Raw genomic sequence first — 57,671 nt, forward strand, 5'->3', positions numbered from 1 at the left:
TCGAACTGGTGTTTCTGTGAGCCTTCCTGCCGAGTATTTCGATGAATTGTTCGCCGACAACGATGACCCCTGGGCCTTCCGCACACGCTGGTACGAACAACGCAAACGTGACCTGACATTGGCCGCGCTGCCTCGCCAGCGGTATGCACGAGTCTTCGAGCCGGGCTGCGCAAATGGCGAACTGAGTCTGCGCCTGGCCCAACGCAGCGACGCGCTTTTATGCATGGACATGAGCCTGCGGGCCGTGGAACTGGCAACGCAACGGCTGAGCCAGTATTCGCGCGCTCAGGTCATACAGGGTTGTCTGCCGCAGGACTGGCCGACCGGCCAGTTCGACCTGATCGTGGTCAGCGAATGGGCGTATTACCTGACCCCAGACGCCTTCGTCGCGGTCATCCAGCGCATGCGCGACAGCCTCACCACTGACGGCGCGATACTCGCCTGCCACTGGCTGCATGCCATCGACGGCTGTCCGATGGATGGCCGGGGAGCCCATGATTTGCTCGATTCGCACCTGTCACTGCAGCGCACCCTCAGGCACGAGGAAACGGATTTTCTGCTGGAAATGTGGAGCAAGCGCCCCGGCGGATTCGACCTGAACGAGCGTGTGATCTGAGTTGATCTGACACCCGCCCTTGCCCTTGTCGGAACCCCTTATCAGGCGCTGCACGTCGAGCGGTCACTGCACCCGCGGTGGCGCCGGCAGATCAGGTTCAGGCAGTTGCCCCAGCCGCTGTTGCACGAACTCCCGCGCCTGACGGGTCAACTGATCGAGCTGACGGTCCCGCTGCTTCTCCGCATCGACCATCGCACGCTTGCCGTTCTGCTTGAGCAGGTAGCTGTGAATCTGCCGCACTTCGAGCGAGTTGTAGATTGGCGCCACATCCAGCACCGCCAGCAGGCCGTCAGTCTGGTGGTCACGGGTATTGAGCAGCACCTGCGGGCCCCGCGCGCTCAGGACCTGAAAGCCCATTGCCTCGAACCAACTGACCTTGCCGACAAAACACGCCAGCTCCGCGTGGGGATAGCGTGCGGTCATCGCTGCCAGCATCGCTCGGGCGATGCCTTGCCGACGCCGGCTGGCATGGACCGCCATATAGGCCACGGCGCACGCATCGGGATCATCCTGCACCGGCAGATACAGCAAAAACCCTGCAACGATGGAGGGATCCTCATCGTCCAGCGCGACAATCAGCTCCACCGGAAAACCTCGCGAGCCGTTCATGGCCTGCAGGTACTGATGCACCTCATGGCCAACGCCGTACTGGTACAACGGATACAACGGGTTGCTCGGCGCGATGGCGACCATGCTGATGTCCGTCACGTAGTCGATGACCATCTGCGTGATCTGACTCTCGATCGATTCCGGCGGACTGTTTTCAAGGCGGGTGATGATGGGCATGCGTTTCCTGACTCGGGTAAAGACGTGCGGCGCTGCGTTCGCAGGCGCCGGGCGTCCGTATCATACCTTGTTACGCACATCACTCGACTGGCTGCCGGCGGGATGTCTGGCTTGGTTTTTGGGCTCACGCATGAGAGATACATCGAGCAGGCGTATCAGCGCAGGTCGACCCTCTCGAAGCGACCCGCCAGCACGTCGGAGGCGAATTATCGCTGCCTGTCTCGCCCTACTATTCGATAAAAGATCTCAATTCTGATCATCATTAAATCCTGGATATCCAAATGATTTCACCTTTCCAGTATCCGTTACGGAAGGAACGGTCAGATCGCGGCCGACCCTGCAGACGACCACGTCACCTCGCAAGGTCGCGCCGGCAACTGCCGTATCTCGGCCGCGCTCGCAGTTAAGAGCGTTGCCCGCGTATAGATAGGCTTCCTTCATCCCGGCTATCCTGCAAGGCAAAATATTTTCAACTAACTGCGCAGCAAAAGGATCTAGCCCAGAAACCTGATCAGTTGTGAGTCCATTACGAGACACCTAAGCGACTCGACAACAACCGGCACTTCTACGGAACAAGCCTGAAAAGCAAGTTAGCAAGCCACTTTCACACAACTCGTCGTTGCGCCTCACTGACCAGCTTAAGCTTGTCTACAAGGCCTTTATCACCGTTTTTAAGCGCATAATCATTGTTTTGGCTTGGCAGTGGTTTTAACGGCGTTGACACATTGGCCGCTGCCTGCTCAATTACTTTCCGACATGATGCACGGACAGGACGTATCGCACCAATATCAACGCCTTTCACTCCATTAGCGTTGGCATAGCTGACAATATCCGCTTCTGCGTGGCCAGTTCCAACAACTACTTTTTTGCCTTCTTGCAATCTCACTCCAGGGCGAAGATAGTCACGAGGTTCACCTGTACTGCGCAGAACAGAGCGAACACCATTGGCATCATCGACAACCGAAACGATGAATTTCACTTTCACGGGCTTGGATAAGGTTAGATGGGTTGTCATACGCGAGACCTCGCCCTAGAGAAGTACCTGCGCCTTTTGCACCTACAAATCATACTCTCGGCGACAGAAGACAAAACTTCCGACGCACTCAAGACTTCCAATCGAACACGACTCAAACTTACATTCTAAGTCTATCCGAAGTATTTTGTCTTGACCAATTGAGGCTGAAACATTTGTAGCAACGACCTCTAAGCTTTCCCAGTCAAAGTCGGTGGGCGGCCTATCAAGATAGTAGCAAATAAGCAAAGTTCGGTCTTCCGCGAGAGAAAGAGCGATCGCTCTTATTGCAGGATATATCTCACCAATCAGAGCGCGCCAAACACACAAAACCAGCCAATCAGGCAAAATTTTCATGGCTTTGCTCCAACAGTAGCCGGGTTTGTTGGAACAATATGTGCTCCGTTTTTGCCTGAATGTATTGTTCCATACCTAGTCGCCAAGCCTGAGGAGCCATCGACACCAATGTTTTGACCAAAGTCAACTATTGGCTGCCCTCGTGAACCGTAACCTACCACTGAAAACTCTCCTGCATGAGCACCACTCAACAATTTTTGAGGATCGACGCCCTCATCAAAATAGCTGCGTCCGGGAATAAAATTGTTATGCCCCAGAACATGTTTGCCTTGCTGTCCAGCATGTATATTGCTGGATACGTTGTCCAGTGAGGCACTTGTGGCTTTTGTACCACGTGCCTCCGCCCAATACAAATAGGCCTTCTGCACACTAGCCGATTCTTTGACGGAGGCGCTTGAAACTGCATTGCTGACAACGGTGACCGGAGCGATCAGGACACCACTCACGATCCCTTGCCCTTCAAAGTATGTCCGTTCCAGATCGGTTTTTGCTGTTAAAGCACGGTCAATCAGCGTGAATTTAAGCTCGTCGCAAACTTCCGTAGGACACTGCAGATCGCCAAGAGCGGCCAGCCCCCCGGCCACCTGAGTCAGCAGATCACGTGCTCGGGCAGGCCCCACTGTGGAAAGTGCATCTTTCAAATTGTCTTGGCTAAGCTGGTCATATGTACTCTTTCCGTACTGACCGATCCAAGTGTTACGGTAGCAAATGTCATCGCCAGCGCAGGCTTTCATATCGCCAACGAAATCTTCCATTTCGTAATGGTTTAGAAAGTTGTATTGAGTAGCGTTTTTTGCGATCCAGGCCCCCGCCGCCACAGCCTTTGCATCACCGCCTGCCAGCGCTGCTGACAGCAACCCTACCATTTGAGAGGCTGAGGTCAGGAGCACGTCCCGCTGCTCCGGCGAAAGCTGAGTGATGCCTCTGCGCAGTGAGGTCGCTAAAGCCTCGTTCGCCCCTGCCGCGATAGCCCCTGCATAAAAACTACTGCCAGAAGCCTCGGCTAAAACTCCGCCGATCAGAGCATGCAACGCGATTTTTCCAGCGCTTCCGTCAGTTAGACGTAGCCCGCCGACTGCATCAAAACTCGCTGCCGTAGCCGTATTAAGCAATGACGTGGCTAACCCGTCGCCAAAGCTTGCGTTCATCCCCAACGCCTTGCTTAAAGCGGTTGCAGTGCCATTTTGCAACAGCTGATTTGCAACAAATCTTCCAATGTTTTCCGGGCTAGACAAATCAATCGTAACTTTGCCCGTGAGGGGATCCGTTTTGGTACCAGTCATACCATCAAACAGTCCAGCGGTAAGGCCTGCTGTAATTCCGCCAACGGCGTATCCCTCCAGAGCGGTACTGGAAGTGGTGTCCTTGAGTATGGCTCCGAGGTCTCCTCGATTATTAATCAGACTGGTCGTGGCTGTAGTAGCAGCGCTCGTCGCTATCGCGGCGCCACCGGCAGCTAGCGCCGTACCTGCACCGGCTGCGCTGAGGGCACTCATCGCCGCTGGGCCCACAAATGCCGCTAGTACAACAGCAATAGCCAACTGCGCCGCCGCACCCAATCCTGAGTTGCTGTACTTGAAAGACTGATGAATTTCCCGAACTATTCGCCAGTCAACATCGCCCCGCTTTTCAGCGTCCTTCAGCCAAGCAAGATCGGGATCTGCCTTGACCATCGCATCAATCGCTTGACTGACAGTCTGCCTATTAACCCGCTTCACATCGATGTGCAGGCCATCCACAGCGTTGATAACCAAATTGCCCTTGGCCAACAATTCGCTCTGGCGCAGGGTTTCATCGGTGCGTCCCTTACCCGACATCGACGTCCAGGCGAGACTGCTGTTGCTCTTCTCGTGACTCTCCTGATGAAGATCCTTCACACCTTCAAAAGTGATTGCACCACCGCTATCGACTGTCAGGTCTTTGCCACTCTCTAGCCTGGCCACCTGATAGTGCTGATCGCCTCCGCTGACCAGCATCATGTTGCCGCCGGAGGTGATTTCGCTGCCGATGTTGGTGACGTGCGTCACCTCATCGCGCTTGGTTTTGTTCCTGCCGAACGAGCCTTTGCTTTTCTTGTCGTAGAGCGAGTAATCACTGTCCTGAGCGGCGAGGATGTCGAGCTCGTCGCCCGCCACCAGGTAAGCTTCGTCGCCTGCGGTGATGCGGCTTGAGATGACGGCCAGGTTCTGCCCGGCACTGACGGCGACGCTGCCGCCGGCGTTGATCTCGGTCGAGACCTGATGGACATAATCCTCCTGCACCGTCGGTTTCTTGCTCTTGGACAGGAAGTGATCTTCATCGGCGGCCGAGGCGATGGTGACGTTCTCGGTGGCTGCAATGGCAATATCGCGCTTGGCATCGATCTGGGTCGCGATGGCGTTGACGTCGCGACCCGATCTCTGGCGGAAGCGCTACTGAACCAGATCCTTGACTAACTGTTCATCGACGATCTGCGAGACCCCATCCAATACTGTACGCAATAACTCGGGCTCGGTGCGATACCTTAGCGGCGTGTAGCCATAAGTGTTGCCACTATTAAACGGCGTTATGTATTCCGTTTTTTGCCATACGCGTTCGTCCACCCGCTTGAGACTGCCTGTGACACTGATCGTCGGGTAAACCACACTACTGAACCCTTGGGTGAGCGCGAACCCCCAATTGTTGACCGTCAGCTGAAGCTCGGCATCGGCAGCTTCCTGCTCACTGACAATTTTGAAACGCCCGGTTGTCGCTAGTTTATCCGCGAAGTTCTTCCTGACTATTTCACCAAGGTCGATATTGGCGCTATTCATGCTGTAGACAATCGCCTCCACTGTCGACATGGAGGCCAAATCCCCGGCTTTCATCCCCGCCGCAAAACCGGCACCGGAAAGGGCCGCAGTGCCAACGCCAGAAGCCTTGAACGCAGCACCCGCTGCAACGCCGGCACCCGCACCCAACGCAGCACCCCATGCTTGCTCACGCCCCATGTAATTAATATCTTTTGTCGACCAGACTACAGGGAGAATCTTGATGGTGTGAATTTGCGACTGGTATTCGGGCTTGAATTTTTGGTTGCTGCAGCCGGAGAGGACTACAAGTAACAATACTGCAAAAATCCTAAGAAGCAACATCTGTTAATACTCCATGATCGATATCATACGGAAGCCTTCCTCTTATACCTTCTTCAAGGCGTAACATAACACCCGCAAATATCAAAACAGAAAAAATAGTAATGCATATACGAAAAAAGCAAAAATCGCAAGCCAACGTCTGAATACAGGATCTGCGCGAGGAGACTGACCTCCTGGGCCTATTGTGACCCACCCTCCTCTCAAATAATTATAAACTGCCTGCCCAAACCAAACTTGCGTGAGGAACATTGAGAAAAACCGATACCATTGACCGTTAAACCTCACACAACAAAAAACTAGCGAAATTGCAAGCAGAAAGATACCCACCAAATGACAATGTTTCTTCAGAATTTTTAGCACTTAATTCCCTTTCGCTATGTCTGCAGCCGTTTGAGTAATTGCATCCCATACACCCGCAGGAGCAAACGCATTAGATAATTGGTTTGCAGCTTGCTCTGACATACCTTCAGACACGGCAAACTTCTCGAATGATGAACTCAAGGCAGTGCTGACTAACGTCGAAGGCAAATCGTTTTTAGGTAAAGCATGACCCGCATTTTGGTTGAGAACGCCGGCAGGGGAAAATTTAAATGCGGATTGAAGCTGAAACTTGCAGGAAAGTCAAATGGCGTTCGAAAACTATCCTACGTCAAATGACATCGTCCCATGCGTTTCTTTAAGACTTTCCAGCCATGCCTTTGCATCCAATAAATAAACCTGTTTTTTTAGCAGCGCTTCAACCATAGTTTCATCATCGACTTGAACAACCACTTCTAGCTCATGCCCTTCGTTACCAATCCGATCAGATACGGAGTCACGCAAAATTCCCAAATATACATGTAGATCCGCTCTCGAAAATTTCGGCAAGGACTCATGCACAAGGACGATTTTGCGACATGGAAGCCAGCTGAAATCCCCCAAGCAGTCATAAAAGGCGTCCCAGTTAAATCCAAAATATCCGGGAAACCAAAGCAAATAATACAGCGCCCTCATCAGTTCATCAGCATCCCCAATACTCGGATCGATTCGCACATAGAAAACCTCTGCGGCGTCGTACGAAGGAGGACGCTTTACAAACGTAAATTGCAATATTTTTTTTCAGACCTCAATTTTTGATTGAAATGAAGGTTTTATAGTGATCAGCCGTGTAATACATTCCCCCCCTTTCCAGACCAAGAAGGGTAACCAGTATTTCTTCGGTATGAAGGCTACATCGGCGCTGACGTTGAGTCTGGGCCGGTTCATCACTTCCATGGCACCGCTGCTTATGTGGCCGATTTCACCCAAGTCGCTGAACTGCTCCACGGGGAAGAAAACGCGGTCAATGCGGACGCAGGTTACACCGGTGTCGAGAAGCGGGAAGAGCACGAAAGTCGTGACGTGATCTGGCAAATCGCGGCTCGGCGCAGCACGTATTCCAAGCTGAACAAACGCTGCCTGTTGTACAAAGCCAAGCGCAAGATCGAGTACTGCCAAGCGCAGACTCGCGCCAAGGTCGAGCATCCGTTTCGGGTCATCAAGCGTCAGTTTGGCTACGTGAAAGTGCGCTTTCGTGGGCTGATGAAAAACACGGCCCAACTGACCGCGCTGTTCGTCCTGTCGAACCTGTGGATGGCTCGAAAACGACTGATGGGTTTGGGTGAGCTGCGCACTTAACACGGAAAACCGAGCGGAAAACGCTCTGCCGCACATTGCGTTAGGCCGTTTTCAGGGAATAGCGCTGCGAGCCTGGTGAATTACGGCCTGCCACCGCTGCGCGGCAGGTTGATCGGAGCATCCCTAAGCATATCTCATCTCAACTGCTCAGAGACCTCTTCCCAAACAAGATATGACGCAGCTCTTATTTTCTCAAGCTTAACAAATACTTAAACGGGCCTTCCCTCAAATCAAACCCAATATCTTCGACCAGGCGAATAGCTTCATCATATTCTTCGCTTGTAATCAAAATATCATACTCGCAAATATGATCACATAGCACCTCGAAGGCCAAGCTCTCCTCGTTATATACGATATAATCCAATGCACCGCTAAGAAGAACGGGATCCAAACGCCCTTCAAATCTTTTTCCGAACATAATAATACGATCTGCAAACATACTTACTACCTGATTGGCTTGTATGGTGGAATTGGGGCATCATCAGGAAAAGCAGTAACCACTTTTCCAATAGCTGGCTGGTATATAACTCGCATTCGTACACCATCACGGCTTTCATAAGCTACCCATTTGGCAGCATCACCCTTAGCTGTGTAAATTCCGCCAGTTCCTGTTTGAGCATACCACTTAGTACTCGGTGATGTTGTGATATCGCCGATTGCATCAACAATTTTATCCCCTGACCAACTTTCAGGAAAAACAGTCTTTCCTTCTTGCCCCGGCCACATATGTCCACCGCTGCCAGGCTTTTCACCGTACAGGATGTGTTGCTTTGCCTCAGGAGAAAGAATGTCAACATAGTCCTTCTCAAGACCTTTCGAACCTGCCGTCAGTATATCGTCGGCACCTTCTCCAACCAACCCCGCCGCGCGCCGCTCGGCCATGTAGGCCATAATACCTTTGGCCGCAGAGCCGCCTAGGCTAGTCGCTGCCATCAGCAGAATATCTTTCTCACTCAACAGTGGAACAATCCCTCCGCCAAGAATCGTGGTCATCTGCTGATAGGCGTTCTGATTCTGCCAGTTAGACGTACCGATAGAGCCAATTTCATTTTGATGCTGAAGTGCAGCCGCCGGGCCAAATTGGTTGACCCACCCAACCGGGATAGACCCAACATCATCCCCCGACGTTGCGTTCCCAAGTTTGCTGTTGAATAAGGTCGAATCCTTGTACTGCGCGGCCGTCGCCGAAAACGCGTAAACCGCGTCTCCTTTTGCAACGATCGGCGTTCCGTCCGACCAAGTCAGTTGGATCTTTTGATTCTTGAGCTGGGTGACCACCCCCTCAGCGACAGCCATATCGTCCAGCAAATGCTGTTTTTCAGGGTTAACATCTGCTCCGGTGTCGAGGATCGCCTTGAGCTGCGCGGCGGCGGTTGCATCAATATCGGCTCCTGCTTCGAGGTTGAGCAGCGCTTCCCACGAAATGCCAGAGTTACTCTTGCCCTGCTCATCCAGTTTGGCGGCTTCCGCCGCCAACATTTTCTTTTCAAAGGTATGAAGCTGGCGGTTGTACGATTGCGCGTTGCCAGCAATCTCCGAGCCTTTCGATATGTCTCCACCTACAGCGGCAGCGGCGAACAGGCCAACCAACTTAGACGCAGCGTTCACCATACGGTCATGATCGGTCGCATCGGCGCCTTTGAGAAACTCGCTTTTGTCTAGGTATTCAATTAACGCTTCGTTTGCACCCGCAGCGGCAGCGCCGGTTTTGAAATCTCCGCCCATAACCTCGGAGAGAAGTCCGCCGACGACAGCGTGTAGGGCAATTTTGTAGGCACCACTCTCTGGCAGGTCAAACTTCTTGCCAATGTCACCTACGCCATTGAATGCAGTCGCTTGCAGTACGGTGAACACACCCCCCATCATCGAATCTTTGAAAGTGCCAGTGCCCAACGCCTCATTGAGCGCACCGTTTACTGCGCCGCCTGCCAGTTGAATTGCGCTAAACCTGGCCAATGCCGCCGGATCCATAAGGCTCGGCACGACACTGGGCCCTGTTATTTTGCCGGTCGCGGAGTCCATGCTGGCGCCAAACCAGTTCGAACTCGCATAATTAATGAAGCCGGCTGTCAGTCCGGATACCGCCGCGCTTTGCAAGCTTCCTTTGCTGAAAGTGTCCTTGACGACCGCGCCAAGGTTGCCCTTGTTACTGATTGCACTGTTAGCTGTACTAACCTCCAGACTCACTACCACAGCGTTCGCCAAGCCAGCACTGAACGTACCCGCAGTAGCGCCAATTAACCCGGCGCCAGCACCGCCCGTGAAAGCAGCGAGCAAAATGGCCAGCGCCAACTGAGCTCCAGCACCCAGTCCTGAATGCGAGTATTTGAACGACTGGTGAATCTCTTTCACCATCCTCCAGTCGACATCCCCTCTCTTCTCGGCGTCCTTCAGCCAAGCCAAATCAGGGCTTGCAGTAACCATCGCATCGATGGCTTCACTGACGGTCTGCTGATTAACCCGCTTCACATCGATGTGCAGGCCATCCACCGCCTTGATCGCCAAGTTGCCTTTGGCGATCAGCTCACTCTGGCGCAAGGTTTCATCGGTGCGTCCCTTACCCGACATCGACGTCCAGGCGAGACTGCTGTTGCTCTTCTCATGACTTTCCTGATGAAGATCTTTCACACCTTCAAAAGTGATTGCACCACCGCTATCGACTGTCAGGTCTTTGCCACTCTCTAGCCTAGCCACCTGATAGTGCTGATCGCCTCCGCTGACCAGCATCATGTTGCCGCCGGAGGTGATTTCGCTGCCGATGTTGGTGACGTGCGTCACCTCATCGCGCTTGGTTTTCTTCCTGCCGAACGAGCCTTTGCTTTTCTTGTTGTAGAGCGAGTAATCACTGTCCTGAGCGGCGAAGATGTCGAGCTTGTCGCCCGCCACCAAGTAAGCTTCGTCGCCTGCGGTGATGCGGCTTGAGATGACGGCCAGGTTCTGCCCGGCACTGAGGGCGACGCTGCCGCCTGCGTTGATCTCGGTCGACACCTGATGGACATGATCCTCCTGAATCGTCAGTTTCTTGCTCTTGGACAGGAAGTGATCTTCATTGGCCGCCGAGGCGATGGTGACGTTCTCGGTGGCTGCAATGGCAATATCGCGCTTGGCATCGATCTGGGTCGCGATGGCGTTGACGTCACGACCGGCCTGCACTGACAGATCACGGCCTGCGCCTACCGTCGCGCTTATCTGGGTGACATCGCTGCTGGTGTGCTTGCGGTTCAGTACCAGGCTGTCGGCCAACTGGCTGGAAACGGTGTTGACGTCACGTCCGGCACTCAGGGCCAGGTCGCGCCCGCTCTGCAACGCGCTGCCAATGTTGTTGATGTCTCGGCCTGCGGAGACGCTCAGGTCATTGGCCGCTTCGATGCGTGCAGCACTGTCTGCGTAGTCCTTGTGCAGTCGGCCGCGCGTACTGCTGTCGAGCGAGGTGATGGTGCGTTCGTTGGTGACGTCGCCTCCGATGGCAGTCACGGTGACGTCGCGACCGGCGATGATGCCGCCCGCCTTATTGGTGATGTCGTTGCCCACCAGTGCGTCCAGACGGTTTCCCGCCGAGATCAGGCCGCTGTTGACCAGATCCTGTCCCGCAGTGGCGGACAGGTTATTCGTGGCTTTGAGGGTGCCGACGTTGTCGAGGTTTTCGCCTGCAATGAGGGTGACGTCTTTACCGGCTATGAGCGCGCCATTGGGGGCCAGACGGCCGTCCGCCTGGGCCAGGTAGAGCACCGGCACCAACACTTTTTCGCCATTGATTTCGTGCTCTTCGAGCCAGACGATGTCGTGAGTCAAGGCTGCGACCTGCTGAGAGGTCAGCGATACGCCAACGGCCAGATTCAGCGCGTCCTTGCTGGCGATGGCATTGTTCATCAGGTACTTGAACTGATCCTCATTGGAGGTCTGTCCATCGATGAAGGCCTGGCCGGTGCGCGCGGTGATGGCCTGCTGTACGAGGCGTTGTTCGTAGAGGCCGTCGCCGAGGCGCTTCTGCGCAAGGTCAGGGTCGTAGCCTAACGCCGAGAGCATGTAGTCCGAGCTCATGAACTGCTTGAGGTCGGTGAGCACGGGGTTGGTTTCGATGAGGTATTTGCCGGTGCCGGGTTTGGCGGCATAGCTCGGCAAGCCCTGAACACGTGTCAATCCTGGCGGGCTATTATCGACATTGACTGTGCTGACGCTGGCGCTCACACCCGCATTCTGACGATCTGCAACGGTCAGCAACTGCCCCGACGCGGTCGGTGCACTGGCATCAGCGACCAGTACGTCTCGGGATGAGATGTCCGGCAAGGCCTGGTCGCGCTGGGTCGCGGTAACAGTGGCGGTGCCTAAGCTCCAATTCTGTGTCGAAACGCCGGCCTGTGTACCGCCCTCTGCGCTGAGACGAAACAGCCCGTTCTGCCCGGCTGGCAGACTGAAACCTGGAAGGCTGGTCGGGTCGACCTGCTGCTGAGCCAGATCAGGGGGCAGCTGTGCGTTCAGTTGAACCACAAGCGTGGTGCCTGTACCGCTTGCGCGAGTGTCGGCGACTTTATTGGTACCCGCTGCAGACGCGTAGTCTTGGTGGATGACGCTGTTTTGCAAGTCTTTGGTGGCGGTGATGGACACATTGCCGGCCGCCTGGATCACTGCACTGCGGCCTGCGCTGCCTGTGCCGTTTTTGGCGACTTCTACGTCGCTGACCAACGCCAGTGAGCTAAGCGCCGCCGGCAGCTGCAACAGATTGGCCGGATCGTAGTGAGAGGTAGGCGTTGTTCCCCAAGCGTAACCTGCCAGTGTCGCCGGATAAAAATAGCTCCCGACCACTGCTCCGGTTTCGGCGTCCTTTACTCCGATGTATTTATATTCGGTACGCTCACCCTTTCCTCCTCGTTCGGTATAGATTGCTGCGTACGTGACACCAAGCCTGAGATCACCATTCCCATTGACGTAGTAAACATTCGGGAAGTCCGGGTTGTTGCGTTGGTTGTAGGCATCAACCGTTGGCATGAAGCGATTAACCGTACCGTCGGTCACCCTCCCCTGATAATAGGTGCGCGTTCGCTCGACCGTGCCGCTGACAGCCCCCAGGTTCTTGACGTTGTCCGCCTGAATGGAAATATTGCCGCCCGCACTGACGGTACTTTTACTGTTGAGAAAAGTGCTGCCGGTGAACGTGAAATCGCCCCCGGCGGTCAACAGAGAAGACGCAGTGGTATCGCTGTCCTCCCCGGCATCAAAGGTCTCCCGGGCGATGTAGTTGACTTCGTAGTGATCGCCGCTGCAATCGATGCACTGCACAGCGATGAAGCCTTTGACCAACGTGCGCCCGACGGAAAAATTCTGCGTGCCGTCCGAGCCTTCGGTACGGTTTTCGAACGCGGTGGCGTTGATCGAGAATGCCCCACCGCTCTCCATCGAACCGGAGATGTTCGAAACCTGATTGGCGCGGGCCGTGCCATACCCGCCCACGGTGAGGCTGCGCAGGCTGTAGAAGTCGCCCTTGAGGTTGGTCAGCGTGGCAGTGTTCAGCTGCATGTCTGCGCCGCTGAAGATCAGCCCCTGGTTGCTTAGCGCAGGTGTGGTCACAGTAAGTGCCTGAGCCGCACCCAGCGTGCCGTAGTTCGCGAGACTGCCTGCGTTAACGATCAGGTTGGCGCCTGATGTGATGCGCCCGTAACCTGTGGCTGAACCCGAAATGTTGAGGTCAGTGCGTGCACCACCGGCAATGCTGGCAGCACTGCCCATGGTCAGCTGACTGGCTGTGAGAGCCAAGGTACCCAGGCTGCTCGCCCGCCCGTTGCCGCTGTAGCCGCCACCCAGGGTGAGGCTCAGTGCTCCGTCACTGGCGATGACACCCTCGTTGATCCAGTTCCCGCCCGTGCCGACAAACCCGCCCGATGCGAGCAATTGCCCAGTCGCCGTCTGCGTGAAGCGATTGACGTTGACGTTGAGCGTGCTGGCTTGAATGACGCCGTTGTTCGTCCAACTGTCAGCGTTAAGGGTCAGCGCACCCCGGCTGATGAAACTGCCCCCGGCGCTCATGATGTTGGCCGTGGAAACACCGAAGTTGCCATTACCCACGTGCAATACAGTGCCGCCGCTGTTAAGCAGACTGCCCACACCGAAGTTCAAGTCAGTGTTGGCGGTTTCAAGAGCACCGTTGCGGTTGTCCAGCAAGCCGCCAATCTGGAAGTTGGTCGTGCCGCTGGAGCCCAGAGCCCGCAGTTTTCCGCTCTGGTTGTCGAGGCTGGCAGCGGTGATGTTGAGGGTGCTGTCGCTTTCGATGATGCCCAGGCGGTTGTTCAGGGCGCCGCTCAGGTTCAGGTCGATTTGTTGTCCAGCGATCTGGCCGTCGTTGTCGCCGCTGTTGTCGAAATTGTTGCCGGTGACGTTGATTTTTTGCCTGGCGTACAGGCCGCCGTTGCGGTTGTCGAAGTTTCCGCTGCCGGTGTCGATCAGCGCGTCGCCGCTTTGCGCCGAAATGCGCCCACCGTAGTTGTCGATGCCGGCAAGTGCGCGAATGTCGAGGCGTTGCGCCTGAGTGATGCCGCCCTGACGATCGAGGTCGTAGCCGTTTTTCAGCACGCCGCTGATGCGCGCGGTGAAGGCATTTTGCAGGCTGGAAAGCACGCCGCCCCGGTTGTCGACGTTGTTGGCGGTGAGGTTGAGGTCGCCGCCTTGGGCGATGATCTTGCCGGCCTGGCTGTCGATGTCGCCACTGACGGTCAGGTTCAATGCGCCTTGGCTTTGCAGCGTCCCCTGGCTGTTGGCGAGGCTCGCGGCCTGTAGCGTGAGACCGGCATTCTTGCTGTAGATCAGGCCGTCGTTGGCGTTCTGGATCGCGCCACTGGCGGTCAGCAACAGTGAATCATTGGCAGCAACGGTGCCGCGATTGCTGTTGTCCAGCCCGCCGGTGAACAGGGTCATCGCCTGTTGGCTGGCGAGTTGGCCGCCCTGGTTGTTGATCTGCGCGGCGCGGCTGATCAGCAGGTCGCCCGCGCTGGCGAACTTGCCGCTGGAGTTGGTCAGGCTGCCGAGCAGATCGAGCGTGATCCCCGCGTTGCTGGCGATGCTGCCGGCGCTGTTGTCCAGATCGGTGCCGGTGAAACTCAGCGCTTGTTGCGCGTTGATGGTGCCGGCCGCGTTGCCGAGTTGCGCAGCGTTAACACTCAAGGCGGCGCCGCTGTCGATCAGGCCGTCCTGGCCATTGTCCAGCAGGCCGCTGACGGTGTAAGTCTGCCCTGCTCCGCTGGACAGAATCCCGCCCCGGTTATCGACGCTGGCCGCGCTGATGTCGAGTGTCTTCTGGCTGACCAGCGCGCCGTTGCCCGCATTGAGCAAGGTGCTTGTAAGGTCGATACCGACGCTGCCATTGCGGCTCGACAGCGTACCGCCGTTGCGGTTGTCGAGGCTGCCGCCGCTGACGCTGAGCCCTTCCCAGCCGGAGATCAGACCAAGCTGGTTGAGCAGCGATTCGGCGTTGAGGGTGAGTTGCTGGTTGCTGATCAGCTTGCCGCTGCTGTTGTCCAGCGTGCGCCCTGTGAGGCTGAAGCGCTGGCTGCTGGAGATTTCGCCAACCGCGTTTTTCAGGTCACGCAGATGGCTGATGACCAGCGGATTCTGGGTGGTGATCAGGCCGTTGCTGTTGTCGAGGTCAGCACCGTTCAGGTCGAGGTTCAGCGCAGTGGCGCCCAGCAGTGTGCCACCGACGTTGTTGATGCCGGTCGCTTGCAGGTTCAAAGTCTGTGCAGCGTTGATCAGGCCGTCATTGCCGTTGTTCAACAGGCCGTCGACATCAAGGGTCAAGTCGCCACGACTGGTCAGGGTGCCTGCGCTGTTGTCCAGCGTGCCGCTGCGCGCATTGAGGCTGGCAGCGGCGATCATGCCTTTGACGTTGGTCAGCGCCTGTGCGACGCGCACGATCAGCGCCTGGTTGCTCAGCAATTTGCCGTCGCTGTTGTCGAGGCTATCGGCGTTGAACTCGAAACCCAGAGTGCTGGAGATTTCGCCGTTCTGGTTGTTCACGCCTGCGAGGTTTTTCAGCAGCAAGGCGCCGGGGGCGTTGATCAGGCCGCTCTGGTTGTTGAGCTGACCTTGGTTCATATCCAGGGTCAGGCTGGCGTTGCTGAACAGCGTGCCGCCTTGCTGATCGAGCCCGCTGACGCTGGCCATCAACGCCTTGTTGCTGCCGATGCTGCCACCGGTACTGTTGGTGAGGTGTGCAGCGCTCAGCTCAAGGGTGTCGGCGCTGGTCACACGCCCGTTGTGGCTGTTATCGAAATCACCGGTATGAATCGACACCGCGCCCTTGCCGCTGATGCTGCCGTTTTGCGAGTTGTCCAGGCTGGCGCTGTTGAGGGTCAGGCTGCCATCGGTGATCAGCTTGCCGCCTTGGCTGCTGACGGCGCCGGAGCTGTCGATGCTTAATGCCCCGGCACTGGACAGACTCCCGCCGTCGTTGGTCAGCGAGCCGCTGCGAACACTGAGCCTTCCTTCGCTGCTGAGCAGGCCAAGGTTGTTCAGAACATCACCGCTCAGGCCCAGATCGACGTTTTGCAGGCTGAACAGGCTACCGCCGCTATTGTCCAGGCGGGCGCCGGTCAGGCTCAGGCCGGTCTTGCCAGTCAATACGCCGTTATTGCGGTTGGCGAGTCGGTCGACCGCCAAAGTCAGGTTTTTCTGGCTGTCCACCCGCCCCGCATCGCTGTTGTCGAGCTGCTGCGCCGTCACGCTGATCGTGTCGTGGCTGGATACCTCACCACCCCGGTTGTCGATGTTGGCGACGTTCAACGTCAGCAGGCCGTCGGCGCTGAGCAGACCGTTGTGGCTGTTGTCGAGCTGGGTGCCAGTCAGGCTCAGGCTTCCCAGCGCGATGAACTGACCGCCCTGTTGCTGCAGGCCGCCGATGTTGGCGACGAGGTCTTGTTTGCTGGCGATCTGTCCGAGGCTGTTGTCGACGTTCGCGGCGTTCAGCATGAGCTTGCCATCGGCAATCAGCGTGGCGTTGTGGTTGATCAGAGTGTCGTCGACGCTGAGGGTCATCTCGCCCCGGCTGCTCAGCAGGCCGTCGGTGTTGTCGAGGCTCCCCACGCGAGCATCGATGGCCGCGGCGGAAATCGCGCCGTTGACGTTGGCCAGGGCGTGGGCGACGCGCACCATCAAACTCTGATCGCTCAGCAGCTTGCCGTTGCTGTTGTCGAGGCTGTCGGCGTTGAATTCAAACCCAAGGGCACTGGAGATTTCACCGTTCTGGTTGTTCACGCCCGCAAGGTTTTTCAGCAGCAAGGCGCCCGGCGCGTTGATCAGGCCATTCTGATTGTTGAGCTGGCCGTGGTTGAGGTCGAGGGTCAGCGTGCCGTTACTGAAGAGTTCGCCCGCTTGTTGATCGAGACCGGTGACGCTGGCTGTCACAGCCTTGGCGGCGGCAATGCGACCGCCGTCCTGGTTAGTGACCTGCGCTGCGTTGAGGATCAGGCTGTCGGCGCTGGAGAGCTGGCCGTTGTGACTGTTGTCGAAAGCACCGGTGCTGACGACCGTCGCACCCTTGCCGGACATCGCGCCCTGATTGCGGTTGTCCAGGCTGGCACTGGTCAGCGCCAATGTGCCGTCGGTGCTGATCGAACCCTGCTGATTACTCACCGCACCCTGGGTGACGACTGATAAGGCACCGGCACTGGACACCTTGCCAGCGGCGTTGGTCAGCGTCTGGGCGGTGACGTTGAGCGTGCCTTCGCTACTGAGCAGGCCACTGCCGTTGTCGAGGTCACCGCTGAGGTTGACGGTGAGATCGGTCTGACCGGACAGCGTACCGCTGCTGTTATTCAGCAGCCCGCCGTCGAGGCGCAATGCGCTGCCCGCGTAGATCAGACCGTTATCCTGATTGAAGACGTTGGCGATGTTCAGGCCCATCGTGCCGCCAGCCAGCACTTTGCCGACGCGGCTGTTGTTCAGCTGGCTTGCCGTGATGCGCACATCGGCGCTGCTGGAAAGCTCGCCGCCGCGGTTGTCGATGTCGGAAACATCGAGGCTCAGCGCTTTTGTCGAACCCACCAGGCCGCCCGTGCGGTTGTCAAGCTGGCTGCCCTTGAGGGTCAGATTGCCTTGGGCGACCACTTCGCCTTTCTGGTTGTTCACCGTGTTGATTGTGGCGTTGAGGTCGCGTTTGCTGGAGATGCGGCCGTTGCTGTTGAGCGCCACCTCGGCGTTGAGCAGCCCTGCCCCGCCTGCGCTGATCAAACCGCTCTGGTTGTTCAGTGTGCCTTGAACGTTCAGGGCCAGATTGCCCCCGGCGGTGATCTGCCGACCGCTGTTGTCGAGGCTTTGGCTGGTCTTGGCGCTCAGGTCACGACTGGCAATCACCGTTCCGTTGTTGCGCAGGTTCTGCGCGCTCAGCGCCACGTCACCCCTCGCATTGCGGCTGTCGTCGGCATTCACCCCCGCTTCAACGATCGCGTTGTTGGTCAGCTGGCCGTTGCTGCTCAGGTTGATGCGATCGCGCGCGGCGATGTTCTGCTGGATGTTCAGGGCGTCGCGGGTCTGCAGGTCGACGCTGTTGCCGTACATCGCGCCCTGCACGTCGGCGCTGGCCGCCTTGACATTGACCGCGCCGTTGGCGGCGACTTGCGCCATGATCAGTTGGCCGTTGGCGTCGATCTGGATGTCGCCTGCGCTGGCGGCGAGGTTGCCGGCGAGTTTCACACCGACGCCGGCTTCGGTGCCCACCAGTCGAATTGCGCCAGCGTACATGCCGCCCAGCGCCGAGCTGTCGATGGCCAGTTGCGGCTTTGCGCTGCCGTCGTCCGCCAGCGCGGTGGCGTTGAGGGTCTGGGCGTCGACGTCGTTGCGACCGGTGACGATGTTGAGCTTCTTGGCGTGCAGCTCGGCGTTGATTTTCGCGCTGCGGGTGATGATGTTGAACTGGTCGACGTTGTCGGCATTGAGGCCACCGCCTTCGATGGAGACGCTGCCGCTGTCGACGCGGAAGTGGTCGAGTCGGCCGTTGTCGAGCACCGGCTTGCCGGTGGTCAAGGTCACCTGCGGCGTATTGATGAAGCCGCAGCCGTTGCAGCTGATGCCGTATGGGTTGGCGACGATGACGCGGGCCGCCTGCCCGGCCACTTCTGTGTAACCCTTGAGCTGCGTGGCGTTGGCACCGATCACTTCGTTGAGGATGGTGCTGGCGGCGCGGTCGTTGAGGTTCTGGTTACCGAGGATGATGCCGCCCAGTTGCGTACTCTGGGTACGGTCGGTGGCGTTGTTGAGGATGACGCCTTGGGTGCCGACGTTGTACTGCTGATACTGGTTGTGCGAGAGCCCGCTGGCGTTGGGCGCGGCAATGTTGACGATGGGCACGCCGTTGCCCGCCTTGCCAACCGTGGTGTTGGTGGTGCCACTCACGGCAATGCCGTCAGCCTGGGCCAGCAGCGGTTGCCAGAACATCGCCTGCACCAGAATCAGCGCGATGCCGCGCTTGGGCAGCCCGCAGAACGACGGTCGCTCGATCAGCGTCGCGGAGGGCTGGCGGGCCAGAAAGTTGAATAAACGAACGTCCATGTCATGCATCCCGGCGAAACGTTAGAGGAAAAAATCCAGGCGGAAATAGATCGGCGATTCGCGCTCGATCACGCCGGCCGGACGCTCCAGAGAGTGGGCAAAGGTGGCGGTCGCCGCGACGTGCTGGCCACGGGCGAAAAATTCGAAAGAGTTGCTGGACATGCGCCCGTGCTCGTCGCCGTTGTAGCGATCGTTGCGGATCACGCCCTGGTCGTAACCGACGGCAGTGCCGTAGTCGCTGAATACTGGGCGCAGCCATTCAAGCGTCACCGGGCGGGTCAGGCGCAGCTCGTTGCGCCAGTAGCCGCCGCTGTCTCCAGAGAGAAACTGATCCTTGTAGCCGCGCACCGATGCCGAGCCGCCCAGGCTCATGCGCTGGGGGCTGAACAGCACGTCCTCACTGCGCTGACCGGTGGCCAGGCTGGTGAAGGTCAGGCTCTCGCCGAACAGCTTGAACGGCTGCAGGTAGCTGACCGTGCCGGTGTACTTGCGGTAACGCGCATCGGCCTCGCCGGGGCCGGGATGGTTATTGTCCTGGGCACCGAAGGCGCTGATGCCCTGCTGCATGCCCAGGTCGACGTTGAGAAACGCCCCGCCGACGCGACGGCCGTGGTTAATGCCGTACTGCACTTCGCTGATGCGGTTGCTGCTCAGCGCCAGGCGGCTGTCTTCGATGTAGTTGTTGGTGCGCAGGTTGGACAGGCCGACGTTGAGCGAGGTTTTGCTCAGAGCATCACGATAGATGACCCGCTCGGCGCGCAGCTGATGGGTCTGGCTGTCGCCGCTCTGTTTGAAGTTGAAGCCGTTGGCCTGCACCTGAGAGCGAAAATCGCTTTCGCTGTAGCTGTAGGTGAAGTTCCACCAACCCCACGGCAAGTTGTAGGCCAGCGAGGCGTTATGCGAGGTGTGCGCCGAATCGGTCATCGCATCGTGGCCACCGCGCAAGCTCAGCTGGTCGGCCAGACCCAGCGGGCTGTCCCATTCAAGCCCGGTATTCCACTGCTGTTCGCCGGTGCTGCGCTGGCCGTCGTTGTTGCGCGACAGGCTAGCGCGCCAGGGCTTTTGCGGTGTGTTCTTGACCAGCACGTCGCTGCCACCAACGGCTTGGCCCGGGGTCAGCTCCATTTGCGCCTGATTGGATGGCAGGCGGTTGAGCTGATCAACCATCTGCTCGATCTCGCGCAGGTTGACCAGTTGCCCTTCCTGCCCCGGAAACGCCATGGCCAGTTCGCGATCACTCAGGCCGCTGCTGGCATCGCTTTTGATCGTCTCGAGGCGACCTTCAACGATCAGCACCTGCAGCTGCCCTTTCGACAGATCCTGTTGCGGCAGGTACGCGCGGCTGGTCACCAATCCCTTCTCGATGTACAGATCGGTGATGACTTTCAGCAGCTGATTGAGCTGCGAGACGCCAAGGCATTGGCCCAGATAAGGCCGGGTCAAACGTTTGCGCTCGGACTCGGAAAGTGAGTCGGCGCCTTTGAGTTCGATGGTGGTGATGGTGAAGCAGCGGGTGTCGGCGGGTGCGCTGGGTTGCGCCGGCGCGGCTTGCCTGCCGGGCAGATCCTTGAGTTCTTCGAGGCGGCGTTGTTGCTCTTGCAGCAGGCGATCCTGGCGGTCGCGAATGAGATCTTGCTCCCCCGGAGTGGGCGCTGCCATTACGGAAAAAGACACGATGGTCAGCAGGCCAAGCAGCGAAACCTTCGAAATGTAAACAACCACGGAGCGTCCTTGCGATGGCATAGTGATATCAAATAGGCGGCGCAATTTTAGGTAGCCATTCCTTTGGCGTCAATTACTCAGCCCGCCGTATGCCGGGTTTGTTACAACTTTCAGAAAAATCCCGGCACTGCCGGCATTGAAGGGAGGGTGCGAGCGCCGGTCTGAATAACCGGCCGAAGCGACCTGACCCAGCGGCCACCCTGATACCCCGCGCCCATGGACTTCGACGATAGTCACAATCGCAATAATGGATTAACCGGTTGGTCCATAATTGTGGTTTCATTGCGCCCGCTTGCGAGCGCACCCGCGTGCGGCCTCGCCTTCACTGCCCTCGTCCCTGCGACGCCTTTGCACTTCAGGTTGATCAATGAGCATTCCTTCGCATTTTTCTGCTGAGCCCGCTTCCCGCCGCGCGCTTTCCTTGGCGCTTGTCGCCGGTTCAATGCTGGCCATGGCCGCGTCTTCGCCATCGATGGCTGACGACTGGCAGGACCGGTCGACGATGACCGGCGATTGGGAAGGACATCGCAGCAGGCTGGCTGAACAGGGTGTGAAGATCACTGGCGACTACAGCGGCGAGACGGTCTACAACGCCCACGGCGGCAAACAGCGCGGCACGCGTTATTCGCAAAACATCAAGCTGGGTGCGCAGTTCGATCTGGGCAAGTTGTTCGATCTCGAAAGCGGCGGTCGCATTCAGCTGACCATCAACGACCGACGCGGCAACGACGGCTCGGGGGATCTGGTGGGTAACCGTCTGCCGGTCCAGGAAAACTACGGCGGTCTTTATACGCGCCTGACTGAACTGAGCTACGAAAACACGCTGTTCACGCCGGCGCTCAACGTCAAGCTCGGTTACCTGGCCATGGGCAACGACCTGGGCGGCCTGACCAGCGGCATCCTGTGCAACTTCATGAACGCCGGCTTCTGCGGCCACCCGCTGGCGATGTCCGGCGGCAGCGGCTGGAGCAATTACCCGAATGCCCATCTGGGCGGCACGGCAAAATACCGCTTCACCCCCAACTTCGCCCTGCAAGTCGCTGCGTATAAAGTCGACGCGGCGAGCAATGGCGATTCCAGCCGGGCCTGGCATGTGACGCCCAAGGACAGCACCGGCAACATCCTGCCCATCGAGGCCATCTACAACGTGCTGGGCGAGATGCCCGGCGAATACCGCGTCGGTTACTACTACGACACCTCGGACGCGCAGCGCATCGGCACCAGCAAGCAAGTCGGCGGGCGCGAAGGCTCGTATTTCCTGATGGATCAGGACATCTGGAATTCCACTGACGTGACCGGGCGCAACGTGCACATGTTCGCGCAGTTCTCCAACGCCAGTGCGGCCGCCGCGCCGTTTCGCCGCTGGTATTCGGCGGGTTTTGCGCTGAAGAAGCCGTTCGTGTCGCGTCCCAACGACACCCTCGCCATCGGCTACGGCCGCGCGGTGTTCAATTCGCGCAGCCGTGACGTGCAGGAAAACGCCGCGCTCGCCAACGGGCAGGACTTTCCTGATCTCGCCAGCGGCGAAGGCCTGGTGGAAATGACGTACGGTGCGCAAGTGGCGCCGTGGCTGACGATCCGCCCTTCGCTGCAGTACATCATCGAACCGGGTGCGTTTTATGGCGAAGACATCGACAACACGCTGATCCTCGGCCTGCAAGTCAAAGCGACGCTGTAACCCGCTGCCGATTCGATAGCCGTTCGCCTCGCCGGGCGGCTACGTGCTCTGCACTTCTCCAGCCCTCATCGTCGGACTCCCCCTTCACTGCGTTTTTGCCAGCGTGGATGGCTTGCCCGGGTCATTGCCCGGCACGCATGCAGATCGAGTGTGCTGTTCAATCTCGGCGCGTCCCGCCCTCTCCATCACGCCGCCATTCACGTCGTCGCGGGCGTACTCTCCCGCGCGCGCTGGCGCTGCGGCCCTCCAGCAGGCAATGTTTGCAAAATCCTCATGCAAAACTGCAACCTCCGCCGATTGTTTGGCTCAGACTATTTCGCTACCGGCAAAATCGCGCATCATGGGCGCGTCAGCTCAAGGGAGATTTCCATGCGTTTCAGAACATTCATCACGTCTCTTGCCGCCTTGTCGTGGGTGCTGCTGGTCACCGGGACGGCGGTTGCCAGCGAAGAAACGCAGCTGATCCAGTCCATCAATACTTATCGCAGCCAGGCGCAACCTTGCGCCAACCTGGCCTCGCAAGAGCTGCCGCCGCTGACCACGGACCCGCGCCTGAACCTGCCGGCCACCGGCACCGTGGACCTGCAACCGATGCTGGCGCGGGCGTCTTATCCGATGGTCACGGTGCAAGCGATCACCCTTTCCGGCCCGCGCGATGCGCAATCGGCGATGGCGGCGATTCAGGAAAGCTTCTGTCAGGTGGTGCTCAACCCGCAGTTTGTCGACATCGGCGTAAGCCGCGCCGACCGCGACTGGCGCATCGTCCTTGCGCGTCCACTGCTGGCGGGCGGTCTGGGTAATTCGCAGGCCGAGGGCCGCAAGATGCTCGACCTGATCAACGCCGCGCGTTCCGTGCCCCATCAATGTGGTGGTCAGCCTTATTCAGCCGCGTCCCCGCTGACCTGGAACGACAACCTCACCAGCGCAGCCGAGAGCCACTCCCGCTCGATGGCCAACAATAATTTCTTCGATCACAAAGGCCGCAACGGCGGCACCCCTGGCGACCGCGCGGAACTGGCGGGTTATATCGGCCAGCAGATCGGCGAGAACATCGCCGCCGGCCAGGACAACGCCCGCAAAGTCGTCGACGGCTGGCTGGCCAGCCCCGGGCACTGTGCCAACCTGATGAACCCGCAATTCCGCGAACTCGGCGCCGCCTACGCCGTCGACCCGAAAAGCGACGCGGGCATCTACTGGACGGCGGTGTTCGGCGTGCAATGACGCCAGCCGAGGCGCCAAAGACCGAGCCTTCGCGGGCAAGCGCGCTCCTACAGGTCTTGTGGCCTGCCGCGATACCGGTCCGCGCCGCGCAACCGTTGTAGGAGCGCGCTTGCCCGCGAACAGGCCGGTACATTCGCTGAATAAGCATCGACTGGAATTCAGTCTTCGCGAGCAAGCTCACTCCTACGGGTCTTGTGGCCCGTTCAAGAATCCAGCCAGCGCCGCGCAACCCTGGTAGAAGCGCGCTTGCCCGCGAACAGGCCGGTGCATTCGCTGAATAAGCATCGACTGGAATTCAGTCTTCGCGAGCAAGCTCACTCCTACAGGTCTTTTGGCCTGCCGCGATACCGGTCCGCACCGCACAAACGTTGTAGGAGTGTGGCTTGCCCGCGATCGGCTGCGCAGCAGTCGTAAAACCGGCCACCTCGGTAATTCAGACACACCGCATGCACCGGACTTGCTGCCGGTTCCCGACAGATCGTCCGAGTGCGGCCCAGGGCAAGCGCGCTCCTACAGCCTTGCTCCCGTTTGAACCAGCCCAAATACAAGCTCACGCCTACAGCCTCGTGGCCCGCCTGACCGTCACTTGGCTTTGCCATCTCTGGGTTTGTAGAACTGGAACTTGCCGGTTTCGGCGGTCTTGATGTACTCGGACGCCCACGCGGGTTTGACGTTGCGGTCGTGAAAATACATCGCGCCGCGGGTGCGGTCGGTGAGTTGCTGATTGAGCGCCTTGCGGGCGATTTCCTTCGATGCGGCGTAGCGATCGTCTTCCTGCACCTGATCGGAACGCCCATCGCACCACCATGAAAACTGGCAGGCCTTTTTCTCCACGCCCTGCTTCACCACGCCGCACACGGTGTCGGGATAGCCCTCATGGCCGAGGCGATTGAGGACCACGTTGGCGACCGCTTCCATGTCCGCATCGCTGCCGCCCTTGGCCTCCCAGTAAATGGTCCGCGACAGACACGTGAGGGCGTCATCCACGGACGCCACGCCGGCCGGATCAACGGCCTGAGCTTCGGATTTGGTGATGATCTGGCTTTGCGGCACCGCCGGCGTCGGGCCGTCCTTTTCGGCGGCTTTTTCCTCCAGCACCTGTGCTTTGCTGACCACCGCTTCCGGCGCAGGCGCTGCGTCGTCGGCGAGTGTCCCGGCCGCGAACAGCATCGCGATCAGGCCTGTCGAAAGAGAAATGAGGCGCATCGTCGAACCTTTTGCATGAGGCCGATCGATCCTGCACCCGGGTCACGTCTGTGCGGCCAGGAAAGGCGCGCAGCCAGCGGTGAATCGGAACATCGCAAGCTGTCGTCGACACGATTGTTATGGGGACCGTTCGCAAGCGCATGTCACATCGGATGCGCTCGCCGACAGCAGCATAGTGGCGTTTTGGTTTTATGCAATCCCCCCAGAGCTCAAGACCAAAACCACTTGCCAGGCCGCCTTGCCGTTGCCGATAGTGGCGACCAAGCTGCGTCCCCACATGAGCTCATCGATGCCGATCACGCGTTTGTCATCACTGGCCTTGTTGTTCGCGAGCGCCTTATGCCGCGCCGACGATGCGCCATCCCTGCACGCCGCGCTGGCCCATGCGGCGCCCACGGCCAATCCTCAAGTGATCGAGCTGGCGCTGCAGGCGACGCAGTGTCATCAGACGCAGACCGGCGCGCGCCCCACGCGTCTGGCGGTGATCGATTATTCGTTGCCCTCCACCGAAGAGCGCTTGTGGGTCTTCGATCTGGCGCAGCGTCGTTTGCTGTTTCACGAACGGGTTGCACACGGGCGCAACAGCGGCGAAAACATGGCCACGCGCTTTTCCAACGAACCCTCGAGTCTGGCGTCGAGCATCGGCCTGTACAGCACACGCGAACCCTACGTCGGCCGCAATGGCTACTCGTTGCGCATGGACGGCCTGGAAGCGGGTTTCAATGATCGGGCGTTCGAGCGCGACGTGGTGATCCACGGGGCGGACTACGTGAGCACTGCGTTCGCCCGCGAAAACGGGCGAATCGGCAGGAGCCATGGTTGCCCTGCCGTTCCGAACAACGTTGCCCGTCCTCTGATCGACGTCTTGAAGGACGGTCAACTGGTGTTCATCTACTATCCCCACGCGCAGTGGCTGAAGACATCGACGCTGCTCCACTGCGCGCCTGCCCGGGCGACCGCTCAGCCCTGAGACACCCGCGTAAGTGACGGCACGATCTGCGCTTTGGCCGGCGACTCGGGGGTTTTTAACGCCGGTTCAATGCTCGGTTCAGGCTCGCCGTTGAGCGCCCGGTGCATCTTCTCGGTGTCCAGCGCCCCGACCCACCGGGCCATCGCCATGGTCCCGACGCCGCTCCGATCGTGTTGGTGATCGCTCGTGCCTCGGACATGAAGCGGTCCACGCCCAGCAGCAGAACCATGCCCACGACCGGAATGGTGCCCAGCGATGCCAGCGTCGCCGCAAGGATGATGAACCCCGAAGCCGCTTCGGAGATCGACTGAAGCATCATCAAGCGCATTCCTTCGACACCCATGGAATAAACCCCCGCCCCCGTCGTCTCCCCTGTGAACGCTTTCAGCCAGGAGGAAACGCACATGCCACGTACCACTCGCCATTCGCTGCGCTGCGGGCTCGCCCTGCTGTTCATGAGCGCGATGTCTGCCGCCATGGCTCATGATGGCCACGAACACGCGGATGCCGCAGATCCGGTCAGCGCCGAGGCGCCCTTCGTCAGCGAAAACAATGCCGCCATGGACAGGATGATGGCTGGCATGGACATCAAGCCCAGCGGCGACGTCGACCACGACTTCGTCGCGATGATGACCGCTCACCATCAGGGCGCCATCGACATGGCCCTGACCATGCTCAAGTACGGCCACAACGAACAGCTCAAACGCATCGCCCAGGAAATCATCGTCGATCAGCAGCAGGAAATCGCCGCGATGGCCCTGGCCGTCGGCCAGCCCCTGCCTCCTTCGGTGGCTTCCCCGACTCAGTCGCCCGCCGCCACCCAACCCTGATCATTCATCCCGGACCTCAAAAAGAAGGAATACCCCATGAGTCTTCCACGCTTGCCCCTGGCACTGCTGACCTGTGCCCTGTTGACTGCTTCGATGTCCAGCTTCGCCGGGCAGATTCCCGGCAAAGCCTCGGCCAAAGACACTCCTGTCTCTCACAGCGACCGCGTCTACGCTGCCGAGCAATTCTCCAACACGGTATCGGTGACCGACCCGGTCGATAACAAGCTGTTAGGCGTGATCAGCCTGGGCGACCCGCAGCCCGGCAACCTCAGCCCGCTATACAAAGGCGAGGTGCTGGTGCATGGACTGGGCTTCTCGCCAGACCACAAGACTCTGGCGGTGGTGTCGATCGGCACCAACTCAGTTTCCTTCATCGACACCGAAACCAACACCGTCAAGCACAAGACCTACGTCGGCCGAGCGCCCCACGAAGCGTTTTTCACGCCAGACGGCAAAGAGGTGTGGGTGACGGTGCGCGGTGAAGACTACGTGTCAGTGATCGATGCCAAGACCTTCGAGGAAAAAACCCGCATCAAGACACCCGCAGGTCCCGGCATGCAGATCTTCTCGCCGGACGGCAAATACGGCTATGTCTGCTCCTCGTTCAACCCGGAAACCGTCGTGGTGTCGGTCGCCGACCACAAGATTGTCGGCCATGTGCAGCAGGTCAGCCCGTTCTGCCCGAACATCGCGGCATCCGCCGATGGCAAGCAGGTCTGGTTCACCCTCAAGGACGTCGGCAAGGCGCAGGTCTTCGACGCCAGGCCGCCGTTCAAGCTGATCAAAACCCTGGACATCGGGCCGATCGCCAACCACGTCAACCTGGTCAATAACGCCAACGGCTCGTTCGCCTACATCACCGTGGGCGGGCTGAATGAGGTGCAGGTGTACCGCACCGACACCTTCGAGAAAGTCGCGACGATTGCGGTGGGCAATCTGCCTCATGGCGTCTGGCCCTCCGGCGATGGCAGCCGCATTTACGTCGGGCTGGAAAACGCCGATGCGTTTGCGGTCATCGACACCCTGAGCAACAAGGTCATCGCCACCATCCCGATCGGCCAGGCGCCGCAGGCGATCGCCTACGTGCCCAACGCAGTGGAGAAAGGGCCCGGCACCGACAACCTCAAGCCATTGGGCGTGGCCGGGCAAGCGGTGCATCTGAGCCTGAATGCCGTCAACAAAACCGCGGACAAAGCGCCGACCAGCGTCACGCTGTTCAATCAGGGGCTGACCCAAGTGCTGCAAGCGGCCGTGACCGGGCTTGAACCCAAACAGCCTTACACCCTGGCACTGGCTGACAAGGCCGACGGCAGCGGCACGCTGGAGCCGTTGTCGGCCTTCATGACCAACCCGGCAGGTTCGGCCATCGTCAACGCTATTGGTCCGATCCGTCAGATCGTGCAGAGCGATGCACAGGATCAGCGCCGCTACCTGGTCGTCGTGGCGGGCAAACCGGATCAGCTCGGCACGCTGGTGCAGGTTCAGGGGCAGTAATCGGCCTTAGCGCCACCGCCCCGAATCGGTTCAACGGGCGGCGGCGACCGGTCCGGGCAGGGGCGGCTGTTCTTCCGCAGCCCGGGCGGTGTAGTGCAGTTGATGAGGCAGCGCCTGGCCTTGGGCATCGAACAGGTGGCAGCGAACGCCCGAGACCCCGATCGCCAGTGACTGCCCGGCCTTGACCGAAGACATGCCCTCTCCCTTGACCATCAGGTCACTGCCGTCGGCCGTCTGGGCATGAGTGAAGGTTTCCCCGCCCAGATGCTCGACCACCAGCGCTTTGACCGGAATCTGCGCATCGCCCAGCCCGCGCTCCGACAGATGTTCGGGGCGCAGGCCCAGGGTCAGCGCATCGCCCGCCTTGACCCCTTCGCCCTGCACCGGCACGCGCAACTGCCCGCCACCGGGCAGCACCACCTCGACGCCATCTGCGCTGACCGCCGCCGCCGACACCTGCAAGAAACTCATCTGCGGCGAGCCGATGAACCCTGCGACGAACAGGTTGCGTGGATGGTGGTACAACTCCAGCGGCGAGCCGACCTGCTCGATGCAGCCCTTGTTGAGCACGACGATCTTGTCCGCCAGCGTCATCGCTTCGACCTGATCGTGGGTCACGTACACCATGGTGGCCTGCAGGTCGGCGTGCAGCCGGGCGATCTCGATGCGCATCTGCACCCGCAGTGACGCGTCGAGGTTGGACAGCGGCTCGTCGAACAGAAAGACTTCCGGCTCGTGAACGATGGCACGCCCGATGGCGACGCGCTGGCGCTGTCCGCCCGACAGCGCCTTGGGCTTGCGATCCAGCAAGGGATCGAGTTGCAGGATGCGCGCGGCGTTGCGCACTTTGGCCTCGATCTGGTCCTTGGGGGTTTTCTGCATCTTCAGGCCGAAGGCGATGTTGTCGTAGACCGACATATGCGGGTAGAGCGCGTACGACTGGAAGACCATCGCCACGCCCCGGTCGGCAGGCTCGAGAAAGGTCACGTCCCGCGCACCGATCCGGATCTGCCCCTGCGTGATGCTTTCAAGACCGGCAATGCACCGCAGCAAGGTAGATTTGCCGCACCCCGAAGGCCCGACGAAGACCACGAATTCGCGGCTCTCGATGCTCAGGTGGATGTCATGCAACACCTTGATGTCGCCGTAGGCTTTCTCGACGCCACTTAAACTGAGCTCAGTCAAAATCGTGTCCTCTGAAATTATTGTTGTTGTTTCAGACCTGCAACGTGCTGCGATGTGTAGGAGCGCGCTTGCCCGCGAAAGCGGCAGACCCGATGCATTCGTGTGTTGCGACCCGGGCAAGCGCGCTCCTGCGGGAATGTCTCGTGTACACACTTGACAGCGAAATATTTCGTCCTACGATCATTTGTAATTCTAAAAATACAAATGTCAAGGAGCGCACCGAATGCGGGCTGCATACATCCATGGCATCCGCGACATCCGCATCGGCGACAAGCCGCTGCCGGTGCCGGCTGGCGACGAAGTGTTGCTGCGGGTCAGCGCTGTCGGGGTCTGTGGCAGTGATCTGCATTACTACAAGGAAGGCGCCATCGGTCATGCGCGCATCACCGAGCCTTTCATCGCCGGGCACGAATTTGCCGCCCGTGTGGTCGAGGACCATCCCGATCTGCAGCTCAAGGCCGGGCAACTGGTGGCCGTGGACCCGGCCAGGCCGTGCGGTCAGTGCGAGTGGTGCCAGCGCGGTCACGTGAATCTCTGCCCCCACGTGCAGTTCCTCGGTTCGCCGCCTCACACCCACGGCGCCATGACCGAATACATCGTGGTCTCGCCCAGTCAGATCTACGCCGTTCCCGATCACTTCACGCCGGTGCAGGCGGTCATGCTCGAACCCCTCGGCGTGGCGATTCATGCGATGGATCTTGCCGGCACGAAGAAGCTGTTCGAAACGGTGGCGATCATCGGCTGCGGCCCGATCGGCCTGTGCCTGCTGCAACTGGCGAAGATGATGTGCAAAAAGGCCGTCTACGCCATCGACCCGATCAACTACCGCACCGAGAAAGCCCGCCAGCTGGGCGCCGACGAGGTCGCCTCCGACCACGCCGCGATTGCCGAATGGACCCATGGCCGAGGCGTGGATCTGGTGCTGGAAGCGACCAACTCCCCCGAAGGTTTTCAGATCGCGGCGCAGTCTGCGCGCATCGGCGGCCGAGTGGTGCTGGTGGGCATTCCCGATGGCGATCAGTACGCGCCATTGAGCGCATCGCTGCTGCGCCGCAAAGGCCTGGACATTCGCCTGTCGCGGCGCATGGGCCACGTCTACGACCGAGCGATTGCCCTGGTCGCGCAGGGTCAGGTGGACGTCGACTGTCTGGTGACTCATCGCTTTGACCTGCAACAGGCGACTGACGCCTTCCGTTATCCGTCCGCCTTTCTCGACGGCGCGCTGAAGACCATCATCCTGCCCAACCCGGAATGAAACACCGCAATCGCTGACGCGCGTGAGCGCAGACAACGTCATCCTCACCAACAACAATAAAGAGGTCGCGTAATGAAGAAGCTGGTATGGAATGCCCTCGCCCTGTCGGTCGCACTGGGTGCAGGCGCGGCTCAGGCCTGGACCCTGGAAGAGGCCGCCGCGCCTTACAAGGGCACCGAGATCAAGGCGATTTTCCTCGACCGCCCCGGTTATGCCGCGGCGATCAAGCTGCTGCCGGAGTTCGAGAAGAAGACCGGCATCAAGGTTGCCTACGAAACCGTCCCTTACGAGAACAGCCGCGAGCGCCAGGTGCTGAGTTTCACCTCCGGTGAACAGCTCGACGTGGTCCTGACGGACGTGGTGTGGATCGGCGAGTTCGCCGGTAACGGCTGGCTGGAGCCGGTCACCACGTTCACCAAGGATGCCAGGCTGGCGGACCCGGAGCTGAAGCTCGACGGCTTCTTCCCGATCCTGCTGGAGTCATTCGGCAGTTGGGACCAGCAGACCTACGGGCTGCCGTTCGACAACTACTCAGGCCTGCTGTTCTACAACAAGTGCATGCTCAAGGACGCCGGTTTCGACAAACCGCCAGCGACCTGGGACGAGCTGCTGAAGGTCTACGCGCCCAAACTCACCGACAAGTCCAAGGACCGCTACGCCTATGCCCTGCAATCCAGGCGGGGTGAGACTCAGTCGGCGGACAGCTTCATGCGCTTCCTCTGGCCGTTCGGCGGCTCGCTGCTGGATGCCGGTTTCAAATCGAACCTCAACTCCAAGGCGTCTCAGCAAGGGCTGCAGTTCCGTCAGGACCTGATGAAGTTCATGCCGCCGGGCATCGTCGATTATGACCACAACGAAGCGGTCAACGCCCTGGCTCAGGGCAAGGTGGCGATGATCACTGAGTGGTCGGCGTTCTACAGCACGCTGGCCGATCCCGGAAAATCCAAAATCACCGACTGCCTGGCGGTGGCGACAGAGCCCAAAGGGCCGGCGGGCCTCAAGCCTGCACTGGGCGGGTTCTCGCTTGGCGTCAACGCGCACTCCGATGACAAACAGAAAGCGGCGGCGTGGCTGTTCATTCAGTGGGTCACCTCCGAGGCAATGGCCAGGCCGTATCTGGATGCAGGCGGCGTCAGCGGCCGGATGTCGGTGTACAAGGACGCGGACGTGCAGAAGAAATACCCGTTCGTGCAGCCGATGGTGACCTCCTGGGAAGGCGGCGTTCCGGACTACCGCCCGCGCTTCCCGCAGTGGCCTGAAATCTCCGAAGTGGTCGGCGAGAACGGCACGGCGATCATGCTCGGCAAAACCAGCGTCCAGGACGGGGCCAAGGCCATCGGCACGAAAATGGAGGACATCCTGAAGAAAGCGGGCTACTACGACGGCAAGGCGAAACTGCTGAAATAACCGACACGACGCGCTCCTGATTCTGGCCGCAGGCCGTGGGAGCTTCCGGGGTGGCGCGAGACAAGGTGCAGCGCCATCCCGGCAGTTGCTTACGCCTCCGGCAGAAACAGGCCTTCTGAGAATGTGCTATGTCCATTAATAAAAAACCGGTGTTCCCGACGCTCTGGAACAATACTCGCGCCGCCTTTTCATTTCTGGCGCCCGCGACCGTCGCGCTGGCGTTGATCGGGATTTTTCCGACCGTGTTCGCACTGGTCAATTCGTTTCGCCAGTACAACCTGGCACGTCCCAAAGACGCCACGCCTTTCATCGGCTTCGACAATTACCTCAGCGTGCTCAACGATGCCTCGTTCTGGGCCGCGCTGGGTCGCACCGGTCTGTTCCTGCTGACCGTGGTGCCGATTCAAATGGCGCTCGGCCTGATCATCGCCTTGATGCTGCACAAGCCGGGGCTGTCAGGCTTCAAGCTGTTGGCGCGGATGAGCCTGGTGATTCCGTTGGCGACCGCGCCTGCGGTGGCCGGGCTGATCGGCCGGCTGATTTTCAACCGCGACTTCGGGGTGGCCAACGCGTTGCTCGCGATGCTCAACGCCGGACCCGTGGAATGGCTGGGCGACACCACCAACGCGTTCATCGCCGTGGCGCTGATGGACATCTGGCAATGGACTCCGTTCTGCGCGCTGGTGCTGCTGGCCGGCCTGACCATGGTGCCCAACGAAATCGAAGAGGCCGCGCGCCTCGAAACCCGCAGTCGCTGGCAGATCGTGCGTTACGTGCAACTGCCCTTCCTGCTGCCCAGCGCCACGGTCATCCTGATCCTGCGTACCGCCGACATCCTGAAAATGTTCGACACCGTGTTCACCATGACCCGCGGCGGCCCGGGCGCGGCGACCGAGCTGGTCAGCGTGTACATCCAGCGCATCGGCTTTCGGGTGTTCGATCAGGGCGTGGCCTCAGCGCAAGCGATCCTGCTGCTGATCCTGACCATTGTGCTGGCGCGCCTCTACATCAAATTCGTCTACCGGGAGATCTGAGATGGCCACCGTTCCCGCTGCAAAAATTCCGCTCGCGGCGAGTGCGCCGAGCCACGTGCGACCCCGCATGAAGGTCAACGCCTGGCACCTGGTCGGGCTGCTGGCGATCTTCCTGTTCGCGGTGTTTCCGTTCTACTGGATGGTCGCCACCAGCCTCAAGACCCAGGCTGAAGCGCTCGCTTCGCCGCCGATCTGGGCCTTCACGCCGCATCTGGATAACTACGTGAAAGTGTTGTTCGAGCGCGACGTGCTGCACAGCCTCGGCAATTCGCTGATCGTCGCGGTCTGCACCACCGTGCTTGCAGTTGGCCTCGGCACACCGGCCGCCTACGCACTGGCGCGCTTCGAATTCAGGGGCAAGGAAGATCTGTGGTTCTGGTTCATCACCAACCGCATGCTCAGCCCGATCGTGGTCGCACTGCCGATCTTTCTCATGGCGCGCAATCTGGGTCTGATCGACACGCATCTGGTGCTGATCCTGATTTACCTCACCTTCAACCTGCCGATCGTGGTGTGGATCTGCACCGATCAGTTTCGCGGCGTGCCGAAGGATCTGGACGAGGCCGCGCGATTGTCCGGGGCGTCACGCTTCACCATTTTCTGGCGCATCGCCCTGCCCCTGGCGATGCCGGGCGTTGCGGTGTCGGCGATTTTCTCGTTCATCTTCTCCTGGAACGAACTCCTCTACGCGCTGGTGCTCACGCGCAATGTCGCGCGTACCGCCCCGGTCACGGCGACCAGCTTCATGAGCGGCTACGACTTGCCGTGGGGCGAGATCATGGCCACCGGTACGCTGATCGTGTTCCCGGTGATCATTTTCGCGTTGATGGTTTCCAGGCATCTGGTACAAGGTCTGACCATGGGCGCCGTGAAATAGGCGCCCCGCTTCCCAGGCCATGCCAAGGACACTGCCGTGCAAAATCGCTCTTCGGAATTGACCGCCGACACCGAAATGGTGAACGCGGAGGATCAACTGAACATTCGTATCGCCTGGTACTACTACGTCAACAACATGACCCAACAACAGATCGCCGACCGCATGGGCATCACGCGGGTGCGGGTGAACAAGGCGCTGGCAATCTGTCGTGAAACAGGCGTGGTGCAGATCCGCATCAATTCACCGCTGGCCTCATGCGTCGAACTCGAGGAGCGGATTCAGGAACGGTTCGGCCTGCAGCGGGTGACGGTGGTGCCGTCGCCAGACGATCCGTCGAGCATCTTTCGCGTGCTGGGCGTCGGGGTTGCGCCGACGCTGGAGACGTATCTGGTTGACGGTTGCATCATCGCCGTTGGCTGGGGTCGCACGCTGCGGCAGGCCGTGCGCGAGCTGCAAGGTCGGTCACTGCCGAACATGACGGTGCTGTCCTTGCTTGGCGGCCTGCATTACGGCTCGGCGAACAACACCGTCGAGATCGCCTCCAGCCTCGCCGGCCTGTTCGGCGGCTCCTATTACTACCTCGCCGCACCGGTGTTCGCGCCTTCAGAACAATACCGGAACATGATCCTTGAAGAGGCTTCGGTACAGGACGTGCTGGGCAAGGCGCGCCAGGCTGACCTGGCGTTGCTCACCGTCGGTGATCTGAGCGAACGCTCGCTGATGCTGGAGCTGGGACTGGTCAATCCTGAAGACGCCCGTTCACTGCGCGCGGCGGGTGCGGTGGGTGATCTGCTCGGGCGCTGGCTCGACCGTGACGGCATCGAGGTCAACCATCCGCTCAATCGGCGGGCCATCTCGCTGGACCTGGAAGACCTGCGCAAAGTGCGCAAGGTCGTGCTGGTGTCCGGAGGCCCCTACAAGGCCGAGATCATTCGTGCGGTGCTGCTGCGCAATGTCGTCCATGAGCTGGTGATCGATGAAAGCGCCGCCCGGCAACTGCTTGAACAGGACAACTGACCCGGAGCAACCATGGCCATCCACGACTTCAGCGGCAAACGCATTCTGGTGACCGGCGCCGGCAAAGGCATCGGCCGTGAAACCGTGCAATGGCTCAGCCGCTGCGGCGCCGAGGTGATTGCACTGGGTCGCAACGCGGCGGACCTTGCCTATTGCGATCAGACCCTGGTGGTGGACCTGGCCGACGTCGCGGCCACCCGGGCTGCCGTGACCGGCGCGCTGCCCATCGATCTGCTGGTCAACTGCGCCGGCGTGGTCGAGCTTGAGTCGTTTCTCGAGACGTCCGTGCAGACGTTCGATTACCTGATGGCCGTGAACACGCGCGCGCCGATGGTGGTGGCGCAAGTGGTCGCGCGCGACTTGATCGGCCGAGGCGTGCCCGGCGCCATCGTCAACGTCTCGAGCCTCGCCGCCGCCGTCGGTACGCGCGATCATCTGGCGTATTGCGCCTCCAAGGCGGCGCTGGATGCAATGACCCGGGTGATGGCCGTGGAGCTGGGCCCCCATGGCATTCGGGTCAACAGCGTCAATCCGGTGGTGACGCTCACGCCGATGGCCGACAAGGCCTGGAGCGATCCGGCCAAGGCGGCGTCGATGCTGTCGCGCATCCCGCTGGGCCGCTTCGTTCAACCCGGCGAGATCGCCGCGACCATCGCCTTCTTGCTCAGCGACGATGCCGGGATGATCAACGGCGTGACCTTGACGGTGGACGGCGGCTTCAGCGCCGGTTGAGCCTGGCCAGACGCGGATAGAGATCGCGCAGCCGAGGATAGAGTTCGCTGTACAGCGCCAACAGCTCCTGATGAAACCCGCGCAGCGCGGGGTTGGGCAGGAACTGCTCGCCGTCCTGGGTCATCACCTGCGCCGCGCTGGCGAAGTCCGTGTACCAGCCGGCGCCCACGGCGGCAGCAATTCCGGCGCCCAGGCTGGACGCCTCCTGAGTCGCGGCACGCAACACCGGCCGGTCCGTGATGTCGGCCATGATCTGGCACCACAGACGGCTTGCCGCGCCGCCGCCGATGGCGACGAACATGTTCACCGGCTGGCCGGTGGCCTGAACCATCTGCCGGGTCGCCACGGCCTGTTCCAGCGCAATGCCTTCCAGTACTGCCCGATAGATCTGCGCGCGGCCGTGATCCGGCGACAGCCCCAACAGACACCCGCGCGCATCCTGATCCCAATAAGGGTTCATCACACCGTTCCAGTACGGCAACAGAATCAAACCCTCGCTGCCCGGCGCCACGCGCGACGCCTCGATTTCCAGCCGGATCAGACTGTCCGGGTGCGCCACCACGTCGATCTCGAAAAACTGCTGCAGCAAGCTGTTGATCAGCAGCGTGCCCGAGCGCAGCGACGTTTCCAGCACGTAGCCCTGCCGATCGATGGCACACAGGGTGCGAAAGGCTGCGTCGACCATTGGCGTCTCGGCGTACACGCCGGAAACGATGGCCGTGCCCAGATTCAGGTACGCCGTGCCGGGGCTGACGACGCCGATCCCCAGGCCGCCGGCCTGCCCGTCACCGCCACCGGCCACCACCCTTGTGCCGACAGGCAGACCGGTCAGCGCCGCTGCCTGCACAGTGACCTTGCCCAGTACCGAGCCAGGCGCCGACGCCTTTGGAAAACACTCGCTGCTCAACGGCATCGGCAGCGCCTGAAGCACGTCGTCAGCCCACGCGTGCCGGTGAATGTCGAAGGCACCGAAGGGATCGGCGCTGGCCCAACTGGTGACGAACTGCCCGGTGAGTTTGCGCACCAGCCAGGCATGAGGCTCGTACACATGATGAATGCGGCTGAACAGCTCGGGTTCGGCATCGGCCATCCACGCCAGGCTGTATATCGCCGGCGCCCAGTCATAAGGCTTGCCGGTAATCGCATGCAGCCGCTCATGGCCGACACGCTCGCAAAGCGTCGCGACTGCATCTTTGCGGCGCTCATCGAGCCAGAGAATCGCCGTCCGTAACAGCCTGTCGTCGGCATCGGTGACCGCCACGGTCTCGCGCTGATTGACCACCGCAACCGCTGAAATCACCTTGCCTTCGATCATCGGCATCAACGCCTTCAAGGCCTGCCGCGTCGCCTGCCACCACGATTCGGGGTCCTGTTCATAAGCGTTCGGCGCAGGCCGCGACAGACACAATGGCGCCCGCGCCTGCGCCACCAACAGACCACGCGGATCCCAGGCGATGGCCTTACACGTGGTCGTACTCAGATCGATTCCGATCACCAGCTTCTGCATGTGTTCCCCGCTCCCCCGCCCGCTGTCCCGCGGATCGAACGGCAAGACTAGCTGAGGAATGATCGTTATGTCGCCGCGACGCCCATGCCGTCCGGATGACAAGCACCGCAATCCGGACGGCATCCCGCGAAGAACAGGAATGCGTTGGATTGACAAGCGGGGCTGTGCTCGCGGAGGCTGTCGGACCCGTTGCAGGAGAACACGATGGCGAGCAAAGAAGAGATCGCGGCGTTCATCGCCAGGGAGTTTCCGCAAACCCGGATTGTCGTGGAAAAGGTCGGCGATCAGCGGGCCACGGTGTCGCAGACGGTGGGTGAATCGGATCTGCGTCCCGGCGGCACGGTGTCCGGGCCAACTCTGATGGCCGTGGCGGACGTTGCCCTGTACGTGGCGGTGTTGGGGGTGATCGGTATCGTGCCGCTGACCGTCACCACCAGCCTGACGATCAATTTCCTGCGCAAGCCGCAAGCGGATCGGCGGATCATCGCTGAATGCCACTTGATGAAAATCGGCAAAACCCTGGCCATCGGCGAGGTCTCATTGTACTCCGAAGGCCTGCCGGATGCGGTCGCGCATGTCGTCGGCACCTACGCCATTCCGCCCCGGCACCGGAGCTGAAGCTCACCGGCGGCGAACCTCCGGCGCGGCGGGCACTCCAAACCCACGCAGCCTCCGAACGCTGCGGGCCGTTCAGCCTGGCTGGACACCGACACCCACACCTTCGATGGAACGCTTATGAAACGCTATCTCTGGCTCGGCCTTCTGGGCACACTTTCTCTGGCCGCGCAGGCGGCCACTCTCGATGTCCCGATCAATCTGGTGAGCGCTGACGGTGCGCCTCAGCCGATCGGTCAGATCACCATCAGCGAAACGGCGTACGGTCTGGAATTCACACCTAAACTCACCTCGCTGCCTGCAGGCGTGCACGGTTTCCATGTTCACGAAAACGGCAGCTGCGACGCTGGCACCAAGGACGGCAAGAAAGGCGCGGCGTTGGCCGCAGGCGGGCATTTCGACCCGGCCAAGACCGGCAAGCATCTGGGCCCTTATGCCAACGGCCACCTGGGCGACCTGCCCGCTGTCTACGTCACGGCAGACGGCAATGCGACCTACCCGGTGCTTGCGCCGCGCCTGAAGAAGATCTCCGAGATCAAGGGCCACGCACTGATGATCCACGCAGGCGGCGACAACCACTCCGACATGCCCATGCCATTGGGCGGTGGCGGTGATCGGGTTGCCTGCGGCGTGATCTGATCCTCGTCGGTTGCACCAGAAACCGGTCATGCCAACCAGGCACGACCGGTTTTTTTGTGCGCGTCAGAACTTGCAGCGACTGCGCCTCTGTCAGGACACACAACTCACTGTCGGACGCGAATCCGTTCGCGAAAAGTCCCGTCGGCGCAGATGCCGGAGAGCCCGATGGCTCAGCCCCAGAGGGTACGCCCGAAGAACGTCAGCGCGCGATCCCACGCCAGCTGCGCCCAGACCGGATCGTACTGGGTGCCGGGAATACGACCGGGGCCTACAGCGGTTTCATTGGCAAAGGCATGATGCGCCAGATAGCGATGGAACTCGATGTCCACCCCACCTTCGCCCAGTTTCTCCTCCAGTTTGTCGACGTTTTCCGCCGGGAAGAACTCGTCCTGAGTGGCCCAATGCGCCTGAACCGGCACCTTGATGGCCTTGGGATCGAGGTATTCAAGCGGCGGCATGCCGTAGAACACGACGCCAGCGGTCAGTTCCGGAATGAAATTCAGCGCCAGCAGCGTCAGCGCGCCGCCCATGCAGAACCCGGTGACGCCGACGTTCTGCGAATACCCTTTCAGGTATTGCACAGCGCCGCGAATGTCCTGGCTTGCGGCATCGCCGAAGTCCAGATTGCTCATCAAGTGATGGGCCTCTTCCTCTTCGACGGTCATCTCGCCGCGATACAGATCAGGCACCAGTGCCAGATAACCCGAGGCCGCCAGACGATCGGCCACACCACGGATCTGCTCGTTCAGCCCCCACCACTCCTGAATCACCACCACCGCCGGGGCGCCCTGGGTTTTTGCCGGACTGGCCAGGTAACCGCTGACCTCCTTCCCGTCCGGACGCTGGAAAGTGATCATCTTGCCTGCTGCCTGTGTCGTTGCCTGAGTCACGGTGCTCTCCCGAAAACGAATAATGGAATCTGCGCAGCGGCCGAAAAGCCGCTTGGGTGATCTGTTCTACTTCACTTGATGGACGATGAAAAGCTCATCCCGGACAATTTCATGATGACCGCCATCAAAAAGTGCCCGGATACCCGCCACCGTCCAGCAAAAGGTTCTGGCCGGTCATGAAGCCGGCGTGGGTGCTGCACAGAAACGCGCAGAACGCACCGAATTCCTCGACCGTGCCGAAACGTTGAGCGGGCACGGCGCCGCGACGCTGTTCGAGCACCGCATCCACACTGATGCCTTTTTTGCCGGCGGCCAGACTGATGTTTTTCTGCAGCCGCTCGGTGTCGAAAGGCCCCGGCAGCAGATTGTTGATGGTGACGTTCTTGCCCGCCAGTTGGGGCTGCCGCGCAAGCCCCGCGATAAAACCGGTAAGACCACTGCGCGCGCCGTTGGATAGCCCCAGCGTGTCGATGGGCGCCTTCACCGCGCCGGAGGTGATGTTGATCACCCGGCCAAACCCGCGCGAGGCCATGCCGTCGACGCAAGCCTTGATCAGTTCGATGGGCGTGAGCATGTTGGCGTCCAGCGCCCTGATCCAGTCGTCGCGCTGCCAGTCACGAAAATCGCCGGGCGGAGGTCCGCCGGCATTGTTGACCAGTATGTCGACCTGCGGACACGCCGCCAGCACCTGTTCGCGCACCTGCGGCTGGCTGATATCGCCGGTGACTGTGCGCACCTCGATGCCCGGCGCCAGCACACGCAGTTCAGCAGCCGCTGCCTGCAGCGCCTCATCGCCGCGCGCATTGATCACCAGATTGACGTCCTCTCTGGCCAGCGCCTTGGCGCATCCCAGCCCCAGCCCTTTGCTCGCCGCGCACACGATGGCCCAACGGCCTGACAATCCAAGATCCATGACAGACTCCCGTTCACTCGAAGTTGAAAGCACAGGGGTCAAACTTAGCATCTGCGGGAACGGCCACAGCAAGGCATCGGCGAAAAACCGCGGGATCAGCCGTTTTGCAGGTCTGACAGGATCGATGCAGCGTGACTGTCCTGGCCAGCGTTCTGCTGCTCGGCATCGCGCATCGCCCGCAGTTGCTTCTTGAGGGTGTGCATCGAAGGGGCGTAGAGAAAGCCGAACGACACGCTGTTGCGACGGCCCTTGACCGCGTGATGCATGAGGTGGGCGTGATAGAGCCGCTTGAGGTAACGGTTGCGCGGACGTGGACGAAGCGGCCAGTGTCGGTGCATGACGCCGTCATGGAACAGCACGTAAATCACGCCGAAGGCCGCTACGCCTGCGCCGCCCCATTGCAGCGGATCGTGGCCGCTGTTGCCGAGGACGATCAGGCCCACCGCGACCAGTCCAAGCACCAGCAGGTAGATATCGTTGGTCTCGAAGGCGCCCAGGTGCGCTTCATGGTGGGAGCGATGCAGACACCAGCCCCAGCCGTGCATGACGTACTTGTGCGCGAGAAACCCCACACCTTCCATGGCAATCAGGGTGCAGAGAAATACCGTGAAGTTGAAAATCATAGAGTCGCGGGGTCGGCGGGTCGGGTCGTCGACGTGCAGCATACCGGGACACGCCGCAAAATCAAAAGCGGCCGACCAAACGGGCCACGAGTGCCGGGCATCGGACGCAGCGCAGCTGCCCGGACGAAGATTTCTCTCAGGACGTTTGCTTTCCTGACCAACCGATGTAAAAAATGGCCCATGCGTGAACGTCCCTGGCGCTCACTGTACTAATGCCAGCGGCCGCTAACGGCCCGTCGGCATCGCTTTCAAGGAATTCAGAATGGCTCCAAGACAAGTAATCAATGCTTCGGTCAGCCCAAAAGGCAGCCTGGAGACTTTGTCGCAACGTGAAGTACAACAGCTCAGCGCCGCCGGTTCAGGCAGCACCTACAACCTTTTCCGCCAGTGCGCCCTGGCCATCCTCAACACTGGCGCCCACGTCGATAACGCAAAAACCATCCTGGAGGCCTACCAGGACTTCGAAGTGCGCATTCATCAGCAGGATCGCGGCGTGCGCCTGGAATTGCTGAACGCGCCGGCGGACGCTTTCGTCGACGGCGAAATGATCGCCAGCACCCGGGAGATGCTGTTCAGCGCCCTGCGTGACATCGTCTACACCGAGAGCGAACTGGACAGCCAGCGCATCGACCTGAGCAGCTCGCAAGGCATCACCGATTACGTCTTTCACTTGCTGCGCAACGCCCGCACCCTGCGCCCCGGCGTCGAACCGAAAATGGTCGTGTGCTGGGGCGGCCACTCGATCAACACTGAAGAATACAAATACACCAAGAAGGTCGGCCACGAACTGGGCCTGCGCAAGCTGGACATCTGCACCGGCTGCGGCCCGGGCGTGATGAAAGGCCCGATGAAAGGCGCCACCATTGCCCACGCCAAGCAGCGCATCACTGCCGGCCGGTATCTGGGTCTGACCGAGCCGGGCATCATCGCCGCCGAAGCGCCGAACCCGATCGTCAACGAGCTGGTGATCCTGCCGGACATCGAGAAGCGTCTCGAAGCGTTCGTTCGCGTCGGCCACGGCATCATCATCTTCCCTGGCGGCGCGGGCACGGCTGAGGAGTTCCTGTATCTGCTGGGTATCCTGATGCACCCGGACAACCAGGGCCTGCCATTCCCGGTCATCCTGACCGGGCCCAAGAGCACCGCGCCGTATCTGGAGCAGCTCCACGCCTTTGTCAGCGCGACGCTGGGCGAAGCGGCCCACAAGCACTACACCATCATCATCGACGACCCAGCCGAAGTCGCGCGCCAGATGACCGAAGGCCTGACCGCCGTGCGCCAGTTCCGTCGCGAGCGCGCCGACGCCTTCCATTTCAACTGGCTGCTGAAGATCGAAGAAAGCTTCCAGCGCCCGTTCGACCCGACCCACGCGAACATGTCCGCCTTGCAATTGCGCCGCGGCCTGCCGCCGCACGAGTTGGCGGCCAACCTGCGTCGGGCGTTTTCCGGGATTGTCGCCGGCAACGTCAAGGACAAGGGCATCCGCCTGATCGAAGAACACGGCCCGTATGAAATCCACGGCGATGCCGAAATCATGCAGCCGCTGGACAAGCTGCTGCAGGCCTTCGTCGAGCAGCACCGGATGAAGCTGCCAGGCGGTGCCGCGTACGTGCCGTGTTACCGCGTGGTGTCGTAAGGCTGCCTCGATCCCCCTGAACAGGCGCGCGCTTGCCCGCGAGGACGGTCCATCCGCTGAAACAAAGGTGGCTGGTGGATCGCAATCGCGGGCAGGCGCGCCCCTACCGCTTCGCTTCCCACTGGACGATGGTGCTCCATGATTCACATTCGCCCCATGACCGCCGAGGACTTCGAGCGCTTCTGGCCGACTTTCCAGGCGGTGATCCAGGCGCAGGAAACCTACGCCTACGACCCCGACCTCACCCCTGAACAAGCCCTGCACCTGTGGCTGGAATATCCGCTGCACACGCTGATCGCCGAGGAAGATGGCGTGCTGCTCGGCAGCTATTACCTCAAGGCCAACGCTGCAGGCCCGGGCAGCCACGTGTGCAACTGCGGCTACATGGTCACCCCCGCCGCGCGCGGCCGGGGGGTGGCGCGCCTGATGTGCGAACACTCGCAACGCCTGGCACTGGACAGCGGCTTCAGCGCCATGCAGTTCAACTCGGTGGTCGCCACCAACGAGGTTGCCGTGGCGCTGTGGCAAAAGCTGGGTTTCGAGGTGGTCGGCCGCTTGCCCCGGGCTTATCGTCACGCAAAGCTCGGGCTGGTCGATTGCCTGGTGATGTACAAATGGCTCGCACCCATGCCCGAGTCGCGCAAGGCCAAGAGTCCGCTGCTGATCGGCCGCAAGAACATCGAGTCAGTGGTGTCTCGCCCTCGACGCAAGCCCTCCGACGGACCTGCCTGATCCGCTGCAGAAAATCGGGAACCGCACGCCCACCTGACGCCACTCACCCTGCAAAGCACTCACTTGCAGGGATGGCGTCAGCATGGCTTTACCCCCGGTGTCCCTCGGTCGGACTTCGAACGTCAGCAGCACCTCACTGAATCAGTCGGCCACGGAATCGGCCGGGCCGAGGCAGCGCAAAAACGTGCTGGCACGCATGGCGAGTGCCAGCCGCTCGACGCTGCAGAAAACCCAGCACTTCGCAGGCGGCCTGTTCAAGGCCAAACCCGGAGACGCCTCATCGGTCCCCCGCAGCGCGTCCCCTGTCCCCACACCCACCTCGGCAGCGGCGGCAGGCAGCCTCGCGCCTGCCGCGCCCTCAGGCGCGCCTGTGGCCAGCTCGTCGCAAGCTGCTCCCGAAGCCATTGAGATGACGCCTCGCCTCACCATGGCCCTGGAGGACCGCAAGCTGGTTTTCGGCGCCGCGGGCCAGACCAATCGCACCGAGCAACTGCTCGAGGGCATTCTCAACAAACGCGACCAACGCTATCAGGGCCTCGCTCAGCTCGATCAAAGCCCGGAGAAAACCGAATACCTGCTGGTGGATGCCCAGGATCGACTGGTCCACGCCCATGCCAGCGATCTTGCGCTCTCGCTGTTCAAAACCAGTGAGAACCGCGCCAACAACGCCTTCAGCGTAACCATGCCGGGCGACGCCCATCGCGCGCAGATCACCGGCGTGCACAAGGACCGGCAGAACAGGGCCTGGCGGATTCACGAGGACAAGCTGTACCAGCTGCGACAAGGTGAATGGCACGAAGCCCCGAAAGGGGCAACGCTGAAAAGCCTGCACAACAGTGGAGACGGCAGCCTGTTCGGACTCAATGACGAAGGCCGGGTGTTCGCCATCGGTGATTTGAACAACGCGCTGAATTTCGCTCACACCGTGACGTCTCTAGGCCGTTCGCCGCAGGGACAGCTGATGGCCCTCAGCGAGGACACCCGCGGCCGACAGTTACTGGAGCTGCGCGACACGTTCGGGCCGGGGCTGCACGACATGCATCACCTGATCGTGCCCACCGGCACGGACAACGATGAGGCCATGAAGCCCAAAACGGTGGCCATCGCCGGAAACCGGGCGCTGGCGACCACCGCCTCCGGCACGTTGCTGCAGGCTGACATGCCATCGATGGATGAGCGCCAGCAGACGATGTTCGTGACCGGCGAACTCAGACTCACGCCAGCGCCGCCGTCACCTGCACTCCAGGCCGCGTTCGGCAATCACACCGTCAGTGATTTCTTTCACGACGAGAACAACGTCCTGCACGCCAGAATCAAGGATCAGCAAGGGCTGGAGCACAGTGCGGCGTGGGACGACAAGACAGGCGACTTTGTCCCCGGCTGGAGCATGACGCCGCTGATCATGGATCGCCAGCGCGGCTTGCCGGCCCTTGCGCCCGCCGCTGACGCACAGATCCAGCTGCCGCGCGGCAAGATCGCGCGGCATGAGGGCAACCTGCTGGTGCAAGACCCGCGCACCGGGGAATGGAAGAAGACCACCGAGAAAGACATCAAGGCGCTGCAGGCCGGTCAGGATGGGTTCGCCTACCTGATCGACAAGGACGGCAAGCTCAAGCAGTTGAAAGTGGTGCCCCAGGCCGCCGCCCATGACATGGGCCGCGGGATCGATCTGGCGCTGCCGGGACGGGGCACCGAAGCCAAGGGCACGGCCATGCGCGGTGCCGAGCACCTGACGGCGGAAAAACTCGCGGTGCAGAACGACCAGAACTTCATGACGCTCAGCGGCGGCGAGCTGCGCCTGCACGACCAGAACGGCGAACGTACGCTGCTGCCGCAGCCGCCCGGCAAGCGGGACATTCAGGCCATCAGCACCGGCGGCAAACACTGGTTCGCCCTGCGCGACGGCGTGCTGTTCCAAATGGACGGCGATCGCGCCAATGCCCGAAAAATGCGGCCGGAGGCCGCCTGGCAAACGGTCGCAGGTCCAGACACGACGCCGGCGGCGACCCTCGAGGATCTGCGGCCTCATCACGACGGACGCCTGTTGGCGAGCACCACACAGGGCGAGTTCGTCAAAACCGAGGATGGATGGGAAGCGGCTGCACCCGCTCCTGCGACACACCATGTCCCTCACGCAGACTTCAATCGACTGGCCGCCGCAGAGCCGGAAACCGTTCGCAAAGGTACGCGCAAGTTGACCGTCAGTGCGTGGGGCAGTAACAACGTCGAGAGCATGCAGGTCCGCCAGTATGCCCCGGCTTCCATCACCCAGAATTACCTCACCTCGCATCTTTCCCTGACCGGCGCGGTCAAGGTGCCGGGCGACAGCCTTCAGCACGCCTGGAAAGGCCGCGAGGGCCTGGCGCCGATCTACGCGGAAGAAACCGCGTTGCTGCAAGACCTCAACGCCCGTGCCGCAGCCGCAACAGGCGCGCCAGCCCAGTCGATGGCCGAGCGCATTGACGCCCTGGCGCCGCGCCTGATGTCGCCCGAATCCAGCGAGCTCGCCGAGTTGTTTGGCTGGTTTCAAACCAGCGTCACGGACGACCTGCACCGCACCCTTCGCGAACTGGCCGAGGATCAGAAGGCCCTGCTGAAAAACGGCGAGATCAACCCGACATTCAGGGGCAGGCCGCGGGTAAACGACATGATGGCCCAGGTGGCCGGCGTGTTGCGTCACACCGGCATCGATAACGATCAGCCGTTGGGGCAATTGCTGACCTCGCTGGAGAACGCGCATTTCACGCTGGAGCGGCGCAACACCGAAACCGCTCTGGATAATTCTCGCAAGCGAGGCGACAGTCAGGCGCTGCTGCGCGCCCGTCTGGCGCTGGACGTCAAAGTGTTGAGTGAAATCAGCGCGGCGCTCGACGATTTCGCGGATCAGCTCAAGCGGCCAGGCGAGAACAATCTCGACACCCTCGCCACGGCGCTGGCCACGCTGCACAACGATGTCTACGAAGGCAGCTCGGTCAAGCGCTACACCGACGCCGGCTTTCGCAACCATGCCTCACTGGAAGCCAGTTATGACGCCACCAAAAACCTGCTCAAACACCTGCGCAAGGAAAACCACCCGCTCAAGCGCGGCGTGCTGCAAGGCCTGCAGTCCCCTGCCGGGGCCGACAATGCCGACATCACCCGGAAGCTGACTCAGGCGCTGCGCGATCTCGAGCCACGGGAAAGCCTCAAGCTGAACCGCAATTATGGCGGCGGCATCACCGGTGGCGTCTCCGGCCCGGCCGGCGCGGCTTTTCTCGGGTTTCGCGGCAACATCGACCCGGAGCGCACTTATGGCCTGACCTTCACCCGCTTCGACCGCGGCCTGAAAGTGGCCCTGACCCGCGAAGGCGCAATCAGCGGCACCGGCAGCTTCGGCTTCGGCGGCGGCAAGAGCGACACCCAAAGCACGCCCGGTGACAGCCACGCCAATATTCAGTCCAACGCCGGCTGGTTCGCCGGCAGCCTGGACGGCAAGTACAAGTACGCCAACAGCACAGCGCTGAGTTTCTTCGTTCGCGACGACGAACTGGAGGCGTTCATGGCCGACCTGATGCAGACGCCGCTGGCGAGCAGCAAGCGCGAGGTACCGGGCAGTCTCAAGCCCATGGCGCTGATGGATCGCGGCGTTGAAAAGGAAGTTCGGACCACCGGCAAACACACGTTCGATCTCGATCTGGGCGTGAACATCGAATCACGCACCAACAAAGGCCAGACCGACGCCGAGCCGGTCGCAGGCTTCATGCGCTTCGGCGCCGGTCTGCTCGGCAGCCTGTCGTTGCTCAGTGCAGAGAAGGAAAGAACCACCGGGCGCGGCAGCGACGGGCTGAAAACCGACATCTACAGCAGCAACCGCGCGCGATTCCTCGAAAAGGGTTCGGTGACGGGCTACGCGCGGATGTTCAGCACGGTCTTTTCGTCGCGTCCCAACGACCTGTTCATCTCCGCCGGTGCACCGCTGGGGGTCAGCGCGACGCTGGCGTTCGACAACAAGACCGGCAAGACCTACGACGTGCGCTTCAAGCAGGCTTTGCCGGTGCAGACTGCCGATGTGAAAGCGGTGAGCGAGGCGCTGGAGAAAGCCTTTCCGGCGCTGAGCAAAAACCCGGCGCCAGAGGGCAAGCGCCCTGAACAGGTCTTGCAGGACCTCAAGCAGAAATACCACACCGGCCTGACCGATGAGAACGACGCTCAATATGCCGCGCGCATGAGCCTGCGCCAGCTCGACCGGCAGAACATCGCCGCCAGTCAGGGCTCCAGCCTGATGACGTTGATGGACATGGTGGTCAAGCACAATAACGTCAACCGGGTCGATCAGGTGGCGCTGGCAAAACGGGGCATCGACAGCGTCAAGCAGATGCTGAGCCTGGATTGCAATGAAGGCAACGCCCAGCGCATTCACGAGATGATGAGCGCCGAGCCTCAACTCAAAAGCCTGCTCGACGCGATGAAGGACACCAAAGGCACCACGCGTGCGGAGATCAAACTTGAGGTCCGCGACGACATCAAGCAACTCATCGAAGAACGCGCCCTGAACGGAACCCTCAGCGACGAAATGCTCAAAGGCCTGCTCAGTGACAAGAACAACCTGCGCATCAAGAGCATCGCCATTTTCAAGACTGCGGCCAAGGAAGACTCGTTCGGCACGCCGTTTCCGTTCGTCAGCTACAAGAGCGGCAGTACCCTGAGCATCGAACGCCTGATGGGCGAGGTCACCTTCGACTACGGCAAACACCCCACCCGGCCGAAGAAAGCCACAGCAGACGGTGAGGTCGCCGACCGAGGCGATCCGATGCCTGCACAAGAACTGGGCCAGACCGACAACGGCACCTTCAGGGCGCGCTGATGCATGACGGGCGCCGGCCATCGACGCCCTTTCGACTTCAAATCCGGCAAGGACACTGCACATGACGACACCGAACCCACAGGCAGGCGCCTTCATTCGCGCGCTGGGAAAACAACTGGGCACGGCCCTGCAGCTGGAAAACGGCGTCTGCGCCCTGTTCGACGACGGCCGCGAAGTGGTCATCATCGAGATCCCTGGCGCAGGCGACGTCGCGATCCTGCACTGCAAACTGGCGCTGCGACCTGATCCCGGGCTGTACGAGCGGTTGATGAGGCTCAACTTCGACAGCGGCGCAATGAGCGGCTGCTGGCTGGCGCTGGACGAGCAGCTGTCAGTGCGCCTGTGTACCCAATTACCCCTCAGGACGCTGGATGAAGTGACGTTCGTGCATTGGGTGCAGGGCTTCGTCCTGCAGACGCGCGAAGTGCCTGGCCTGCTGCGCCAGCGATCGGCGCCGGTGGGGCAAGCCGGTCTTGCCCGGCGAATCGGTTGAAGCGCGGTGCTGAATCATGCGCCTGGCGCTGGAAACCGGCGCCTTGAACGGCGCTGACGTTTTTGGTCCGTTGCATGGCGCTTTCAAACTTGCCGGAATGCGTTCTCTCTACGATTCTCTACACACGGCCAGAATGGGCCGTTTCACAAAAAACGCGCCGGAGAGGCCAGCATGAAGACCGTTGCCGAGTTACTGAAGCTCAAAGACACGCACGAGGTCCACACCGTCCGTCCTGATCAGATGGTCATCGATGCGATCAAGTTGATGGCCGAGAAAAACATCGGCGCCGTCCCGGTGGTGCGCGATGGCAAAGTTGTGGGGATCGTCAGTGAGCGAGACTACGCGCGCAAGATGGAACTCAAGGGCCGCGCCTCGGTGGGCACGCCGATCAGCGACATCATGACCCACGATGTGAAAACCGTGGATTCGCACCACACGGTCGATCAATGCATGAACATCATGACCGACCGCCGTTTGCGCCACTTGCCGGTGGTGGACGAGGGCCGGCTGACCGGCCTGCTGTCGATCGGTGACCTGGTCAAGGAGGCTATCGCCGAACAGGCCAGTCTGATCGAGAAGATGCAGGAGTACATTCGGGGAGAAAGCTACTGAATGAACGCCGGAGCTCAAAGGCTCCGGCGCTTGTTTCGCGGTATCTGCCTCACGGCCGTGCTCAACGCACCTTGAAGCGATCGATCATCGCCACCAGCCGCTCGTTGGACGCCACCAGCGCGTCCACACTGGTGTCGGTCTGCTGGCCGCAGCCCACCAGTTCGCCCACCATGTGCCGAATCGCAATCATGTTCTGATTGATTTCTTCGGTGACCGCGCTCTGCTGCTCGGCCGCAGTGGCGATGTGGGCACTCAGGTCGTGGATGCGCAGCACCGAGCCGGCCATGCCGTCCAGCCCCTCGTTGACCCGCGAGGTGCGGTCGGCCGTTGACTGGCAACTGACCTTGGTCTTCTCCATCGCGCCGACGGCGGTGCTCACGCCCTGCTCCAGCCGCGACAGCATTTCGTTGATCTCCGAAGTGCTCTGCTGAGTGCGACCCGCCAGTGCCCGGACCTCATCGGCCACCACCGCGAAGCCACGGCCCTGCTCGCCTGCGCGCGCTGCCTCGATCGCAGCGTTGAGGGCCAGCAGGTTGGTTTGCTGAGCGATCCCGCCAATCACGCCCAGCACGTCAGTGATGCGCTTGGCATCGACCTGCATTTTCTGCACGTATTGGGTCGCGTCTTCAACTTCGGCGACCAGGGCCAGCACGCTGACCGAGGCCTGATCCACGACGTCCCGCGAACGTTGCGCGGCGTCGTTTGCCGACTGGGTGAAACTGGCCGTCTGCGTCGCGCTTTCGGCCACGCTGTCCGCAGTCGCGCTCATTTCATTGATCGCCGTGACCGCTTGATCGGTCTCGGAGGCATGACGATTGAGGATCTGGTTGATGTTGCGCGACTGCTCCTGCAATTGCGCCAGGCCGGCGGAAATCTGCTCGGTGCCGCTGCGCACTTCGACGATCATCGTTTGCTGGAACGCGATGAATTTGTTGACCGAATGGCCGACGGCGTCCAGCTCGTCTTCGCCCTTGATCGGGATGCGCCGGGTCAGATCCGCCTCACCCGACGACAACGCGTCGATGTTGGTGCGCAATACGGTCAGGCGCGCCAGCAGGCGATTGAAGGCGAAGCCCAGCACCGCCAGCAAGAGAATGACCAGCGGAATCTGCAACCAGCCCAGGGTTTTCAACACTTCGCTGCTGCTGGCCGTCAGCATCGCCGTCGGCAGAGATGTCGCGATCAGCCATGGCGTGCCCACCACCGGACGCAGGAAGAAGGTCAGATCGCCCAGTTGCGGGTCCTGATATTCCCGTGAATACACAGCGTCGCCGGACACTTGCGTGAGGCCGTCCTGAATGGCTTTTGCGAACATCGACTGACCGGTGAAGGCAGAAATATTCTTGAGGATGATTTCGCCGGGAATGCTGCCCTGATTGGTCAGGACCTTGCCATCGCGCTCGACGATCATCACCTGGCCCTGGATTTCTTTTTCCTTCTCCTGAATCAGCCCGTTGAAGAAGCCGAGGGTCACGTCGATGGTCGACACGCCGTACAGCGAGCCGTCCTTGTAGATGCCCATTGCACAGTTGGTACGCGGCTGCGGGCTGGCTTCATCCTGATACGCCGCGGCCCAGGCGCATTTGCCCTTGGGCGCATTCTGCCCGGCACGGTGCCACGGCTGCTCCCAATAGTTGGGCGCCGGGTCAGAGTTCCAGAACGTGCTGACCACCAGCTGGCCGCTGCCGTCACGGTGATAGAACGTGCTGTGCTTGTTGCGGCCGGGCGTGCGTTTGTCGGGCATTGGCCAGACACCGCCGCCGAACACTTTGGCATCGCCGTATTGGTCGACCATGCCCGGCAACACCTTGTCGATGGCATCGCTGTCCAGCAGCGGCACCGCCTGGGTGATGCCACGGGACTGCGCTTCGACGCGGGCAAGGTCCGAGAGGATCCGCGTGCCGATCTGGTCGACCTGGCTGAGCACGACTTTTTCCTGCGACGCCCGCACCTTGGGCGTGACGAAGTGTTCGATGCCCTGCTCGGTAATGACCGCGATCACCAGAATCAAGGCGACGAAGATGACCGTATAGCGCGCCTGCACTGTTTTAAACATCGATGACTCCATGGCCTGAAGGTTGTTGTTGTTTTGCACAACGCCAAAAGAGGTATCGACCTCAGCGCAGGAACGATGAGGCGCGCCGATGAAAGGCATGTGCTTGGCAGGGAATGCTTATTGAACGGGCAGGAAATTGAGGAACAGCAGGCTCTGAGCGTAGTTCAGGCCGATGCGCCGGTAACGTTCGTCCAGCATCTGGGTGAGCAGATCCAGGCGCGCGACGATCTTGCCGAACTCGGTGGCAAAACTGAGGTTGCTACCCTCCTCCGAAATTTCGTTGGAAAACAGCATCAGCTCGCCATTGGCGTTCTGCCGCTGGCTCAGCAGCCACGTCGCCTTCTCGATATTGCGCGCCGCATTGCTCACGAACGTCGGGTTGATCTGGTCGGTCATGAAGAATTCGAGCCGACCGCCGTGGGCCGTCACCAGCATGCTGCCGATGGCGTAGATGAAGGCGCCGACCCGGTCGCCGAGGAACTCGGGGCTCAGTGCGTAGCTCAAGGCCGCCAGATCCCGGCGTTTGCCCAGCTGACCGAGAGGCTTCTGCTGCTCGATGGCTTCGCGCACATTGCGCTCGGCCGAGCGGGCGTCGACGAAGCCTGACTTGCGCCACTCCGCCGGATTACGCAGGTACAGCTTGTTCATCAGCAGGTACAGGCTTTCGAGGTTGTCATGCATGGCCAGTGTGGCCATGCGATCGACGCTGGTCTGAAAGAATTCCTGAGGGCGCGCTTCCTGGAACTGGGTGGCGACGTCACGGCCGTCCTGACGGGTGCAGCCACCGATGCAAAGCATCAGCAGGGATGACGCAAACAGCGCACGAGCGGCGCGCTGCGCAAGGAAATATCGGGAAACACAGACCATGTATCGCAAGCTTCAACTCTCTGGACGTCGCGTGGATCGCTGCGTCCCGGCCATGCATAGAGCCGTAAACCGGAGAAAAGTGCGACACGCGCCTGAAATGTCCTGCAACGGCTGCGGTCGGAGAGCAGTCACACATTTGACGCAGCCCTCGGCTTTCACCAAGCTAGCCCTCTTCACTTGCTCTCAGGAACACCCCGCGTGATGACCCCAAGCCTGCACTGGCGCCGCTTTCTGTTTTGCCTCGCTCCGCTTATCGCTCTGCTCGCTGCCTGCGATGGCGGCGCACCTAAAACCAGACCGTCCGAAGTCACCACGTATGTCAGCGTGGAGTGGGACAAGCTGCCGCCGGTCAATGATGTGGATTTGATGGCGGGCTACAACAGCTGGTTCTCGGCGTGCAGGCGGCTGGCCAGGGATCCGGTCTGGGGCAGCACCTGTGCCCAGGCCGGGCAAGTGCCGCAAAATCCGGCTGCGGTGCGCGACTTCCTCAAGAATCAGCTGCAGGTCTACAGCCTGCGCTCCTCGGAACATGGCGCCAACGGCCTGATCACCGGCTATTACGAACCCATCTACAAGGGCAGTGAGCAGCGCAACGATCAGCATCCTGTCGCCATCTATGGGGTGCCAGATGACCTGATCATCGTCAATCTGGACAGCATTTATCCCGAGCTCAAGGGCAAGCGCCTGCGTGGCCGTCTCGACGGACGCATCCTGCGCCCCTACGACGACGCCGCGACCATCGGCGAAAAAGGCGTGAACGCCCCGGTACTGGCCTGGCTGGAAAACCCCATTGACCTGCAGTTCCTGCAAATCCAGGGCTCAGGCCGGGTGCAGCTGGAAAACGGCCGGCAACTGCGTATCGCCTATGCCGATCAGAATGGTCATCCGTACAAGCCCGTAGGCCGCTGGCTGGTCGAACAGGGCCAGCTGACCAAGGACGAGGTGTCCATGGGGCGCATTCGCGACTGGGCGATTGCCCATCCGGAGCGCGTCCATGAACTGCTGGGCAGCAATCCCAGCTACGTATTCTTCACCCAGCGTCCGGACAGCACCGAAGGCCCGCGTGGCTCGCTCAATGTGCCGCTGACGGCCGGCTACAGTGTCGCCATCGACCGCAAAGTCATTCCGCTGGGCAGCCTGCTGTGGTTGTCGTCCACCCGTCCCGATGGCTCGCCGCTGGTACGCCCCGTGGCGGCGCAGGATACCGGCGGCGCGATTGCCGGCGAGGTACGCGCGGACATGTTCTGGGGCACCGGCGATGCGGCCGGCGAACTGGCAGGCAACATGAAACAGCAAGGGCAGATCTGGATGCTCTGGCCCAAAGGCGCGCCGCTGCCCAACGCCAAAGCAAAGGAATGAGGTTATGAGTCCAGAAGTGGTCACCGCCGGGCAAGTGACGCTCAGCGGCAAGCGGGTCGAGCTGCTGCCTTTACGGGCAGAGCATGCTCCGCAGTTGCTGCTGGCTGCAGAAGATGGCGAGCTGTGGAACATGAAGGTAACGGTGATTCCCGGACCGTCGACCGTTGAACAGTACATTGCCACAGCGCTGGCGGGTCGCGACGCTGGCACGGTCATGCCGTTCGCCATCGTGCACCGTGAAACGGGCCGGATCGTCGGCAGCACGCGCTTCTGGAAGATCGACCGCCAGCACCGCAAGCTGGAGATCGGCCACACCTGGCTGAGCCAGTCGATGCAACGTTCGGGGTTGAACACGGAGATGAAGTTTCTGCTGCTGCGCCATGCGTTCGAGGAAATGAACTGCGTGCGCGTGCAATTCACCACCGACGAGCTCAACGAGAAGTCCCGTGCTGCCATCTTGCGAATCGGTGCCCGGCAAGAAGGCATCGTGCGCCACGAGCGGATCATGCCGGACGGGCGCAAGCGCAATTCGGTGCGGTTCAGCATCATCGACGATGAATGGCCGCAGGTTAAGGCAATGCTGCTGGAGAAGATGAGTCGCGCCAGCTGACTGAAGCAACCAGGCGTGTCGCTGTCGCCCTACTCGTCCTTGCCGTCATGGGGCGCCGGGAACAACGTTTCCACCTTGTGCTTGCCGGGCGCGCGGGTCGGCGCCATGGCGGCGGACTCCGCCAGGCGCGTGGCCATTTCCCAGTGGCGCGCTTCCTGTCCCTCCGGCTTGCCTTCGGTCTCCCAGATCATTTGGGCCAACTGACGAACCGTTTCTTCGTCGACATTCATGCGAATCCCCCATTTTTGCTTGCGCAGGACTTGGGCCGGCGCCAAGGCAGCACCGAAGCCACAGTCTGAAACAGTGCCCGCCAGGAACAGTACAAGCCGGTAACGAGGGTATATGACGGGCGTAAAAAGGCCGGAGAACGCGAGCCGGCCGGTGAAGGATCGCATCGGATCCATCGGTGAGCGACGGCGAACCACGACAACCTCCTCTTAACCGCTGTTGCGTTTGAGCAGCAGGCTGATTACCAGCCCGATCCCCGCAGCCGCACCGACGGCAGCCCATGGATGGGTCTGGACATAAGCCTTGCCCTGGTTGAGCACGCGCGTCACCACCGGGGTCTGGGTGTCATCGTAATCCACTGCAGTGGATGTCGTGCTGGCGAGGAAGTCGTTCAGTCGCTGACGCGCCTGTGCAGTACGGTCCTGGTGCAAGGCATCGCCGGCTGCCAGCAATTCATTGGTTTCGTTCAGAAAGGTGTTGAGCTGCTTTCGGGTCTTTTCGTAAAGATCTTCGCGCAGGGTTTCAGTGATATCGGTCATGTTGCATACCCGCTCAAGGTTATCGAAACCGGTTGACCGGGACGCGAAACGATTCGTTCCGGCTATTTTGAAAAAACCCTCTGGAACGTGATGACAAAGCTGCCAACAGCCCCGATCATCTCGGTTCAACTGCCTGAATACCGGCCTTCAACATTCTCGGAACAAGGACCTGCATGGAATTCGTGCCCATTCTCGACCTGCCCGCCGCCCGGCAGGCGCAGGTCCGGCATCTGCGCAATCAGCCTGAGGTGCGCAGATTCATGTACACCTCCCACGAGATCAGCGAGCCCGAACATGCTCGCTGGCTCGATCAGCTGAAATCCAACCCCCGGCAGTCGGTGTTTGTAGTGGTCAGCGAGGACCATCTGATCGGCGTGGTGTCGCTCAGTGAGATCAACGCCGCGCACCGCACCGCCGATTGGGCGTTTTATCTGGACGCGAGCGTGCAAGGCAAGGGCATTGGCAGCCAAATCGAGTTCTGGCTGCTCGACTACGCATTCGGCCCGGCACGTCTGGACAAGCTCAATTGTGAAGTGCTCGAAGTCAATTCTGCGGTGATCAAGATGCACCAACGATTCGGCTTCGTGATCGAAGGCGTCAGGCGCCAGAACGCGATTCATGAGGGCAAGCGTGTCGACGTGGTGTTGCTGGGCATTACTCAAGAAGAATGGCGCCAGCAGCGGCCGAACCTGGTGCCTGTTATCCAGCGACTGGCGGGTAAAGGCAATCAGTGAAGGAAAAGCCCTGCACATGATGTGCGGATAGCGGGAAGCGGCTCACAGCCTCGCTTCCCGACATTTCTTTACTGCACCGTGAAAAGGCGTCAGGCAATGTTCAGCAGTCGCGCAGGCGGTTTTTCGTCAGCTTTGCAGTAAAGGTAATCACGCCAGCTGCGGAAGGCCTTTTGTTGCCTGTCGAACGCTTCCTGCCACTGCGGGCCGCCAACCAGTTCAACCGAGATAGACATCATCTGCTCGGTGGCCTGGTCGAGTTCTTTCATGAGATCAAGGGCATTGGGTGAATCAAAAATTTTAGCTCGCATAGAGTCCGCTTCCTTTGGCTATCCCATTGAGTGGCCAACGTGCTGATAGTGCTCAGGTTCCGACGAGCGGTAGCCTCGACATCAGGCGAAGAGAATAATGCGAGCAAAGCCGCGCCGTAGACATCGCGAGAGACTGCCTCAGTGCAGACGCTCGGTCTGCATCAATGTCACGGCATCCGGTTGCCCGAGGTGCAGATGCAGCTCCGCAAAAGACGCTTGCTGCACGACCACGGCGGACCTCCAGGCGGCACTTCCCATGCAGGAAATAGACACCATCTTCATCAGATCGAGGGTCGATGCATCCAGTGCCAACAGGAGTTTGTGAGCGGTGTAGCGAAAATCATCTGCGTTCTGCATGCGGAAAACCTTAGCTGAAAGCAATCGGTTATCGATTCCATCTATCTGTGAGCAAGGCTTGATCAGTTAATTCAAAGGACCGGATCGACGGTAACTTGTCCGGTCCCGACTGCGTGCGCGGGGTCGCTCGATGTGTCACTCCATGACCACGGACAAGACGTAGCCCTGCTTGTTGATGGCCGTTCGGGTCAGCATTGCACGGCCGCTGCCCACGTCCAGGTTGAGGGGCGACGCCTTGAGGATGGCCTCATCGAACGCATGGGGAATTGACCTTCCCAACGCCCTCACTGCCAGGCGTTTGGTGGCCCTGATCAATTCGCGTTTGGCGGCGTTGTCGTCCGAAGGCAGCATCACCTGTAGCGTCAACTTGACCCGACGTGCAACGCCCTCGCCGCCTTCGGCCGAGTAGGAAATCCTGTTGTTATCGCCAGCGTCGGGTTTCACCGGCCTCTGTCCGCTTTTGCAGCCTTCCCCGCCATCGTCGTAGCGAGTCCACTCCCCCGCTCGCAGTTGGGTGTCATTGAGCACCGTGCACAGTTGCTCCAAGGATTGGGGTTGCAGGGCGGCCAAGCAATTAAGCGAACAACACAGTGCGACACATCCTGAAAGTAAACGAACCATCCTGATTCCCTCATTTGATTGTTGTTCTGAGAAACGATTGCCCGACTTGTTACTGCAAAGCCCGCAAAGCCATTGGAAACTACCTTCTAGTAGGGTTGGCGTCAACATTCGTTATGCGGGCTGCAGCCAGCGTCGGGGTCAACGCAGCGCTGACGCATCAGGCGCGCCGACGCCGAGCCGCCAAGACATACAGCCAGATAGCTGAAATCAGGAAATAGAACGCACCGAACGCTGCATACGGGGCGAGCTCAAGGATGCTGTGCACGGTCGGTAATGATGACTGCTTGATGAAAAAAGCGCCTGCCAGTGCTGACTGAGCGCCGCTGAGAATCATCAGCCACTGCGCGCCATAGACTTTCCAGCGGCGCGCCGCTGTCGCCAACTGGAGCAGGCCGGACACGATGGCCCAGACGCCAAAAACGCCAAGCACCGCGTCCATGCTGCTCGACAGAGCCAGGGCGATGGCGATCGTGGTCACCAGGCTGAGCAATGCATTGATCGCCTGGGTCGGGTTACGCCTCAAACCGCCGTTACGGTGGGCATCGAGCACGTTGGCCGCGGCATCCCAGGTAGGATAGAAGATCAACAGCACCGCGGCGATCAGAGGCACGGCCGCGCCGAGGGTGAAGGCAGCGCCCACCCAGACGAACGAGACCGCCGCCCGGATGAAGTAATAGGTCATCAGCCACTGGCTGCTGATGTCAGGGTTGTTTACCTGGGTCGTTCCAAGGGTTTGATCGTGCATCTTCGTATACCGAATGAAGGTTTATTGTCGTGAGCCGGCAGGTG

General features: G+C 60.6%; 46 protein-coding genes and 5 pseudogenes (1 of these 51 cut by a window edge). 25 read left to right on the top strand and 26 right to left on the bottom strand.

Features of this window, described 5'->3' with window-relative positions; translation table 11 throughout:
* Both BMZ10_RS05385 and BMZ10_RS05390 read left to right on the top strand, forming a co-directional pair.
* Positions 1 to 20: the end of a PIG-L deacetylase family protein gene (locus BMZ10_RS05385; RefSeq protein WP_093458983.1), read on the top strand. Its footprint begins 742 nt before the window's first position; 20 of the gene's 762 nt are visible here — the last part of the coding sequence; the start codon falls outside the window, past its left edge; its stop codon occupies positions 18 to 20.
* Complete coding sequence (locus BMZ10_RS05390) at positions 17 to 616, top strand: SAM-dependent methyltransferase (protein ID WP_093458984.1); 600 nt, start codon at positions 17 to 19, stop codon at positions 614 to 616. The genes BMZ10_RS05385 and BMZ10_RS05390 overlap by 4 nt, the downstream gene beginning before the upstream one ends.
* Before the next feature lie 63 nt (positions 617 to 679).
* Here the strand turns inward: BMZ10_RS05390 and BMZ10_RS05395 are convergent, their stop codons facing one another.
* The 4 genes from BMZ10_RS05395 to BMZ10_RS05410 form a co-directional block, all read right to left on the bottom strand.
* Positions 680 to 1,402 (bottom strand): GNAT family N-acetyltransferase, encoded by a 723-nt coding sequence (locus BMZ10_RS05395; RefSeq protein ID WP_093458985.1) that lies wholly within the window; start codon positions 1,400 to 1,402, stop codon positions 680 to 682.
* Positions 1,403 to 1,648: 246 nt separating this feature from the next.
* Complete coding sequence (locus tag BMZ10_RS05400; protein ID WP_093458986.1) at positions 1,649 to 1,843, bottom strand: hemagglutinin repeat-containing protein; 195 nt, start codon at positions 1,841 to 1,843, stop codon at positions 1,649 to 1,651.
* 163 nt (positions 1,844 to 2,006) lie between these two features.
* Positions 2,007 to 2,417 carry a hypothetical protein gene (locus BMZ10_RS27370; RefSeq protein WP_143070257.1) on the bottom strand — a complete coding sequence of 137 codons (411 nt, stop codon included), beginning with the start codon at positions 2,415 to 2,417 and terminating at the stop codon, positions 2,007 to 2,009.
* Positions 2,418 to 2,767: 350 nt separating this feature from the next.
* The gene (locus BMZ10_RS05410) at positions 2,768 to 5,032 is read right to left on the bottom strand and encodes a DUF637 domain-containing protein (protein ID WP_093458988.1); all 2,265 of its coding nucleotides are present in this window, start codon (positions 5,030 to 5,032) and stop codon (positions 2,768 to 2,770) included.
* Between BMZ10_RS05410 and BMZ10_RS27955 the strand changes: the two genes are divergently transcribed.
* A complete protein-coding gene (locus BMZ10_RS27955) occupies positions 5,012 to 5,206 on the top strand; it encodes a hypothetical protein (RefSeq protein WP_143070258.1) in 195 nt (64 codons plus the stop codon). The genes BMZ10_RS05410 and BMZ10_RS27955 overlap by 21 nt on opposite strands.
* Here the strand turns inward: BMZ10_RS27955 and BMZ10_RS27675 are convergent.
* Positions 5,183 to 5,884, bottom strand: a complete 702-nt coding sequence (locus BMZ10_RS27675) for a hypothetical protein (RefSeq protein ID WP_093458989.1) — start codon at positions 5,882 to 5,884, stop codon at positions 5,183 to 5,185. The two genes, BMZ10_RS27955 and BMZ10_RS27675, sit on opposite strands and share 24 nt — an antisense overlap.
* A 639-nt stretch (positions 5,885 to 6,523) precedes the next feature.
* Positions 6,524 to 6,916, bottom strand: coding sequence for a barstar family protein (locus tag BMZ10_RS05420; protein ID WP_256214355.1), 393 nt, complete (start codon positions 6,914 to 6,916; stop codon positions 6,524 to 6,526).
* 91 nt (positions 6,917 to 7,007) lie between these two features.
* On the opposite strand from BMZ10_RS05420, the pseudogene BMZ10_RS05425 reads away from it, so the two are divergent.
* Positions 7,008 to 7,540 (top strand): annotated as a pseudogene (locus BMZ10_RS05425) (IS5 family transposase); the annotation flags it as partial.
* Between the two features lie 184 nt (positions 7,541 to 7,724).
* Here the strand turns inward: BMZ10_RS05425 and BMZ10_RS05430 are convergent.
* The 4 genes and pseudogenes from BMZ10_RS05430 to BMZ10_RS05440 form a co-directional block, all read right to left on the bottom strand.
* On the bottom strand, positions 7,725 to 7,979 hold the full coding sequence (locus BMZ10_RS05430) for a MafI family immunity protein (protein ID WP_093458991.1): 255 nt from the start codon (positions 7,977 to 7,979) through the stop codon (positions 7,725 to 7,727).
* 5 nt (positions 7,980 to 7,984) lie between these two features.
* Positions 7,985 to 8,344: pseudogene (locus BMZ10_RS28205) on the bottom strand (EndoU domain-containing protein); the annotation flags it as partial.
* 1,800 nt (positions 8,345 to 10,144) lie between these two features.
* Positions 10,145 to 19,081: pseudogene (locus tag BMZ10_RS05435) on the bottom strand (filamentous hemagglutinin N-terminal domain-containing protein); the annotation flags it as partial.
* Positions 19,082 to 19,093: 12 nt separating this feature from the next.
* Positions 19,094 to 20,731, bottom strand: a complete 1,638-nt coding sequence (locus tag BMZ10_RS05440) for a ShlB/FhaC/HecB family hemolysin secretion/activation protein (RefSeq protein WP_256214431.1) — start codon at positions 20,729 to 20,731, stop codon at positions 19,094 to 19,096.
* 505 nt (positions 20,732 to 21,236) lie between these two features.
* On the opposite strand from BMZ10_RS05440, the gene BMZ10_RS05445 reads away from it, so the two are divergent.
* Entirely contained in the window at positions 21,237 to 22,472 is a 1,236-nt protein-coding gene (locus BMZ10_RS05445) for a carbohydrate porin (RefSeq protein WP_256214432.1), read from the top strand.
* A gap of 369 nt (positions 22,473 to 22,841) precedes the next feature.
* Positions 22,842 to 23,693 (top strand): CAP domain-containing protein, encoded by an 852-nt coding sequence (locus BMZ10_RS05450; RefSeq protein WP_093458995.1) that lies wholly within the window; start codon positions 22,842 to 22,844, stop codon positions 23,691 to 23,693.
* A gap of 582 nt (positions 23,694 to 24,275) precedes the next feature.
* On the opposite strand, the gene BMZ10_RS05455 is transcribed toward BMZ10_RS05450, so the two are convergent.
* Positions 24,276 to 24,863 carry a cell wall hydrolase gene (locus BMZ10_RS05455; protein ID WP_371265946.1) on the bottom strand — a complete coding sequence of 196 codons (588 nt, stop codon included), beginning with the start codon at positions 24,861 to 24,863 and terminating at the stop codon, positions 24,276 to 24,278.
* A gap of 325 nt (positions 24,864 to 25,188) precedes the next feature.
* On the opposite strand from BMZ10_RS05455, the gene BMZ10_RS05460 reads away from it, so the two are divergent.
* Entirely contained in the window at positions 25,189 to 25,869 is a 681-nt protein-coding gene (locus BMZ10_RS05460; protein WP_093458997.1) for a murein L,D-transpeptidase catalytic domain family protein, read from the top strand.
* On the opposite strand, the pseudogene BMZ10_RS05465 reads toward BMZ10_RS05460, so the two are convergent.
* Positions 25,860 to 26,161: pseudogene (locus tag BMZ10_RS05465) on the bottom strand (C4-dicarboxylate transporter DctA); the annotation flags it as partial. The gene BMZ10_RS05460 and the pseudogene BMZ10_RS05465 sit on opposite strands and share 10 nt — an antisense overlap.
* A 112-nt stretch (positions 26,162 to 26,273) precedes the next feature.
* Here BMZ10_RS05465 and BMZ10_RS05470 point away from each other — a divergent pair.
* Together BMZ10_RS05470 and BMZ10_RS05475 are read left to right on the top strand one after the other, a co-directional pair.
* Positions 26,274 to 26,699: a DUF305 domain-containing protein gene (locus tag BMZ10_RS05470; RefSeq protein WP_093458998.1), complete on the top strand. Its 426-nt coding sequence runs from the start codon at positions 26,274 to 26,276 to the stop codon at positions 26,697 to 26,699.
* Between the two features lie 36 nt (positions 26,700 to 26,735).
* Positions 26,736 to 28,193: a YncE family protein gene (locus BMZ10_RS05475; RefSeq protein WP_093458999.1), complete on the top strand. Its 1,458-nt coding sequence runs from the start codon at positions 26,736 to 26,738 to the stop codon at positions 28,191 to 28,193.
* 30 nt (positions 28,194 to 28,223) lie between these two features.
* On the opposite strand, the gene BMZ10_RS05480 is transcribed toward BMZ10_RS05475, so the two are convergent.
* On the bottom strand, positions 28,224 to 29,378 hold the full coding sequence (locus BMZ10_RS05480; protein WP_093459000.1) for an ABC transporter ATP-binding protein: 1,155 nt from the start codon (positions 29,376 to 29,378) through the stop codon (positions 28,224 to 28,226).
* A 223-nt stretch (positions 29,379 to 29,601) separates the two neighbouring features.
* Here BMZ10_RS05480 and BMZ10_RS05485 point away from each other — a divergent pair, with 223 nt between their 5' ends.
* From BMZ10_RS05485 to BMZ10_RS05510, 6 genes are all read left to right on the top strand, one after another.
* Entirely contained in the window at positions 29,602 to 30,633 is a 1,032-nt protein-coding gene (locus BMZ10_RS05485) for a zinc-dependent alcohol dehydrogenase (protein ID WP_093459001.1), read from the top strand.
* Positions 30,634 to 30,705: 72 nt separating this feature from the next.
* The gene (locus BMZ10_RS05490) at positions 30,706 to 32,040 is read left to right on the top strand and encodes an ABC transporter substrate-binding protein (RefSeq protein ID WP_093459002.1); all 1,335 of its coding nucleotides are present in this window, start codon (positions 30,706 to 30,708) and stop codon (positions 32,038 to 32,040) included.
* A gap of 128 nt (positions 32,041 to 32,168) precedes the next feature.
* The gene (locus BMZ10_RS05495) at positions 32,169 to 33,074 is read left to right on the top strand and encodes a carbohydrate ABC transporter permease (RefSeq protein ID WP_093459003.1); all 906 of its coding nucleotides are present in this window, start codon (positions 32,169 to 32,171) and stop codon (positions 33,072 to 33,074) included.
* A gap of 1 nt (position 33,075) precedes the next feature.
* Positions 33,076 to 33,951, top strand: coding sequence for a carbohydrate ABC transporter permease (locus BMZ10_RS05500; RefSeq protein ID WP_218147167.1), 876 nt, complete (start codon positions 33,076 to 33,078; stop codon positions 33,949 to 33,951).
* A 36-nt stretch (positions 33,952 to 33,987) separates the two neighbouring features.
* Positions 33,988 to 34,968, top strand: coding sequence for a sugar-binding transcriptional regulator (locus tag BMZ10_RS05505; RefSeq protein ID WP_093459004.1), 981 nt, complete (start codon positions 33,988 to 33,990; stop codon positions 34,966 to 34,968).
* 12 nt (positions 34,969 to 34,980) lie between these two features.
* Positions 34,981 to 35,700, top strand: a complete 720-nt coding sequence (locus BMZ10_RS05510) for an SDR family oxidoreductase (protein WP_093459005.1) — start codon at positions 34,981 to 34,983, stop codon at positions 35,698 to 35,700.
* Here the strand turns inward: BMZ10_RS05510 and BMZ10_RS05515 are convergent.
* Positions 35,687 to 37,207, bottom strand: a complete 1,521-nt coding sequence (locus tag BMZ10_RS05515; RefSeq protein WP_177182043.1) for a xylulokinase — start codon at positions 37,205 to 37,207, stop codon at positions 35,687 to 35,689. The two genes, BMZ10_RS05510 and BMZ10_RS05515, sit on opposite strands and share 14 nt — an antisense overlap.
* Positions 37,208 to 37,411: 204 nt before the next feature.
* On the opposite strand from BMZ10_RS05515, the gene BMZ10_RS05520 reads away from it, so the two are divergent.
* Both BMZ10_RS05520 and sodC read left to right on the top strand, forming a co-directional pair.
* On the top strand, positions 37,412 to 37,825 hold the full coding sequence (locus BMZ10_RS05520; RefSeq protein ID WP_093459007.1) for a PaaI family thioesterase: 414 nt from the start codon (positions 37,412 to 37,414) through the stop codon (positions 37,823 to 37,825).
* A gap of 117 nt (positions 37,826 to 37,942) precedes the next feature.
* A complete protein-coding gene (sodC, locus tag BMZ10_RS05525) occupies positions 37,943 to 38,461 on the top strand; it encodes a superoxide dismutase family protein (RefSeq protein WP_093459008.1) in 519 nt (172 codons plus the stop codon).
* Between the two features lie 170 nt (positions 38,462 to 38,631).
* Here sodC and BMZ10_RS05530 read toward each other — a convergent pair whose 3' ends face one another.
* The 3 genes from BMZ10_RS05530 to BMZ10_RS05540 all read right to left on the bottom strand — a co-directional run bounded on the left by BMZ10_RS05530 (position 38,632) and on the right by BMZ10_RS05540 (position 40,887).
* Positions 38,632 to 39,318, bottom strand: a complete 687-nt coding sequence (locus tag BMZ10_RS05530) for a dienelactone hydrolase family protein (RefSeq protein WP_093459009.1) — start codon at positions 39,316 to 39,318, stop codon at positions 38,632 to 38,634.
* A 157-nt stretch (positions 39,319 to 39,475) separates the two neighbouring features.
* The gene (locus BMZ10_RS05535; RefSeq protein ID WP_093459010.1) at positions 39,476 to 40,264 is read right to left on the bottom strand and encodes an SDR family oxidoreductase; all 789 of its coding nucleotides are present in this window, start codon (positions 40,262 to 40,264) and stop codon (positions 39,476 to 39,478) included.
* A gap of 95 nt (positions 40,265 to 40,359) precedes the next feature.
* Complete coding sequence (locus tag BMZ10_RS05540) at positions 40,360 to 40,887, bottom strand: sterol desaturase family protein (RefSeq protein ID WP_093460050.1); 528 nt, start codon at positions 40,885 to 40,887, stop codon at positions 40,360 to 40,362.
* 262 nt (positions 40,888 to 41,149) lie between these two features.
* Here BMZ10_RS05540 and ppnN point away from each other — a divergent pair, with 262 nt between their 5' ends.
* The 5 genes from ppnN to BMZ10_RS05565 all read left to right on the top strand — a co-directional run bounded on the left by ppnN (position 41,150) and on the right by BMZ10_RS05565 (position 49,203).
* Positions 41,150 to 42,523 carry a nucleotide 5'-monophosphate nucleosidase PpnN gene (ppnN, locus tag BMZ10_RS05545; RefSeq protein ID WP_093459011.1) on the top strand — a complete coding sequence of 458 codons (1,374 nt, stop codon included), beginning with the start codon at positions 41,150 to 41,152 and terminating at the stop codon, positions 42,521 to 42,523.
* A 138-nt stretch (positions 42,524 to 42,661) separates the two neighbouring features.
* A complete protein-coding gene (locus BMZ10_RS05550) occupies positions 42,662 to 43,255 on the top strand; it encodes a GNAT family N-acetyltransferase (RefSeq protein ID WP_093459012.1) in 594 nt (197 codons plus the stop codon).
* Between the two features lie 82 nt (positions 43,256 to 43,337).
* Positions 43,338 to 48,098 carry an AvrE-family type 3 secretion system effector gene (locus BMZ10_RS05555; RefSeq protein ID WP_093459013.1) on the top strand — a complete coding sequence of 1,587 codons (4,761 nt, stop codon included), beginning with the start codon at positions 43,338 to 43,340 and terminating at the stop codon, positions 48,096 to 48,098.
* A 61-nt stretch (positions 48,099 to 48,159) separates the two neighbouring features.
* Positions 48,160 to 48,591 (top strand): type III secretion system chaperone, encoded by a 432-nt coding sequence (locus tag BMZ10_RS05560; protein WP_093459014.1) that lies wholly within the window; start codon positions 48,160 to 48,162, stop codon positions 48,589 to 48,591.
* 171 nt (positions 48,592 to 48,762) lie between these two features.
* Complete coding sequence (locus BMZ10_RS05565; protein ID WP_093459015.1) at positions 48,763 to 49,203, top strand: CBS domain-containing protein; 441 nt, start codon at positions 48,763 to 48,765, stop codon at positions 49,201 to 49,203.
* A 61-nt stretch (positions 49,204 to 49,264) separates the two neighbouring features.
* Here BMZ10_RS05565 and BMZ10_RS28210 read toward each other — a convergent pair whose 3' ends face one another.
* From BMZ10_RS28210 to BMZ10_RS05575, 3 genes and pseudogenes are all read right to left on the bottom strand, one after another.
* Complete coding sequence (locus BMZ10_RS28210; RefSeq protein ID WP_371265947.1) at positions 49,265 to 50,110, bottom strand: methyl-accepting chemotaxis protein; 846 nt, start codon at positions 50,108 to 50,110, stop codon at positions 49,265 to 49,267.
* 27 nt (positions 50,111 to 50,137) lie between these two features.
* Positions 50,138 to 51,358: pseudogene (locus tag BMZ10_RS28215) on the bottom strand (cache domain-containing protein); the annotation flags it as partial.
* 18 nt (positions 51,359 to 51,376) lie between these two features.
* On the bottom strand, positions 51,377 to 52,057 hold the full coding sequence (locus BMZ10_RS05575) for a hypothetical protein (RefSeq protein ID WP_371265948.1): 681 nt from the start codon (positions 52,055 to 52,057) through the stop codon (positions 51,377 to 51,379).
* Positions 52,058 to 52,327: 270 nt separating this feature from the next.
* On the opposite strand from BMZ10_RS05575, the gene BMZ10_RS05580 reads away from it, so the two are divergent.
* Positions 52,328 to 53,485 carry a murein transglycosylase A gene (locus BMZ10_RS05580; protein ID WP_093459017.1) on the top strand — a complete coding sequence of 386 codons (1,158 nt, stop codon included), beginning with the start codon at positions 52,328 to 52,330 and terminating at the stop codon, positions 53,483 to 53,485.
* Between the two features lie 4 nt (positions 53,486 to 53,489).
* On the top strand, positions 53,490 to 54,095 hold the full coding sequence (locus BMZ10_RS05585) for a GNAT family N-acetyltransferase (RefSeq protein WP_093459018.1): 606 nt from the start codon (positions 53,490 to 53,492) through the stop codon (positions 54,093 to 54,095).
* A 29-nt stretch (positions 54,096 to 54,124) separates the two neighbouring features.
* Here the strand turns inward: BMZ10_RS05585 and BMZ10_RS28220 are convergent, their stop codons facing one another.
* Both BMZ10_RS28220 and BMZ10_RS05595 read right to left on the bottom strand, forming a co-directional pair.
* The gene (locus BMZ10_RS28220; RefSeq protein ID WP_371265924.1) at positions 54,125 to 54,520 is read right to left on the bottom strand and encodes a DUF2934 domain-containing protein; all 396 of its coding nucleotides are present in this window, start codon (positions 54,518 to 54,520) and stop codon (positions 54,125 to 54,127) included.
* A gap of 12 nt (positions 54,521 to 54,532) precedes the next feature.
* Entirely contained in the window at positions 54,533 to 54,862 is a 330-nt protein-coding gene (locus BMZ10_RS05595) for a glycine zipper domain-containing protein (RefSeq protein WP_093459019.1), read from the bottom strand.
* Between the two features lie 173 nt (positions 54,863 to 55,035).
* Between BMZ10_RS05595 and pseH the strand changes: the two genes are divergently transcribed.
* Positions 55,036 to 55,596, top strand: coding sequence for a UDP-4-amino-4,6-dideoxy-N-acetyl-beta-L-altrosamine N-acetyltransferase (gene pseH, locus BMZ10_RS05600; protein WP_093459020.1), 561 nt, complete (start codon positions 55,036 to 55,038; stop codon positions 55,594 to 55,596).
* A gap of 89 nt (positions 55,597 to 55,685) precedes the next feature.
* On the opposite strand, the gene BMZ10_RS05605 is transcribed toward pseH, so the two are convergent.
* The 4 genes from BMZ10_RS05605 to BMZ10_RS05620 form a co-directional block, all read right to left on the bottom strand.
* Positions 55,686 to 55,904, bottom strand: coding sequence for a hypothetical protein (locus BMZ10_RS05605; protein ID WP_093459021.1), 219 nt, complete (start codon positions 55,902 to 55,904; stop codon positions 55,686 to 55,688).
* A 138-nt stretch (positions 55,905 to 56,042) separates the two neighbouring features.
* Positions 56,043 to 56,261 carry a hypothetical protein gene (locus BMZ10_RS05610; RefSeq protein WP_093459022.1) on the bottom strand — a complete coding sequence of 73 codons (219 nt, stop codon included), beginning with the start codon at positions 56,259 to 56,261 and terminating at the stop codon, positions 56,043 to 56,045.
* A 135-nt stretch (positions 56,262 to 56,396) separates the two neighbouring features.
* Complete coding sequence (locus BMZ10_RS05615; protein ID WP_143070260.1) at positions 56,397 to 56,705, bottom strand: hypothetical protein; 309 nt, start codon at positions 56,703 to 56,705, stop codon at positions 56,397 to 56,399.
* Positions 56,706 to 57,039: 334 nt separating this feature from the next.
* Positions 57,040 to 57,627, bottom strand: coding sequence for a DUF308 domain-containing protein (locus BMZ10_RS05620; protein ID WP_093459024.1), 588 nt, complete (start codon positions 57,625 to 57,627; stop codon positions 57,040 to 57,042).
* Positions 57,628 to 57,671: the final 44 nt, after the last annotated feature.

Source organism: Pseudomonas sp. NFR16 (genome assembly GCF_900108875.1).
Classification (GTDB): Bacteria; Pseudomonadota; Gammaproteobacteria; order Pseudomonadales; family Pseudomonadaceae; genus Aquipseudomonas.

Coding starts and splice junctions, on each gene's coding strand:
- BMZ10_RS27370 (WP_143070257.1), bottom strand. CDS start 2,417: ATGACAACCCATCTAACCTTATCCAAGCCCGTGAAAGTGAAATTCATC.
- BMZ10_RS05580 (WP_093459017.1), top strand. CDS start 52,328: ATGACCCCAAGCCTGCACTGGCGCCGCTTTCTGTTTTGCCTCGCTCCG.
- BMZ10_RS05620 (WP_093459024.1), bottom strand. CDS start 57,627: ATGCACGATCAAACCCTTGGAACGACCCAGGTAAACAACCCTGACATC.
- BMZ10_RS05470 (WP_093458998.1), top strand. CDS start 26,274: ATGCCACGTACCACTCGCCATTCGCTGCGCTGCGGGCTCGCCCTGCTG.
- BMZ10_RS05395 (WP_093458985.1), bottom strand. CDS start 1,402: ATGCCCATCATCACCCGCCTTGAAAACAGTCCGCCGGAATCGATCGAG.
- BMZ10_RS05450 (WP_093458995.1), top strand. CDS start 22,842: ATGCGTTTCAGAACATTCATCACGTCTCTTGCCGCCTTGTCGTGGGTG.
- BMZ10_RS05510 (WP_093459005.1), top strand. CDS start 34,981: ATGGCCATCCACGACTTCAGCGGCAAACGCATTCTGGTGACCGGCGCC.
- BMZ10_RS05400 (WP_093458986.1), bottom strand. CDS start 1,843: ATGAAGGAAGCCTATCTATACGCGGGCAACGCTCTTAACTGCGAGCGC.
- BMZ10_RS05430 (WP_093458991.1), bottom strand. CDS start 7,979: ATGTTTGCAGATCGTATTATTATGTTCGGAAAAAGATTTGAAGGGCGT.
- BMZ10_RS28210 (WP_371265947.1), bottom strand. CDS start 50,110: ATGATCGTCGAAGTGCGCAGCGGCACCGAGCAGATTTCCGCCGGCCTG.
- BMZ10_RS05565 (WP_093459015.1), top strand. CDS start 48,763: ATGAAGACCGTTGCCGAGTTACTGAAGCTCAAAGACACGCACGAGGTC.
- BMZ10_RS05440 (WP_256214431.1), bottom strand. CDS start 20,731: ATGGCAGCGCCCACTCCGGGGGAGCAAGATCTCATTCGCGACCGCCAG.
- BMZ10_RS05455 (WP_371265946.1), bottom strand. CDS start 24,863: ATGCTGTTCGCGGCCGGGACACTCGCCGACGACGCAGCGCCTGCGCCG.
- BMZ10_RS05490 (WP_093459002.1), top strand. CDS start 30,706: ATGAAGAAGCTGGTATGGAATGCCCTCGCCCTGTCGGTCGCACTGGGT.
- BMZ10_RS05520 (WP_093459007.1), top strand. CDS start 37,412: ATGGCGAGCAAAGAAGAGATCGCGGCGTTCATCGCCAGGGAGTTTCCG.
- BMZ10_RS27955 (WP_143070258.1), top strand. CDS start 5,012: ATGGACATAATCCTCCTGCACCGTCGGTTTCTTGCTCTTGGACAGGAA.
- BMZ10_RS27675 (WP_093458989.1), bottom strand. CDS start 5,884: ATGTTGCTTCTTAGGATTTTTGCAGTATTGTTACTTGTAGTCCTCTCC.
- BMZ10_RS05475 (WP_093458999.1), top strand. CDS start 26,736: ATGAGTCTTCCACGCTTGCCCCTGGCACTGCTGACCTGTGCCCTGTTG.
- BMZ10_RS05550 (WP_093459012.1), top strand. CDS start 42,662: ATGATTCACATTCGCCCCATGACCGCCGAGGACTTCGAGCGCTTCTGG.
- BMZ10_RS05460 (WP_093458997.1), top strand. CDS start 25,189: ATGCCGATCACGCGTTTGTCATCACTGGCCTTGTTGTTCGCGAGCGCC.
- BMZ10_RS05560 (WP_093459014.1), top strand. CDS start 48,160: ATGACGACACCGAACCCACAGGCAGGCGCCTTCATTCGCGCGCTGGGA.
- BMZ10_RS05535 (WP_093459010.1), bottom strand. CDS start 40,264: ATGGATCTTGGATTGTCAGGCCGTTGGGCCATCGTGTGCGCGGCGAGC.
- BMZ10_RS05540 (WP_093460050.1), bottom strand. CDS start 40,887: ATGATTTTCAACTTCACGGTATTTCTCTGCACCCTGATTGCCATGGAA.
- BMZ10_RS05515 (WP_177182043.1), bottom strand. CDS start 37,207: ATGCAGAAGCTGGTGATCGGAATCGATCTGAGTACGACCACGTGTAAG.
- ppnN (WP_093459011.1), top strand. CDS start 41,150: ATGGCTCCAAGACAAGTAATCAATGCTTCGGTCAGCCCAAAAGGCAGC.
- BMZ10_RS05610 (WP_093459022.1), bottom strand. CDS start 56,261: ATGCAGAACGCAGATGATTTTCGCTACACCGCTCACAAACTCCTGTTG.
- BMZ10_RS05585 (WP_093459018.1), top strand. CDS start 53,490: ATGAGTCCAGAAGTGGTCACCGCCGGGCAAGTGACGCTCAGCGGCAAG.
- BMZ10_RS05530 (WP_093459009.1), bottom strand. CDS start 39,318: ATGATCACTTTCCAGCGTCCGGACGGGAAGGAGGTCAGCGGTTACCTG.
- BMZ10_RS05495 (WP_093459003.1), top strand. CDS start 32,169: ATGTCCATTAATAAAAAACCGGTGTTCCCGACGCTCTGGAACAATACT.
- BMZ10_RS05500 (WP_218147167.1), top strand. CDS start 33,076: ATGGCCACCGTTCCCGCTGCAAAAATTCCGCTCGCGGCGAGTGCGCCG.
- BMZ10_RS05595 (WP_093459019.1), bottom strand. CDS start 54,862: ATGACCGATATCACTGAAACCCTGCGCGAAGATCTTTACGAAAAGACC.
- BMZ10_RS05575 (WP_371265948.1), bottom strand. CDS start 52,057: ATGCTTTGCATCGGTGGCTGCACCCGTCAGGACGGCCGTGACGTCGCC.
- BMZ10_RS05555 (WP_093459013.1), top strand. CDS start 43,338: ATGGCTTTACCCCCGGTGTCCCTCGGTCGGACTTCGAACGTCAGCAGC.
- pseH (WP_093459020.1), top strand. CDS start 55,036: ATGGAATTCGTGCCCATTCTCGACCTGCCCGCCGCCCGGCAGGCGCAG.
- BMZ10_RS05445 (WP_256214432.1), top strand. CDS start 21,237: ATGCTGGCCATGGCCGCGTCTTCGCCATCGATGGCTGACGACTGGCAG.
- BMZ10_RS05605 (WP_093459021.1), bottom strand. CDS start 55,904: ATGCGAGCTAAAATTTTTGATTCACCCAATGCCCTTGATCTCATGAAA.
- BMZ10_RS05485 (WP_093459001.1), top strand. CDS start 29,602: ATGCGGGCTGCATACATCCATGGCATCCGCGACATCCGCATCGGCGAC.
- sodC (WP_093459008.1), top strand. CDS start 37,943: ATGAAACGCTATCTCTGGCTCGGCCTTCTGGGCACACTTTCTCTGGCC.